At 39.5% G+C, this 57,671-nt stretch carries 48 protein-coding genes and 2 tRNA genes (2 of these 50 cut by a window edge); 29 read left to right on the top strand and 21 right to left on the bottom strand.

Annotated features, from left to right (window positions below; genetic code table 11):
* The 4 genes in view from LS48_RS08160 to LS48_RS08145 are tightly spaced (at most 56 nt apart) and all read right to left on the bottom strand, a layout consistent with a single transcriptional unit that may run on beyond the window.
* Positions 1-402 carry the 5' end (the start) of a choice-of-anchor B family protein gene (locus tag LS48_RS08160; RefSeq protein WP_076692432.1) on the bottom strand. 2,787 nt of this gene lie to the left of the window's left edge, so only the first 402 of its 3,189 coding nucleotides appear in the window; the start codon lies at positions 400-402; the stop codon falls past the left edge of the window.
* 56 nt (positions 403-458) lie between these two features.
* Entirely contained in the window at positions 459-1,277 is an 819-nt protein-coding gene (locus LS48_RS08155; RefSeq protein WP_062621841.1) for a phage tail-like protein, read from the bottom strand.
* Between the two features lie 21 nt (positions 1,278-1,298).
* Positions 1,299-2,111, bottom strand: coding sequence for a phage tail-like protein (locus LS48_RS08150; protein WP_062621839.1), 813 nt, complete (start codon positions 2,109-2,111; stop codon positions 1,299-1,301).
* Positions 2,112-2,149: 38 nt separating this feature from the next.
* A complete protein-coding gene (locus LS48_RS08145; protein ID WP_131807709.1) occupies positions 2,150-2,968 on the bottom strand; it encodes a phage tail-like protein in 819 nt (272 codons plus the stop codon).
* Positions 2,969-3,212: 244 nt separating this feature from the next.
* Between LS48_RS08145 and LS48_RS08140 the strand changes: the two genes are divergently transcribed.
* The 3 genes from LS48_RS08140 to hemL all read left to right on the top strand — a co-directional run bounded on the left by LS48_RS08140 (position 3,213) and on the right by hemL (position 6,330).
* Entirely contained in the window at positions 3,213-4,136 is a 924-nt protein-coding gene (locus tag LS48_RS08140) for a 1-aminocyclopropane-1-carboxylate deaminase/D-cysteine desulfhydrase (protein ID WP_078056397.1), read from the top strand.
* A 1-nt stretch (position 4,137) separates the two neighbouring features.
* A complete protein-coding gene (locus LS48_RS08135; RefSeq protein WP_062621835.1) occupies positions 4,138-4,974 on the top strand; it encodes a glucosaminidase domain-containing protein in 837 nt (278 codons plus the stop codon).
* Between the two features lie 66 nt (positions 4,975-5,040).
* Positions 5,041-6,330 carry a glutamate-1-semialdehyde 2,1-aminomutase gene (gene hemL, locus LS48_RS08130; protein ID WP_062621832.1) on the top strand — a complete coding sequence of 430 codons (1,290 nt, stop codon included), beginning with the start codon at positions 5,041-5,043 and terminating at the stop codon, positions 6,328-6,330.
* Positions 6,331-6,436: 106 nt separating this feature from the next.
* Here hemL and LS48_RS08125 read toward each other — a convergent pair whose 3' ends face one another.
* The 3 genes from LS48_RS08125 to lysS all read right to left on the bottom strand — a co-directional run bounded on the left by LS48_RS08125 (position 6,437) and on the right by lysS (position 9,422).
* On the bottom strand, positions 6,437-6,784 hold the full coding sequence (locus LS48_RS08125; RefSeq protein WP_131807708.1) for a hypothetical protein: 348 nt from the start codon (positions 6,782-6,784) through the stop codon (positions 6,437-6,439).
* A 95-nt stretch (positions 6,785-6,879) separates the two neighbouring features.
* Positions 6,880-7,308, bottom strand: coding sequence for a DUF4890 domain-containing protein (locus tag LS48_RS08120; RefSeq protein ID WP_062621828.1), 429 nt, complete (start codon positions 7,306-7,308; stop codon positions 6,880-6,882).
* Positions 7,309-7,730: 422 nt separating this feature from the next.
* Positions 7,731-9,422 carry a lysine--tRNA ligase gene (lysS, locus tag LS48_RS08115; protein WP_062621826.1) on the bottom strand — a complete coding sequence of 564 codons (1,692 nt, stop codon included), beginning with the start codon at positions 9,420-9,422 and terminating at the stop codon, positions 7,731-7,733.
* A 193-nt stretch (positions 9,423-9,615) separates the two neighbouring features.
* Here lysS and LS48_RS14895 point away from each other — a divergent pair, with 193 nt between their 5' ends.
* From LS48_RS14895 to LS48_RS08105, 3 genes are read left to right on the top strand one after another with little or no spacing between them, the layout of a single operon-like run.
* Complete coding sequence (locus tag LS48_RS14895; RefSeq protein WP_076692431.1) at positions 9,616-9,774, top strand: YqaE/Pmp3 family membrane protein; 159 nt, start codon at positions 9,616-9,618, stop codon at positions 9,772-9,774.
* A gap of 4 nt (positions 9,775-9,778) precedes the next feature.
* Positions 9,779-10,519, top strand: coding sequence for a hypothetical protein (locus LS48_RS08110; protein WP_062621824.1), 741 nt, complete (start codon positions 9,779-9,781; stop codon positions 10,517-10,519).
* 55 nt (positions 10,520-10,574) lie between these two features.
* Positions 10,575-11,114, top strand: a complete 540-nt coding sequence (locus LS48_RS08105; protein WP_062621822.1) for a hypothetical protein — start codon at positions 10,575-10,577, stop codon at positions 11,112-11,114.
* A 318-nt stretch (positions 11,115-11,432) separates the two neighbouring features.
* Here the strand turns inward: LS48_RS08105 and LS48_RS08100 are convergent, their stop codons facing one another.
* Positions 11,433-13,676 carry a zinc-dependent metalloprotease gene (locus tag LS48_RS08100; protein ID WP_062621820.1) on the bottom strand — a complete coding sequence of 748 codons (2,244 nt, stop codon included), beginning with the start codon at positions 13,674-13,676 and terminating at the stop codon, positions 11,433-11,435.
* A 180-nt stretch (positions 13,677-13,856) separates the two neighbouring features.
* On the opposite strand from LS48_RS08100, the gene lipB reads away from it, so the two are divergent.
* Complete coding sequence (gene lipB, locus LS48_RS08095; protein ID WP_062621818.1) at positions 13,857-14,570, top strand: lipoyl(octanoyl) transferase LipB; 714 nt, start codon at positions 13,857-13,859, stop codon at positions 14,568-14,570.
* A gap of 33 nt (positions 14,571-14,603) precedes the next feature.
* Here the strand turns inward: lipB and LS48_RS08090 are convergent, their stop codons facing one another.
* From LS48_RS08090 to rnhB, 6 genes are all read right to left on the bottom strand, one after another.
* Positions 14,604-15,293 (bottom strand): TapB family protein, encoded by a 690-nt coding sequence (locus LS48_RS08090; protein ID WP_062621815.1) that lies wholly within the window; start codon positions 15,291-15,293, stop codon positions 14,604-14,606.
* 22 nt (positions 15,294-15,315) lie between these two features.
* Entirely contained in the window at positions 15,316-15,855 is a 540-nt protein-coding gene (locus LS48_RS08085; RefSeq protein WP_062621812.1) for a hypothetical protein, read from the bottom strand.
* A 127-nt stretch (positions 15,856-15,982) separates the two neighbouring features.
* Entirely contained in the window at positions 15,983-16,291 is a 309-nt protein-coding gene (locus tag LS48_RS08080; RefSeq protein WP_062621811.1) for a hypothetical protein, read from the bottom strand.
* Positions 16,292-16,580: 289 nt separating this feature from the next.
* A complete protein-coding gene (locus tag LS48_RS08075; RefSeq protein WP_062621808.1) occupies positions 16,581-19,517 on the bottom strand; it encodes a response regulator in 2,937 nt (978 codons plus the stop codon).
* Positions 19,518-19,617: 100 nt separating this feature from the next.
* Positions 19,618-22,092 (bottom strand): hypothetical protein, encoded by a 2,475-nt coding sequence (locus tag LS48_RS08070; protein ID WP_062621806.1) that lies wholly within the window; start codon positions 22,090-22,092, stop codon positions 19,618-19,620.
* 105 nt (positions 22,093-22,197) lie between these two features.
* The gene (rnhB, locus tag LS48_RS08065) at positions 22,198-22,797 is read right to left on the bottom strand and encodes a ribonuclease HII (RefSeq protein WP_062621804.1); all 600 of its coding nucleotides are present in this window, start codon (positions 22,795-22,797) and stop codon (positions 22,198-22,200) included.
* A gap of 62 nt (positions 22,798-22,859) precedes the next feature.
* Between rnhB and LS48_RS08060 the strand changes: the two genes are divergently transcribed.
* Positions 22,860-24,743, top strand: a complete 1,884-nt coding sequence (locus LS48_RS08060) for a putative porin (protein ID WP_062621802.1) — start codon at positions 22,860-22,862, stop codon at positions 24,741-24,743.
* Between the two features lie 36 nt (positions 24,744-24,779).
* Here the strand turns inward: LS48_RS08060 and LS48_RS08055 are convergent, their stop codons facing one another.
* Positions 24,780-27,215 (bottom strand): T9SS type A sorting domain-containing protein, encoded by a 2,436-nt coding sequence (locus LS48_RS08055; RefSeq protein ID WP_062621800.1) that lies wholly within the window; start codon positions 27,213-27,215, stop codon positions 24,780-24,782.
* A 165-nt stretch (positions 27,216-27,380) separates the two neighbouring features.
* A complete protein-coding gene (locus LS48_RS08050) occupies positions 27,381-28,523 on the bottom strand; it encodes an acyl-CoA dehydrogenase (RefSeq protein ID WP_045081174.1) in 1,143 nt (380 codons plus the stop codon).
* A gap of 225 nt (positions 28,524-28,748) precedes the next feature.
* Between LS48_RS08050 and LS48_RS08040 the strand changes: the two genes are divergently transcribed.
* The 12 genes from LS48_RS08040 to LS48_RS07985 all read left to right on the top strand — a co-directional run bounded on the left by LS48_RS08040 (position 28,749) and on the right by LS48_RS07985 (position 38,329).
* Positions 28,749-29,810 carry an anhydro-N-acetylmuramic acid kinase gene (locus LS48_RS08040; protein WP_062621796.1) on the top strand — a complete coding sequence of 354 codons (1,062 nt, stop codon included), beginning with the start codon at positions 28,749-28,751 and terminating at the stop codon, positions 29,808-29,810.
* Between the two features lie 97 nt (positions 29,811-29,907).
* On the top strand, positions 29,908-31,134 hold the full coding sequence (locus tag LS48_RS08035) for a Glu/Leu/Phe/Val dehydrogenase dimerization domain-containing protein (protein WP_062621793.1): 1,227 nt from the start codon (positions 29,908-29,910) through the stop codon (positions 31,132-31,134).
* A gap of 22 nt (positions 31,135-31,156) precedes the next feature.
* A complete protein-coding gene (nhaD, locus tag LS48_RS08030; protein ID WP_045081170.1) occupies positions 31,157-32,536 on the top strand; it encodes a sodium:proton antiporter NhaD in 1,380 nt (459 codons plus the stop codon).
* Positions 32,537-32,584: 48 nt separating this feature from the next.
* Entirely contained in the window at positions 32,585-33,283 is a 699-nt protein-coding gene (locus LS48_RS08025) for a MotA/TolQ/ExbB proton channel family protein (protein ID WP_062621791.1), read from the top strand.
* Positions 33,283-33,675 carry an ExbD/TolR family protein gene (locus LS48_RS08020; protein ID WP_045081168.1) on the top strand — a complete coding sequence of 131 codons (393 nt, stop codon included), beginning with the start codon at positions 33,283-33,285 and terminating at the stop codon, positions 33,673-33,675. Before LS48_RS08025 ends, LS48_RS08020 begins: the two co-directional genes overlap by 1 nt.
* A gap of 55 nt (positions 33,676-33,730) precedes the next feature.
* Positions 33,731-34,549, top strand: a complete 819-nt coding sequence (locus tag LS48_RS08015; protein WP_062621788.1) for an energy transducer TonB — start codon at positions 33,731-33,733, stop codon at positions 34,547-34,549.
* Positions 34,550-34,686: 137 nt separating this feature from the next.
* A complete protein-coding gene (locus LS48_RS08010) occupies positions 34,687-35,904 on the top strand; it encodes a bifunctional folylpolyglutamate synthase/dihydrofolate synthase (protein ID WP_062621786.1) in 1,218 nt (405 codons plus the stop codon).
* Between the two features lie 65 nt (positions 35,905-35,969).
* Positions 35,970-36,047, top strand: a tRNA-Val gene (locus LS48_RS08005).
* A 115-nt stretch (positions 36,048-36,162) separates the two neighbouring features.
* The gene (locus LS48_RS08000) at positions 36,163-37,143 is read left to right on the top strand and encodes a YitT family protein (protein ID WP_062621784.1); all 981 of its coding nucleotides are present in this window, start codon (positions 36,163-36,165) and stop codon (positions 37,141-37,143) included.
* 53 nt (positions 37,144-37,196) lie between these two features.
* Positions 37,197-37,271 (top strand) — tRNA-Val (locus tag LS48_RS07995).
* Between the two features lie 179 nt (positions 37,272-37,450).
* A complete protein-coding gene (locus LS48_RS07990; protein WP_062621782.1) occupies positions 37,451-37,906 on the top strand; it encodes a phage tail protein in 456 nt (151 codons plus the stop codon).
* Positions 37,907-38,329 (top strand): phage tail protein, encoded by a 423-nt coding sequence (locus LS48_RS07985; RefSeq protein ID WP_062621780.1) that lies wholly within the window; start codon positions 37,907-37,909, stop codon positions 38,327-38,329.
* A gap of 2 nt (positions 38,330-38,331) precedes the next feature.
* Here the strand turns inward: LS48_RS07985 and LS48_RS07980 are convergent, their stop codons facing one another.
* Together LS48_RS07980 and gldJ are read right to left on the bottom strand one after the other, a co-directional pair.
* Positions 38,332-39,612: a UDP-N-acetylmuramoyl-tripeptide--D-alanyl-D-alanine ligase gene (locus tag LS48_RS07980; RefSeq protein ID WP_062621778.1), complete on the bottom strand. Its 1,281-nt coding sequence runs from the start codon at positions 39,610-39,612 to the stop codon at positions 38,332-38,334.
* 69 nt (positions 39,613-39,681) lie between these two features.
* Entirely contained in the window at positions 39,682-41,355 is a 1,674-nt protein-coding gene (gldJ, locus tag LS48_RS07975; RefSeq protein WP_078056406.1) for a gliding motility lipoprotein GldJ, read from the bottom strand.
* Between the two features lie 223 nt (positions 41,356-41,578).
* Here gldJ and porU point away from each other — a divergent pair, with 223 nt between their 5' ends.
* The 6 genes from porU to LS48_RS07945 all read left to right on the top strand — a co-directional run bounded on the left by porU (position 41,579) and on the right by LS48_RS07945 (position 50,683).
* Positions 41,579-45,415, top strand: a complete 3,837-nt coding sequence (porU, locus tag LS48_RS07970) for a type IX secretion system sortase PorU (RefSeq protein ID WP_062621773.1) — start codon at positions 41,579-41,581, stop codon at positions 45,413-45,415.
* A 34-nt stretch (positions 45,416-45,449) separates the two neighbouring features.
* The gene (gene porV / locus LS48_RS07965; protein ID WP_062621770.1) at positions 45,450-46,619 is read left to right on the top strand and encodes a type IX secretion system outer membrane channel protein PorV; all 1,170 of its coding nucleotides are present in this window, start codon (positions 45,450-45,452) and stop codon (positions 46,617-46,619) included.
* Between the two features lie 4 nt (positions 46,620-46,623).
* On the top strand, positions 46,624-47,106 hold the full coding sequence (cdd, locus tag LS48_RS07960) for a cytidine deaminase (RefSeq protein ID WP_062621768.1): 483 nt from the start codon (positions 46,624-46,626) through the stop codon (positions 47,104-47,106).
* 120 nt (positions 47,107-47,226) lie between these two features.
* On the top strand, positions 47,227-48,225 hold the full coding sequence (pdhA, locus tag LS48_RS07955; RefSeq protein ID WP_062621766.1) for a pyruvate dehydrogenase (acetyl-transferring) E1 component subunit alpha: 999 nt from the start codon (positions 47,227-47,229) through the stop codon (positions 48,223-48,225).
* 3 nt (positions 48,226-48,228) lie between these two features.
* Positions 48,229-49,926, top strand: a complete 1,698-nt coding sequence (locus LS48_RS07950; protein ID WP_062621764.1) for a pyruvate dehydrogenase complex dihydrolipoamide acetyltransferase — start codon at positions 48,229-48,231, stop codon at positions 49,924-49,926.
* A 76-nt stretch (positions 49,927-50,002) separates the two neighbouring features.
* Complete coding sequence (locus tag LS48_RS07945) at positions 50,003-50,683, top strand: SDR family NAD(P)-dependent oxidoreductase (RefSeq protein ID WP_062621762.1); 681 nt, start codon at positions 50,003-50,005, stop codon at positions 50,681-50,683.
* Here LS48_RS07945 and LS48_RS07940 read toward each other — a convergent pair.
* Together LS48_RS07940 and LS48_RS07935 are read right to left on the bottom strand one after the other, a co-directional pair.
* On the bottom strand, positions 50,673-51,830 hold the full coding sequence (locus LS48_RS07940) for a PepSY-associated TM helix domain-containing protein (protein WP_076692430.1): 1,158 nt from the start codon (positions 51,828-51,830) through the stop codon (positions 50,673-50,675). The genes LS48_RS07945 and LS48_RS07940 overlap by 11 nt on opposite strands.
* Positions 51,831-51,902: 72 nt before the next feature.
* Positions 51,903-54,284: a TonB-dependent receptor gene (locus LS48_RS07935; RefSeq protein ID WP_062621759.1), complete on the bottom strand. Its 2,382-nt coding sequence runs from the start codon at positions 54,282-54,284 to the stop codon at positions 51,903-51,905.
* 250 nt (positions 54,285-54,534) lie between these two features.
* On the opposite strand from LS48_RS07935, the gene LS48_RS07930 reads away from it, so the two are divergent.
* Genes LS48_RS07930 through LS48_RS07920 form a run of 3 tightly spaced genes read left to right on the top strand, consistent with a single transcriptional unit; the run spans position 54,535 to position 57,653 of the window.
* Positions 54,535-55,131, top strand: a complete 597-nt coding sequence (locus tag LS48_RS07930; protein WP_062621756.1) for a SprT-like domain-containing protein — start codon at positions 54,535-54,537, stop codon at positions 55,129-55,131.
* A 5-nt stretch (positions 55,132-55,136) separates the two neighbouring features.
* Positions 55,137-56,216 carry a mannose-1-phosphate guanylyltransferase gene (locus LS48_RS07925; protein ID WP_062621754.1) on the top strand — a complete coding sequence of 360 codons (1,080 nt, stop codon included), beginning with the start codon at positions 55,137-55,139 and terminating at the stop codon, positions 56,214-56,216.
* Positions 56,217-57,653 carry a DUF389 domain-containing protein gene (locus LS48_RS07920; protein ID WP_062621752.1) on the top strand — a complete coding sequence of 479 codons (1,437 nt, stop codon included), beginning with the start codon at positions 56,217-56,219 and terminating at the stop codon, positions 57,651-57,653.
* Between the two features lie 3 nt (positions 57,654-57,656).
* Here the strand turns inward: LS48_RS07920 and LS48_RS07915 are convergent, their stop codons facing one another.
* On the bottom strand, positions 57,657-57,671 hold the final stretch of the coding sequence (locus LS48_RS07915) for an ABC transporter ATP-binding protein (RefSeq protein ID WP_062621750.1). Its footprint extends 750 nt past the window's final position; the window shows 15 of its 765 coding nt (coding positions 751-765); the start codon falls outside the window, past its right edge; it ends in the stop codon at positions 57,657-57,659.

The raw sequence follows: 57,671 nt of genomic DNA, 5'->3' as shown, positions 1-57,671 counted from the left end.
TCTTCTCAGATCAAAAATTTGCATCCCGTGATTGCCATTGGCATCACTTACAATAAATGCGTGATCTTTGTACACTTTTACATCTCGCCATAGGCTGGAGGATACTTGCGTGTTTAATCTAGCAAGATATTTTGGATTTGTAGGATTGCTGATATCAACAAAGGCGGTACCATTGTCCAATGCAACTATTGCATATTCCTTACCGCTCTGAGGATCGGTCCAGCCCCATGAGTCCTGTGCTTCTGCAGCATTCATTGTAGCCGCAGATATATAGCTTTGTAAAGTCAAACCGTTGCAAGGGTAACTTTTGCCACCAACTGTAGCAAAACCATTGACACAAGGGGTTTGGGCGGTCGCACCAAAGAAACAAATTGTAATAATTAAAAGTAGATTACCTTTCATAATGTCATGGTCTATTTGTAGTGAATAATGGGTTGTCGTTATCTTATCTGATTGATCTATTCATTAATATATGTAAATTCGATGGTGCAGGGAACGTCTATACCAACAATTCCATTGGTTGCAGTATCATAATCACTTGTATTGGATACCTGAAGATCCATTTGAAGTCTGAATGGGTAGGTTTGACCCGCGCTTAAATTTAAGTACAAAATTAAGGATGAGTCGTGACGAAACCGATTAAAGTTTTGATTGGTAATATTGTTCTTTATTGAGTAGGCGTGGGTATATATGTCATAATTTGTTCCGTTAAAAATAAAACGAAAATAACCTTCTTGGGTGGCCATTCTAACACTTTCTGAACCGCTAGGATTAAGAGCCTGGCCCGCTCCAAAATTGAAGTTAGCCTCTATGCGATATATGCCAGTATATTTTGCTTTAAAAGTTTTGCCATTTCCAAGATTGGGAACATCTCTAAACCCACCACTCAAGGGCACACTAAAATTTAAGGGATTTTGCGCGAAGAGCGCTGAATGTTCTAAAATAAATTGAGGAATCCATTTAGGGTTTATCGCCGCACCATCCCAAACATAAACTCCCGGATAAACATCATGGTCTCCTGTACTGGTAGTGCTTGTATTATAAACCACGGTTCCGGCTACTAAATTGCCTCCGTTCGGATTTGTTACTGGCAACTGTTGATTTGTCTTGACCAGAGCCACGCGAGGATAGACCAATCCATATTGGGAACTTTCCAAATCCAGCATGCCTTCTGGCTTTATAGTTCCTATGCCAATTTGTGAAAAGACAACTGTACTTGTTAATACTAATAGTAAAAACAGAAGATATTTTTCTTTAAAAAAATTATTGCGTTTCATAATGGGGTCTAGTTATTTGGTTTAGATATCACCAGTATAGTCTTCTATATAAGTAAATTCTATCGAACATGGAATGTCTTTTCCTACATAACCTCGGCCATCGCCAAATTCTCCATTATTATTAAAAGCTGGCGCTGGCGATTGTGAAAAAGTTAGGCTGAAATAATAATCTGTTGCGGCCACTAAATCTAAAAATAATACGAGATAAGATTCTTTCCATACGCCCTCGTAGAAAACCGTTGATCCACTAGATAAATCATACGTAGAGATTGACTTCACATTTACAGGATATGTAGTGCCATTAAAATTAAATTTAAAGGTGCCGTCCTGAAAAGCTGCATTATCATCTCCGGGAACCGGTGAGGTTACTCTACCTCCTCCGAAGTTTACGCGAATCTCAACTCTATAATATCCGTTATATTTTGTTCTAAAGAATTTATTCTCAGTAACGCCTAATCCTGGCACATCCTGATTGGTTAAATCTGATTCGGTCCTCAAAACAGTGGGATTTTGAAAAAAAATCTCTGAGTGTCTTTTGCTAAATTGCGGTATCCAATTGGACCCGTCCCACATATAGGTGCCCGGATATACACTATTAATTCCAGCATTGTTTAAATTTGTATTATAAACAACAGTTCCAGGTACAAGCGTTCCAGAATTAGGATTTAAAACTGGAGTCTGGGAATTTGTGGCGGTAAGTGCTACAACAGGGTAAACCAGCCCAGATATTGAGCTATTAATTTCCATAATCCCATTTGGAGAAGTCGTGCCTATGCCTACTTGTGCCATCGTTCCAAATGATATTAAAAACAGAATGAATTTCAGAAGTTTCATATATTAGTATTTAAAGGTCGATATATAAAGTTTTTAACTTATTCGTCTAAAAACATAAATTCAACAGAACAAGGAATATCATACCCAATATATCCCGCCCCTCCATTAGGATATCCGGTAGAATTTCCATTATTTGCATAATCTGGTGCAGGCAGTTGATCAAATTGTAAACTAAAATTATAGGGAACTTTAGCAATCAGATCTACATATAAGATTTTAGAATATTGTTCCCAAATTAGGAAATAATTTTGACCACTATTACTTCCGGACTTTGTACTATATGCTTTTGCTGGAATTATATAATTACTACTATTAAAGGTAAATAGAAAATTTCCTTCTTCAGTTAGTGCTCTAAAGTCGCCGCTGACATCTCTGGGACTGCCGGCGCCGTAGTTCATACTAACTTCTATTTTATATCTTCCTGAATATTTAGGGGTAAAATATTGACTCCCCAAATTGCCAATATATATAAAGCCGTCTTGTGATAGTGGTCGATAACCCAAAGGAGACTGTTTAATAATTTTAATATCTTTCTTGGTGAATTGATTAATCCATTTAGTTCCATCCCATACATAGATTCCTGGATAAACATCATTGGCCCCCGTTGATGTGGAATTGGTATTGTAAACAGTTGTGCCAATTGGAATCGCACTTAATTGTGGATTAGTAGCAGGTGCCATAACATTTGTGGCTGTGAGGGCCAAGCGCGGCAGTACCACGCCTTGATTGGAGCTGTTCACTTCTAAAATTCCGTTGGGTGTGGTAGTATTTATCCCCACCTGAGCGTAGGAAAGGCTATGAGCCAAGAAAAGAGCGGTCGCAAAAGCTGACCACATTGTAGGTAGTTTTATTTTCATAATTTGGGGTTGTTGAAAATATTGGTACAATAATATGATAAAATTTCGATAAAGTGCAAATTTTTCGGATAAAATGTTTGTTTTTGTTTTCTGTAAATTACTATTTATCAGTTGTTTCCTACATTTTTTCACATTTATTTAAGTTTTTTCTGACATTGGTTTGCTTTTTTAATTTTTTTGGACTACTGTCCCTGTGAGGCCTTTCTGGCTTTTATATGGTATAAGTCTTATTATCTTTGTAGGAATGAACCTTTTTTTTAACTTCAGAAATCGTAGCTTGGTGAATATTTCCCTTTCTTCGTTTGGATTGAATCCATTTTCGCTACATGTGGTGCGAGATGATATGTTGCATCCTTTTGTATCAGGCAACAAGTTCAGAAAACTTAAATACAATATCCAATTTGCCAAAGCTAACGGTTATGAAACCTTACTTACATTCGGAGGGGCTTTTTCAAATCATATAGCTGCAGTTGCAGCCGCTGGCAAAGAACTGAACTTTAAAACTATTGGAATTATTCGGGGGGAGGAGCTTGAAAGTAAAATATTTGAAAACACTACACTTTCCTTTGCTCAGGATTGTGGTATGCAGTTATATTTTATTTCGCGTGAAGCTTATAGACAGAAAACCGAAACTAATTTCATTAATCATTTAAAGAAACAGTTTGGCGATATTTATATACTTCCCGAAGGGGGTACAAATGTCTTGGCGGTCCAAGGATGTGAGGAAATTTTAGAGAATGTTTCAGAAAATGCTGATTATATATGTGTGCCTGTGGGTACTGGCGGTACTATGGCCGGACTGGTAAAAGCTTCAAGGAAAGATCAACAAGTTCTTGGATTTTCGGCTTTAAAGGGAACTTTTCAATCGGAAGAAATTGGGAAATATACATCAAAAACCAATTTCTCTATCACAGATGCGTATTGTTTTGGTGGCTATGGTAAAATAGATGCTGATTTGATACGTTTCATTAATAGGTTTAAAAGAGAAGCCAATATTCCGTTGGATCCAATCTATACCGGAAAAATGATGTTTGGCATTATGGATCTTTTAAAAAAGGGGCATTTCAAAGAAAATAGCCGTATTTTTGCGATCCATACTGGAGGCCTGCAGGGTATTGCCGGAATGAATCAAAAGTTGAAAAAGAAAAACCTTCCTATAATTGAATAAAATGATTGGCAGAATTACTATCCTTCTTCTTGTAGTTATCGTTTGTTTTAGCAGTTGCAAATCAAAAAAAACCGCGACCAAGTACCGAAAAAAACATAATACCGAACGTGTTGTTAGGGTAAATCAAACCGTAAAGGAAAAGGATACAAAGGCAGAAGAACCAGAGGTTGTAGTAGTGCCGATAAATATTCCCTATAGCGAACGCGTTGCAAATTATATAAATGAATACGCTCAAATTGCCAAGGAAGAAATGCTTCAGTACGGAATACCAGCAAGCATAACCCTTGCGCAGGGCATTTTAGAAAGTGGCGCTGGGGCAGGGGAACTTACTATGAAGGCCAACAACCACTTCGGGATTAAATGCCATACAGGTTGGGAAGGAGATCGTGTATATCACGATGATGATGAACGCGGTGAATGTTTCAGAAAATACAACGACCCCAAATATTCCTATAGAGACCATTCTCTCTTTTTAACCCAGCGCAGCCGCTATCAAGATTTATTTAAACTTAGAAAAGACGATTATAAAGGTTGGGCAAAAGGATTGCGAAAAGCAGGTTATGCCACAGATCCAAAATACCCTGACAAGCTTATAGGCATTATTGAAAGATATAATCTTACCGCTTATGATGATGAGGTTTTGGGGAGAAGGTTGAGCGCCATAGATCCCGATGATTCAAAAATCGGAACTTATTCCGTCCAGGCTGGCGACACACTTTACAGCATTTCTAGAAGATTTAATCTTACTGTTGAAACACTTAAAAAATACAATGGTTTAAAAAGTAATGATCTTTCAATTGGGCAGGTGCTGTACCTGCATCCTGTAAAAAATCAGTAATCAATTGTAGTGGTTAGTAAAAACTAAAACCTTCTTCAAAAAAAATTAAAACACCCATATATTAATATGAAATATCAAAGAAGTAGTGCTCTATTTGCAGCGGCACAAAAAGTAATTCCCGGTGGCGTCAATTCTCCAGTTCGAGCTTTTAAAGCGGTGGGGGGCACTCCTGTTTTTGTTGAAAATGCCAAGGGTGCTTACTTATATGATGCTGATGGAAACAAGCTTATCGATTATATAAACTCTTGGGGACCTATGATTTTAGGGCACGCTCACGAGCCTGTAGTTAATGCTGTAATTGAAAAGGCAAAAAAGGGCACCTCTTTTGGAATGCCTACGGAAATTGAAACTGAAATAGCCGCACTGGCTGTAGCTATGGTACCCAATATTGATAAGATACGTTTTGTGAATAGCGGTACCGAAGCTTGTATGAGCGCTGTGCGGTTGGCCAGAGGTTTTACGGGGAAGGAAAAAATTATAAAATTTGCAGGATGTTATCACGGGCATAGTGATTCTTTTTTAATTCAAGCTGGAAGCGGAGCCGTTACCTTCGGCGCGCCCAACAGTCCAGGGGTAACCCAAGGTACTGCAAAAGACACGCTGCTTGCCACCTATAATGATTTGGATAATGTAGAAGAAGTAATTTCTGCTAATAAGAACGAAATTGCCTGTATCATTTTAGAGCCCGTAGCTGGAAATATGGGTTGCATTCCACCGGCAAAAGGTTTTTTGGAAGGCTTGCGAAAACTTTGTGATGAAAACAATATCCTTTTGATTTTTGATGAAGTAATGACCGGGTTTAGATTGGCTGCTGGCGGAGCTCAGGAATTATACGGCATAAAAGCTGATATTGTAACTTTTGGAAAAGTAATAGGAGGCGGATTACCAGTGGGAGCCTTTGCCGCAAGAGAAGAAATTATGAATCATTTGGCGCCTATAGGTCCAGTATATCAAGCGGGGACCTTAAGTGGAAATCCACTGGCGATGGCTGCCGGATTGGCAATGCTAAAGGAATTGAATGAGAAAAGAGATATTTACGATTCAATAAACAAGAAGACTGAATATTTGCATAAAGGGATGGAGGCTGCACTCAATTCTGAAGGAATAAAGTTTACAATTAATCGGGTTGGCTCAATGATTTCTGTCCATTTTTCTGATATGCCAGTGACCGATTTTGAATCTGCAGCTGCTGCTAACAATGAAAATTTTAAAAGGTTTTTCCACGGTTTGCTTAATGAAGGCGTTTATATTGCACCCAGTGCTTTTGAAACTTGGTTTATTTGTGATGCGTTAAGCTACGAAGATTTGGATGTTACTATTGCTGCTTGTGGAAAAGTAGCAAAGAATCTTATTTAAAAAAACGGATCCAGAGCACGCATTTGATAATTTTTAAAATTTCATATGAAAAAAAAAGGCCCTTTCTAAATTTAGAAAGGGCCTTGGTTTTAAATATAATTAATCACTAATTATTCATTTTAAGCCATTTAGAGTATTGATCATCAGTAAGCGTTTTTTTCATCGCATCTTTTAACTGAGCGTCAATTTTTTTCTTTTCTGCTATTACTGCTGCGCTTGAGGCGTCTTTTCCATCCACATTTTTTTGATAGCCAACTTGTTTTGCTACCAAGGCTCTAAAGATGGTACGGCTTTGATCGCCAGAAAGGTCTAAAGCTTCGGTGAGCTTTGCGGCTTCTGTTTTGGCTATTACTTCTGGTCTGCTTTGATCTTGGGATAGCTGCTGGGCTGAGGTTGTTTGAACTCCCAAAAGCATAGTTACTGCAAATGCAAATACTGTTAGTAGGTTTTTCATTGTTTTAATTTTTGTTTTTTACAAGTTACTAATGTAACCAATTTGTCTATAATTAAAACAATAATTGCGCCAAAAAAATGCTTTTTAAGGTTTTATTAATCTTCGCTGCGTTTTTCTTTTCTCTTTTTATTCTTGAACCGGCGCTCTTGGTGTTGCTTTCCGTTTTCCCATTTGGTAAATTGTTCCTCGGTAAGTATCTTTTTCATTTCCTTTTTCATAGCTATTCGTCTGTCAAGCATTGTATTTTTGGCCTCAAATTTTTGGGCATCGGTCATTTCTTTTCTGTTCTTGGTGCGTTCTGGCCTATTATTGTGCATTTTCAACAATAATTGGTTTATTTGTGCCTGTTGGGTTTCGTTTAAGTTTAAATCGAGGGTCATTTTTTTTGTATGTAGCTCGGCACGTTGTTCGGGGGTTAGGTTTTCTCTTAGCTGACTGCGGTTTTCTTTTCTGTCCTCACTTTTGTTTTGTGCGGTAATGGCGAAGGTGGTAAGTGCCATAAGGATTATCATTGCTTTTTTCATCACTTTGTGTTTTTTATTGTTTACTGTAAGTATGACGCAGGAATTTGGAAATGGTTTAATGGGGGGTTGTGAGGTGTAAGATGTCAGTCTTGATATTTAATTTTTTGATTATGTAAAGTGAATTGTAAAGAGGAATAAATATTTGTTTTTAGTTTTCATTAAAATGTTCTTTGAAAAGTTTGTTTTGCTCACTGAAAGGTGTGTTTGGCTAAGTGGTTATTGTGGGCAGTGGAGTGTTTTTTAAATTTTAGGTTATCATTTTAAAAATTATATACCACCGCTCACGTTTCTGGCAGGGATGTCAGACCCCTTATGCCAAAAAGGAGAAAAAAAGTGCGGGCGGTGGTTTCTAACTTTTATAAAAGAATTGGGCCACCTCAATGGTAGCCCAATTACGAAATTAATCTGTATTTAAGTAGTGTTTATAAAACCGAAACCATCAAATTTTCATTCGTCTTTTCAACCTTTGCAACTTTGGAGGCGGTGAGCCCCTTTATGGCCTTGTCCCATTTTTTGTTGCTGAGGCCACTTTGGGTTTTTAAATCTTCTAGAGCGATTGGAGAGTTGGCTTTTAAAAGTGTATAAACCGTTTTTTCGTCCTCGGTCATTTCCACTTTTTTCTTTTCGGGGCGCATTTGTGGGAAGAAAAGTACTTCTTGTATCGAGGCGTTGTTGGTAAGGAACATTATTAAACGGTCCATCCCAATGCCCATACCGCTGGTGGGCGGCATGCCGTATTCCAAAGCGCGAAGAAAATCATAATCTATAAAGGCGGTTGCTTCGTCATCGCCTCTGTCTGCGAGTTTTAGTTGTGCCTCAAAACGCTCGCGCTGGTCTATTGGGTCGTTGAGTTCGCTGTATGCGTTTGCTATTTCCTTTCCACATACCATAAGCTCAAAACGTTCGGTAAGTTCAGGATTGTCGCGGTGTTCTTTACATAGTGGACTCATTTCCTTTGGGTAATCTGTAATAAAGGTTGGCTGAATGTAATTGCCCTCGCACTTTTCGCCGAAAATTTCATCAATCAGTTTTCCTTTGCCCATAGTATCATCCACAGGAATTTTCATATCCAAAGCTGCCTTTCGGATTTCGTCCTCACTTTTTCCAGTGATATCAAAACCTGTGAAATGCTTAATTGACTCTGCCATAGTTACTCTTGGGTAGGGCGCCTTAAAGTCTATTTCATGTTTTCCGAAGGTTGCTTTGGTGGTACCATTAACTTCCATGGCGCAAAATTCAAGCAATTGCTCGCAGAAATCCATCATCCAGTTGTAATCTTTATAGGAAACGTAAATTTCCATGGCGGTAAATTCAGGATTATGAGTACGGTCCATACCTTCGTTGCGGAAGTTTTTTGAAAACTCATATACGCCATCAAAACCGCCTACGATCAATCTTTTTAGGTACAGTTCATTTGCAATGCGCATATACAATGGAATGTCCAAGGAGTTGTGATGTGTGATGAATGGTCTCGCAGCAGCGCCTCCGGGAATTGGTTGAAGAACGGGAGTTTCCACTTCAAAATAGCCACGCTCGTTAAAAAAAGTTCGCATGGCATTAAAAAGCTTGGTGCGCTTTACGAAAATCTCCTTTACGTGGGGATTTACCACCAAGTCGGCATAGCGCTGACGGTAGCGTTGTTCGGGGTCAGTAAAGGCGTCGTGTACCTTGCCCTCGGCATCAACCCGTGGCTGTGGCAACGGTTTTAAAGCTTTGCTAAGTAAGGTGAAGTTTTTTACCATTACGGTTTTTTCACCTACTTGGGTTTTGAATAGTTCGCCTTCAATGCCTATAAAATCGCCTATGTCCAGCAGTTTTTTATAGACTTCATTATAAAGGGTTTTGTCTTCGCTCGTACAGATTTCATCACGGTTAAAATACACCTGTATGCGGCCATCTGCATCCTGAAGTTCGGCAAAAGAAGCTTTTCCTTGAATTCTTCGGGACATCAATCTGCCGGCGATAACTACCTTTTTTCCTTCCTCGAAATTCTCTTTTATTTTTTTTGAAGTATCGGTAACGGGGTACAGGTCTGCGGGGTAGGGATTAATGCCCATATTGCGCAGTTGTTGTAGTTTTTCTCTTCGGATGATTTCCAGTTCAGACAGTTGCATATAATTGTTTCTAAAAATAAGTTTGCAAAGATAGGTAATTGAAGTACGAAATACGAAGCAGCAAATACGAAAATGAGGGATTTATAATATACGATCCAAGATTTACTATCGTAAGATTTTACAGAAATTTAAATTTCATATCCCTAATTAACTAAGTCTGAAAATAACGAATATATATTGTAGCTTTGTTTCTATGAGTTTATGGCGTGTTCTGCTTGCAATCCTATTTCCGCCCCTTGCCGTAATTGGTAAAGGTTGCGGTTCTGTATTAATTGTTTTTATACTTACAGTTTGCGGGTGGATTCCCGGTGTAATAGCTGCGCTGATTATTTTAAACAACCCAAATAGATAGACCGATGAAACTAAGATTACTTGCTCTTTATACTGTGGCGCTTGCTTTGGTAAGCTGTCAGTTTACCGAAACTATGGTCATGAACGAGGACGGAAGCGGCACTATGGCCGTGGAGGTCAATCTGAACGAAATGATGGCCTTTGGGGGATCTGCCCTAACTGATTCTATGAGTGTAAAAATGGATACTATTATAGCTATGAAACATTTTTTGGAAACGAAAAAAGACAGTATCTCCAAACTTTCAAAAACGGAACAGGATAAACTGAAAAAGCTGGAAAACTTTAATATCCATATGAAGATGGATACGGAATCTTCTGAAATGGTTTACGATATTTCAACAAATTTTAAAGATATAAGCGAGGCTAACGATATTTTGAATGGGCTAGAACAGGCAAGCAATATAATGCCCAATCCAGATTCCAACACCGAAATAAAAAAAGAGGAGGATTCACCAGAGATTGTGGGTGTTAATTATACTTTCAAAAAAGGTGTTTTTAAACGCGACGCCTATATAAAAGATAAAAAACTCCACCAGCAGCAAGTGGATAGTATGAAGCAGGCCGAAGCCTTTATGGGTGGGTCTAATTATACGTTGAAATATACTTTTCCAAAGAAAATTAAGAAAACATCCAATCCTGAAGCCACTTTTTCGGCTGACGGAAAAACTGTGATTCTTCAAAAGCCGTTTATTGAATATTTTAAGAATCCAGATGTGCTGGATCTTGAGGTGGTTTTGGAAAAATAGCAAATTTCGGCAACGTATTTGTATATTAAGTAATACTAACATAAAACTTAACACTATGAAAGCATTTTATTTTTTAATTCCACTACTGATGATAAACGCCTGCAAAACGCAGACGGGAACAGTAACCTCAACAGAAAAAACCGCTACTATGGGACAATTAAATGAACGTGTAACCGGTTGTCCTGAAGAAGGCAATTGCACTGTAAAAATTCATAAAAACATGAACCTTATTATAAAGGAAGATGGTACAGGAGCTATTTATCCAGAAATGGTTGCCGGAAAGAACACTGTTGTGGAATACACTTATTTGAAAGAAGGGCCGGAAGGAACAGCCGATGGCAACTATTCTGAAACCATTCATTTTGAAATACCCGCTGCGGTTGAAAATATTAGCAAGGTAAATGCTTCATTAAGCGATGTGAAATTGTTGTACGGCAAGCATTGTTTTTGTAAGGGCGAGGCAGGTTATTACCCAATTAGCAATGGAGAGTTATCTGTTTCTGCAAATAATAAAACCCTTACGTTTAACCTAAATTTTGAGGTGGAAAAGACTTCGCAGGTAATCTCAAATATCTCAGAAACGGTTAAACTGTGATGAGGTAGTACGTAGGCTATAGTCGGTAGTCAATAGTTTTTTTAAAAGCGGCGTTTCTATGACTTAAAACTCAAATAATTAAACTGAAAAGACCTGTTAACTACGGGTCTTTTTTTTTCAGGATTTAGTCAAACAGAATTTACATCCCGAACCAATCTTTATTTCAAAAGCTTCCTTAAAGCCCGGTTTATTAGCGAGGATGGTTTCAATGGAACATTTTAAAGCGACTGTTTATACAGATATTCCTAAAAAAGAAAGAGAAAAGAACAGGAATAATACTGTTCTTTTCTCTTTTTTATAAGTTCTTAATCTTGGAACTTAATTTTTCACAATCTTCTTAGTAGTTACTTTGTTGCCATTCTTCACTACAAGGAAATACATTCCACTATCGATATAGCTATACTCCAACTGCTTGCTGAAAGTACTTGAAGTAGAAGCATCATCAAAAGTGTATTGGTTGATTACTCTTCCTCTTAAATCGTAAAGCGAAATTTCAATCTTATCGTTTGAAGCTGGTGTAAAAGTAAGGTTGAAAGTCCCACTTGAAGGGTTTGGATACACTGAGAAATTATCAAATGTAAAGTCCTCAACACCTACTACGCCATCAACAGTAATTGTAGCATTGTTAACATCGTAAAAGATATTGTTTGATGACATAACCATCAATCTACCCGTAGTAGTGTTAAGGTTTGGTACATTAACAACTGCGCTTCCGTTGTTTGGTAAGTTCAATGCAACTGCAATTGGGTATGTCTGGCCGTTATCGGTAGAAAACCAGATGTCCACATTAGGGCTATCTACTGGAGCTACATCGGTTCCTGCAACATCCCAAGTCACGGTTTCGGTATTTCCGATAGTCCAAGTAGTGGCTGTGTTTTGTGATGTAACTACAAATGGACCAGAACCTCCATCAAAAGTTAACAATACGTTGTCGCTTGCCGAGGCGGCACCTCCGGCAACATTGTCGCGAACGGTATATCTGAAATTCATAGTTCTTCCTACAGAAGGTACCACTTCCCAAGTGCTTTGGGTGTTTCCAGCAAGTACAGTTCCAATTGCGGGCATATATCTGTCAGGAGAGCCAATAGGATCATTGGTTCTAAAAGCTGGGCCAGAGGTTGAACTATTTTGAGGTGGCATAGGAGCAACCTGTGGGTTCATCTGTTCCCAGCAATGTGATAATACATCTCCATCTGGATCACTAGCAATACCTTTTAAGATAAATGGAGTAGATATGGGAAGTGTATAATCAGGACCAGCATCTGCAGTGGGAGGTAGGTTGTTGGTTGGAGTTTGTGTAGCACATTGTCCGGAACCGTTTTTAATAAAGTTCCAAATTTCTTGAATGCTTATAGCTGTAAAATAATCGTCGCTATTGTTTTGTACATTAGGAGGACAAATACCTGCGTAACCCATAATAGAAGAACCGCTTCCTGGCTCTACTGCAGTTGGAGCATATCTATTGTTACCACAAGAGTTGTTGAAGGTGTGGTTAGCGCCAAATTGATGTCCCATTTCGTGAGCCACAAAGTCAATATTAAATATATCTCCTATAGGAGCAGTTAATCCAGTAACACCTCTTGCTTTTTGACCTGTTACACATGGTACGCGTAAACCAGCGATTCCACCACCGCCAGTACTAAATACGTGCCCAATGTCATAATTGGCATTTCCTATTACGTTATCACAAGTGGTTTGATTTTGACCTAACATTGTACCTCCACTGTTATTTGTGTACGGGTCCGTTGCTGAATTTAAGTATATAATATCGGTATTATTTGCAATTATTACCATAGTAAGAGAGGCATCTCTTTCATAGACACCATTTACACGTGTCATAGAAACGTTCATGGCAGAAAGTACAGCAGCCTTCTTAACAGGGTCTGGCTCTCCTGGGTCTATTCCTTGTTGGTTAAGGTGGTATTGTGCATATTCACCAGTACAAGCCAAGGCAAGACGGTATGTTCTAAGAACTCCATCATCAGCATTTCTGTAATCTAATGGCATATCGATAATTTCGTTATCCTCAGCCATACATACTGGGGCATTAGGATCTGCAGGAACCTGATCTCTATTATAAGCTATATAGTAAGTTTTGTCCTGAGTGTAAGGATCAATGTAGATAGTAGAATAGTTTAGAGATGAAATCATCACGTGTACTCCTACATTTGAAACACTAAAACGAGCAACGGCAGAAGGATCATCAATACCTTGGGCTGCGTATGAACGAATGTTTGGGTGTTGTGCCTGAAGCGCTGGCTCCATAATAGAAGCTTCATAAACGCGGAAACGTTGTATTTCGCCATTATTTGTTGGAAGCTCAATTACAACATTTGAAAGACGTGTAAATCTTTCAGGTGCATTATGCAACTGGTTCTTAAGAGCTGTTGTGTTCAGGGAATAAAGGTTAAAGTCCTGCGGCATAGCATTGCGGAAGACTTTCTGTCGGTTTTGCGTCTCTGTGGGCGATACTTTGCTCCACAACGCATTCTGTGCTTGCAATCCAAAGCTTAAAAGCAAAAGACATACAATCAGAAATGGTTTAAAAGTACTTTTTTTCATTTTAGATGTAGTTTATATGAATGTTTAGAACCGTAAAGATAAGAGTCTTGAAGGAATTTAATAAATTTTTAAGAAATTAACTTTAAGAAAAAGTATAAAAAACTTCAAAAAAGCATAGAAATACCCATCTCAAACATTATTAATTGATAATTTTGGTTCGCAAAAAAATCTAAAGAATAATTGAACAAATATTTGGAAATAAATGATTTGGGGTTAAGGGATTACAAAGAAATTTGGGATTACCAGGAGAATCTTTTTCAAAAGATTTTACAGATAAAAAGCAAAAACAGTAAAGAGAATTTGCAATATGAAACGCCCAATTTCTTCCTTTTTGTTGAACATCCGCATGTGTATACCCTTGGAAAAAGCGGCCATGTTGAGAATCTACTTATTTCTGAAAAAAAACTTGCTGAAATAAACGCTTCATTTTATAAAATAAATCGAGGAGGTGATATTACATATCACGGTCCAGGACAAATTGTGGGTTATCCGATATTGGATCTGGAAAACTTCTTTACCGATATTCATAAATACATGCGTCTTTTGGAAGAAATGATTATTCTCACCTTGGCAGAATATGGCTTAAAAGCTGAGCGGAGTAAAGGAGAAACAGGTGTATGGCTAGATGTGGGCACTCCCTTTGCAAGAAAAATTTGTGCTATGGGCGTGCGGGCAAGTCGTTGGGTTACCATGCACGGCTTTGCTTTAAATGTGAATACCGATCTGGGTTATTTTGACCATATGATTCCCTGTGGAATTAGGGGAAAGGCGGTTACCTCTTTAAATGTTGAATTGGGTAAAACAAAAATTAGCCTAGCGGAAGTAAAAGTAAGGTTGTTAAAACATTTTCTGATGCTTTTTGAAGCCGAAATAAAAGAAAAAACCGAAGCCTAAGCCTCGGTTTTTGAAATTTAATTTGGTTTTAGTTTACTTTGAAAATTTAGTGAGTACGCTGCTAGAAGATACTTTTCCTCTTTGATAGTCTTCCTGTTTAACCATCCCTACGCCTTCGGCGATCCATTGTTTTGAATTACTTGTTTGGGTCATTCCCATTTTTGTGGTCATATCGTAGGTTATCACAAAACAAGAGAACGTTCCGGCAGGAGTTGTTACGTCTTCCTTGCCAATTACTTTTCTGTTTGTTATGGTCAAATCCATATTCATGTTAATGCCGCTCATGCTTATTTTCATATTCATTTCGGCATCTGGAAGCTCTTGACCTACGGATAGGTTGTTGGGAATTTCCAAATCAACCCCGCTAATATCATATTCCATATTCTGAAATTGCTCCATCATCATAGGGCTTACCATCGAGTTGTAGTCAATTGAAATTTTGGTCCCATCGCAGGTAACGTCATATTCTGTTTCGGCTATCAGTTTCCCTTTGTCATCCTTAATGGAAGATTTCATTGTGGCAACTTCCCCTTCGGAAGTCTGGGTTTTGTTTAAAATAGTATAATCTACTACTGCAGCTATTTTCCCTTTTTTATCATAAGATGTTAATTCGGCCTTTGTTCCTTCCTTTAAGGGATAAAACTTACTGCAGCCAGTTTGTGCACTCGCTTGTGGAAATACTGTTGCTAATAACAATAATGAAATAATGAATGTCTTGATCATAAATATTATTTTAGGTTAATTACTATCTTGGTCCAATACGCGTAGGTCCCGCGCCAATGATTACCCTCAAGGTTTTGTTAAATGTGTTATCGTGGTAGTCTTTAACGGTGAAAACAAAATCTCTATTCTCGGTTCCGCCTGAATCTAAAGTTCGTCCAATTATTTTAGTGCCCAATAGTATGGAAGATCGCGGGTCTGAACGATCGCCTTCAACCTGTAATAGTCTAGTGCCAATGCTTCCAGCACCGTCGGTCCAAGGGCTTGGAATGGGCTCGGGTATTTCTACAATGGCATTGTTGGGAAGTTCCCAAGTTATGTGAGAAACCCCGCCAGAATCTTTACCAGAGAGAAGTACGTTGTAGGTTTTGTTTCTTTCCAAGTACAATGCTTGATTATCAAAATCAAAAGTTTCTGTTATCTCTACATCGCCCGTGGAAAGTCCACTGCCAGTTAATTGAAAGTATATTGTTGGCACCACGGAATCTCTGTCTGGAATAGTGGTCTTACAGCTTGTTAGGCTTAGGCTCAGTAATAAAATGCTCAAAATGACTGAATTTCTCATAATTTCTAATTTTTTAAAATTTCTAATTAGTGAATACGGGGAGAAAAATAACAACCATAAATATAATAGCTGCTTTGTATCGACACAATGAGGTTATAGAGTTCCAAAAACTAAGTTAAATGCTCTTTTATTCTTCTATAATGCCTTCTTCGTTTTGTTGGCTTTTTGACTGTGTAGTATCATCCACAGGATCTCCGCCAATTACGTTTCCGCTAGAAGATTTCTTCTTTCTTTTTTTCTCTTTCTTTTTTTTCTTTTTGGGAGAATCTACAATGGTGTCCAGCACACGGTCCGTACTTTTTGTGGTTTCTTTATCTACACGTCTTTCTACCGTACGTTCCACGGCGTTGGCAGCTCTGTCTCCCAGTTTGTCCAAAAATTGTGCATTGCAAATACTGGCTGCACAAATGAATAAGATGGTTAAAGCTATTTTCATAATATTTGATTTTTATGGTTTACTTTTTAAAGGTTACTTCTTTTACTACTTTATTATTTAGTATTATTTTTAAAGTGTATATTCCTCTTGCCAGATTATTTATGTTTAAAAAAATCTGTTTTCCCGGAACAATTTCCAGTTTGCCGGAATATTGTTTACTTTTTTTCATAACAGGGAAAAAGGTGAAGTAAAAGTAAGTTGTTACCTTAAAAAGTACTGTGAATTTTGTAACCGATGCTATAACATATGTAACATAGGCAGTATTAGCAGGCTTTAGAGCCAGGTTATGTTATGTGGAGAAATATTCAGAAGGAGAACGTCCAAACTCTTGTTTGAAGCATTTGGTAAAATACGACGGGTCGTTAAAACCGACTGTATAACCAACTTCAGCAATGGAAATCTTTTTCTCCTTTAATAATTTTAAAGCCAATTTAAGCCGTTGCGTTTTTAAGAATTCGGAAGCTGATTGTCCTGTCAATGCTTTTAATTTTCGGTGCAATTGCATGCGGCTCACGCCCATTTCTTTCCCAAAACCTTCAATCGTAAAGTTTGAATCAGTTATATTTTTATCCAAAACCTTCTGAAGCAAATCCAGGAATTTTTCGTCCGCAGAAGAAATAGCAATATCTTTCGGAATTAGGACCACTTCCTGTGCAAAGCGTTGCTGAAGCCTTCTTCGGTTTTCAATAAGATTTTCAACTGAAGCTTTCAGTAATTGACTATTAAAAGGTTTAGTAATATAGGCATCTGCGCCGATGCCCATTGCTTCCAGTTTTGTTGTAATCTGCGTTTTGGCGGTAAGCAGTATTACAGGTATGTGAGAGGTAAGTTGGTGTTCTTTTAAGTGCTTTGTAAATGTAAAACCGTCTTCGCCAGGCATCATTACATCACTTATAACAATATCTGGGATTACTTCAATTGCAATTTCAAAGGCCTCCTTACCATTACTTGCAGTATGGACGGTGAAGGTATATTCAAAAATAGAACTCACATAATCGCGAATGTCTTTGCTATCGTCTATTACCAAGATGGTTGGCGCATCTTCGGGCAAAATGATTTCCTTTTGGGCAGATAATTCAAAAATAGCAGGTTTTTCGGGTTGTCCAGATTCTTCGCATTCTGAAAAAATTTCTTGGTCAGAATAAATATTTTTATTCACGGGTATTTGTACTTTAAATTCCGTGAAGCCACTCTCCTCACTTTTTATAGAGATGCAGCCCTTGTGAACTTCAGTTAATTCCTTTGTAAGGGAAAGACCAATACCGGTCCCGGGATTTTTGGAGCTTGTTTGATAGAAGCGTTCAAAGATTTTTTCTTGCTGCTCCAGTGGAATATACTTTCCAGAGTTTATTATTGAAATTTCATACTTGTTATCTACTCTTGCGCCCTTTAAGGTTATTGATCCATTTTCTGGTGTGTACTTTATTGCATTGCCAATTAAATTATAAAGTATTTTTTCCAAAATGTCCTGATCAAACCAATCTTCTTTTTCATCATTCGGCACCGCTATGGAAAAATCTATATGCTTTTCACTGCAGCTAAAGGTAAAGGCTTCGGCGTGCGCTATCAAGAAATCGGGCAAGTTGGTACACTGAATATTTAATTTTAAATTGCCGCTTTCCAATTTGGCCAATGCCAATAGCTGATCTACCAAGTCCTTTAGCCGTTGTGAATTTCTAAGTGCTGCCCTTAAATTTTTTCTTTCCGACGGCGACAGTCGGTCTGAAGCCAGTTGATCTTCAATTGGACCATTTATCAATGTAAGAGGAGTTCGGAATTCATGTGAAATATTTGCAAAGAATGTATTTTTTGCATTGTCTAACTCAAGTAATTTTTTAGTGGTTTTCTGTCGGTTTTTAAACTGAAAAAAAACAAAAATTCCAGCAATGGCGATAAGGGCCAGAACTCCCCATAGTATATTGCGTTGGTTTCGTTTTTGCTGCTCTGCAAGTGCGTTTTTAGTTGTTAACAAGGCAATTTCCCGATCCCTGCTTTCGGTTTGGTAAATTCCTTCTATTTCCTTGATTTTTTCAGCAATCTCTACCAATTGGATAGAATCATTTATCTTTTTTGCGACTTGGGAATTTGCAAACGCAGCTTTATAATTTCCTTGCAGCGCATAGGCCTCTGCCAAAAGAGAGTGGGCTTTTTGGGCTATCATTCCATTCTTTATGCTAGTGTTGAAAGCAAGTGCATTTTCCAAAAATTCAATGGCCGCAGCGGGGTTTCCTCTTTGAATGTTAAGCTTTCCAAGTTGCAGTGCCGATTGGGCTGCCTCTAGCGAGTATTCATTTTTTTGTTGAAAATTAAAGGCGGTCAGCAAGTGGGCTTCTGCTTGGTTGAGGTTTCCTTTGTCCAGATTTACTAGTCCCAGATAATTGTTTATTTCTGCAACAGTTCTTTCATCCTTTATTTTTTCATAAAAAAGAAGTGTTTTTGAAAGAATATTGTCCGCTTTTTCCAATTGCCCTTTATGATAATAAACCTGTCCCAAAAAAACATTGGTAGTGTGAAAATAGAAATCACCCGCTCCGGGAATTTTTTCGAACTCTCTATTGGCTTTTAAGTAATATGTCTCGGCGGCGTTATAGTCCTTAAGTTCGAGGTAGATATTGCCCAAACTTTGGTAGGCGGCGGCAATTATGTCCTCGCGGATGGGTTGCTTTTTGTGAAGGGAATCTACAGCCAACAAATGCGCGATGGCAGTTTCCATTTTGTTCTGACGGGAATAGGCAATTGCCAAAGCGTTTCGGGTGTCGGCCAAAATAAAATTCCCGGGATCGTCAATTTTTTGCACATATCTAAGCGCCTGGTTTCCGGCATTGATTGAGTTTTCAATTTCCCCGATTAAATAATAGGTTCTGCAAAGTCCATTGTATCCTTGTGCCATACCGCGGAAATAATCAATTTTCTTTGCGGCGTCAATCTGCTTTTTGAAATAAAACAGGGCAGAATCGGGTTTTTGTATTCTTCGGAAATAGTGCGCATAGAGATAATCGGCTTCCGTGAGACTAACCAGATAGTTGTTTTGGGAGCTAAATTTTCGAAATTGTTTAATATAAATTAACGCACTATCCGGGTTTGCGTTGATGGATTGTGAAACCTTTTTTTTGAAATCGGCAAGAATCAAGGAATCGCGTTTCGAAGGTTTTTTTTCGCGCAATTCGTTTTGGCCAAAAGCAGTATTAGCCAATAGCAAAAGAAAGAGGCAGAGGAGCGCTCTCATAAAGTTCAAAAAGGTTGGTTTGCGATTTAAATTTACGCAAATTCCCTGAACCAAATCGAGAATTTAGCGACTAATAAATTAGTTTCTAATTTGTTATCGATTAATTGATACTGTAATACACCACATTTTTGGCGTCGCCTTTCACCACAAGATTTTTTGGACTGGCCGCTCCCATTGAAGCCGCAGAGGTGCCATAAACGGGAAACCCATTCAAAAGCTCGCCATTTTTATCAAAAACAAAGACCTTTTTTTCCTGGGTTTCGGTTATGGTAATGTAGCTATTTCTACTTATGTTGAAGATTTCCGGTCTGGTGTAAAGTCCCAATGGCAATTCAGCCAGTTTTCCATTAATTCGCAAAAGGTTGTCGTCCAAGGTAACTTTCGTATTGCCCAAAATAGCGAACCAATAATTGCTGCCCACATCCAGTTTTTGGGAAGAAACCTTTCCGTCCTGCGAAATGCGCTCTTTTGTATTTTCCTTTGTAATTACCACAAAAGTATTGTCTTCCTCGGCAACGGGAATTTCAGAAAAATTAAAACTTTTTGAAACCGAAACCCTCGATTTGCCCACGCGGCTCAAAATATTCAGTTTGCCGTTTTCCTCGGCAACCACTATATAATCCTTGTTGCCCATCCTGATGTGGACGGGCGACTGCACAATGTTGCTCTTCGCTCTGTTGAAACCGAAACCTTTTACGGCTTTTCCGTTTTTGTCATACATTAACACCTCTTTCCCTTGAACGATCACGAAACGATAATTCCTATTGTTGTCGTAATCAAAAACCGAAAGGGGCTGGGTTACCTTGTCCTTAAATTTTATGGGAAATCCTTTGGCGTCCTTCCCATTTCTGTCCAAAATATAGAATGCATCCGAAGTGGCGAAGGCAATCTGTTTGTTGCCGCCGCCCGCAATTTCCACCGTTTCAATTTCCCCCAAAATGGGGGCGCCCAATTTTTTTGTCCAAAGAATTTTTCCGCTTCCCGAAATAAAATAGAGGGTATTGGCAATATCCTGTACGGCCACATTGCTGCTGCCGTTGTTGCTTTCTATCAATTGTGGGGCGTTTAAAAGAGGGCTCTCCAGGCTTATATTGAATTTTTCCGAAACCTTGGCCGACACACTTTTTGCAGTGGCGCCCGCCTCTTTGCAGCTAAGGGTTAGGTGCGCAAAATTTCTGTCGAAGCTGAATTGCAGCGCCGCCAGCGGAAATTCCCCAAAAGAAATATTTTTGATGTCCGCACCGCTATTCGAATTGAAAAACCCTGAAATGGCTTCCGAAAACGCTCCCTGCATTTTATAGATTAAAAGCGATGATGCCGTGCTCAAATCTTTGGCGGTGTTTTCAAAATAGGAAGTGTTTTTCAGCGTATTATTATTTTGGAAGGAACTGATCAGTTCTTCGGCAGTGCTTTCGTTTTCGGTAAAAACGAAGAAGTTTTCAAGTTGGAAGACGTAGCTTGCCGTTTCGGAATTTATGAGGGGCGAAAAGGTTTGCTTAAATAATTGTGGCTCGCCAAAGCTGCTGATCTCAATTTCCCGGAAGATACTGTGGGAAGTGAGATAGCGCGCCAAAGCATCATTGGTCAGTGAAGCATCGATGCTTTTTATAAAAATTGCGTTCCCATTTTTAAGCTGGATATTTCCCACTTCGCTTGCCGAACCGAAAATCCCGGTGGTTTTTACGGTTTCCTTTTCACCCCGAAATGCGCGCAATTTCTTTTGAAATGTTTCGGCGTCGTTAAAAGTAAAGCTCACAGCGCCCAGCGCGTCCGTTGGCACGAGGGCGGCCACATCGTTCTGCTGCGGCACTTGGCCCTCAAAAACATTCAGCAATTGCGGGATGGTGTCCGTGGCGAGCGTTATGCCAATGGCGGTAAAGGATTCGGGCGCTATCGCCACGTCCAGCGCGCTCCACGACGTGAAATTTATTTTTGTGGAATCGTTAAGCGCAATTGTATTGCCGCGCAGTAAAGCTGTACAACCGTTTGATGAAGGCAGGTTGAACACTTTTTTGAAAGTTTCGTCCCGTTCGGTCCTTCCTTTTAGAATATCCTGCAAAATCTGTTGCGAAGAGGAAAGCACGAAAACGCTATCAATGATTGCGGAATAGGCAATTTCCGTACCTGCGGCAGGCAGGCCCCGATCAACCGTTATTCTTTGGAATGATTGCTCGTCAAATTGCAAGGTTTCAATGGTCTTGTTTTTTAACGAATCCGGCTGAAAAAGGTTTTTTGTCTGCTTGGAGATAAAGGTATAAGCCGAAGTGGAATCGTTCACTTTATTGATGCACAGCAAGCTCTGCGAGGCGGGATGCAGGTTTTTCAGCAGGACTTTTTTTTCGGCAAAATAGGAATAGGGAGCGGTCTTTTCAAATTTTGAAAGCAGGGAATTGGCCTCGATATCGGCCTGCAGGTTTTCAAAGTTTGAAATCTTAAAAACCACCGAGGCTCCTTCGGGAACAAAATCCATTAAAGTGCCTGTTTTTGGAGGTGTTTTATCGCAACTTCCAAAAACCCCCAAAAGCATTGGCACAAAAAGTAAAAGTGCTAAAAGTTTCCCCAGAATTTTTCTCATAACACAAAAGTAGCAAGGAAAAGCGATGGTTCTATGTTTAGTTGAAATAGTTTATTGACGGGTTTTCAACAGCCCAAATTCTTTATCACAGCAGTATTGTGTAGCTTATAGCTTGAGTTCAAGTTGCAGTGGTAAAAGTTTGAAACTTTTTCTGTGAAAAACAGTACTTCCATGAACGCAAATGGCTTCGCGATGTTCTTTGGTAGGGTAGCCCTTGTTCTGCTTCCAATTGTACTGCGGAAACTTCTGGTGAAGCGCCGCCATATATTCGTCCCGATATGTTTTTGCCAAAATGGAGGCAGCGGCAATATGCAGAAATTTCCCATCGCCTTTTACCACACATTCAAAAGGAATTTTCTCAAAAGGTTTAAATCGGTTTCCGTCAACGGCAATAAATTCGGGAGGGCAGGAGAGTCCGTTAATGGCGCGGTGCATTCCTAAAATGGAGGCGTTTAGTATATTTATTTTGTCAATCTCGTCCATCATCACGTGAACCACATTGAAACAGATGGCTTCGCGCTCGATAATAGCTTTAAGTTCCAGTCGTTTTTTTTCGGAAAGTTGCTTGCTGTCATTCAAAAATGGATGCTTAAAATCATCGGGAAGAATTACTGCAGCGGCGGTAACGGGCCCTGCCAAACAGCCTCGTCCTGCTTCATCGGTGCCGCATTCCAATAAATGGGAATTGATTTTAAGTTTCAACATAGAAAATTAAAAATAACTATTTCCGTTTAAAAATTTACCTTTGCGCTGAAACTTTATACCCAATGAGAAACACACTTTTGCTCTTACTTCTTCTATGTGCCTCGGCAACTGTGTTTTCGCAAACTCCAAATGCAACTAAAGAAAAACCGCCAATTGATTACTACAAAATAATTTCAACGGCACGCGATACAACATTCGTAGATACTACGCTCTCAATCGAGAAAAAATATAAGTTTAATTATTTGAGAAGGGACAATTTTGAACTGCTACAATTTTCAAACGTGGGGCAGACATATAATTCACTTGCCTATTCTTTTGACAGGTTGAATTTGAAACCGCTTTTTGTGGCTCAGTCGCATCATTTCAATTATAAGGAAATTGAAGATGTAAATTATTTTAATGTGCCCACGCCATTAACGGAACTTTACTTTAAAACTGCCTACGAGCAGGGGCAGCAGCTGGATGCTTTTTTTACGGTGAATACTTCCCCGCAATTCAACTTTTCAATTGGCTATAAAGGGGTTCGGTCATTGGGGAAATACCAACATATTTTAACGAGTACCGGAAATTTTCTTTTTACTGCAAATTACCACACCAAAAGCAAACGCTACGTCGCACGTGCCCACGTAGCCGCACAGGATATTTTGAATGAGGAAAATGGCGGGTTGACCAATAATTCCTTGCAACTTTTTATAAATGACGATCCCGAATTTCGCGACCGTGGACGGTTGGATGTTAAATTTGAAAATGCCGAAAACAAACTGGAGGGGCTCCGTTTTTACGGCGATCATTATTACGAATTGTTGAGCCAGCGCGACAGTACGGGCTATTCAGTTTTAACGCTCGGGAATGTGTTGAGCTATGAGGATAAGTTTTTCCGATACAACCAAACCACGTCATTTGCAGAATTTGGGTCCTCGTATGAAGCAACTGATTTATTTACTAAAACGAAACTTGAAGATTTCAACGTAAAGGCGTATGCCGATTTTAACAACTCGCTTATCGGAAAAATTACGGCTTGGGTGGGCTATAATGATTTTAACTACGGCTACAATTCGGTATTGATTTTAGACGAACAGCGCATACCCAACAGGATTAAAGGAAATATTATTGAAGCTGGTGCGGCGTACGAAAAGGAATACCGAGGATTTAAGCTTCGTGGAAAAGGGGCGATAAATGTGGCAGGCGATTTTGACGGAAACTTTCTGCAAGGAGCCGCTTCGTTTGATTTAAATGAAGATTATAATGCGGAAGCCTCCATAACCGTACATTCGGTGGCGCCCAATTTCAACTTTTTGCTGTACCAAAGTGATTACCAAAATTACAATTGGAAGACCGAGCTGAATAATGTAAAAACCCAGGAACTGAAATTTCAAATAAACACCAAAAAATTTGGAAATGCGTCTGTAAGCTATACGGGAATTGACGATTACGCCTACTTCGGAATCAAGGAAAATGACAGCACACCTTCGCCATTGCAGGCTTCGGAACGGGTAGATTATTTAAAGATAAAGGCTGAAAAGGAATTTAAATTTGGGCATTTTGGATTGGAAAATACCGTGATGTACCAGCAGGTGTTGAGTGGCGAAACCGTTTTTAACGTGCCACAGCTCATCACGAGAAACACGCTTTATTTTGAAGACCACTGGTTTAAACGCGCTTTGTTTTTGCAGACTGGGGTGGGTTTTAAATATTTCACCAAATACAACATGAATGCTTACGACCCTGTACTCGCGGAGTTTTATGTACAGAACGAGCAGGAATTGGGCGGTTTTCCGTTAGTAGATATTTTCTTTAATGCGAAAATACGGCAGACGCGTATTTACTTTATTTATGAAAACTTTACCGCACTTTTCGGCGGAAAGAACGAATATTTTGCCGCACCGGGCTATCCGTATCGTGATAATGTGCTGCGGTTTGGATTGGTTTGGAATTTCTTCTTATAAAAAAACCTATTATAGGAATGTTTTGATTTTTGAAAATTATTTTTTAACTAATTTCTTGATTATAACCTCCGCATTAAAAGTTTTTAATTTTACGAAATAAATCCCTTCGTTTAATTTTTCTATGTTGACTCTATTGATTCCTTCAACATTGCTTTCTTCTAAAATCAATTGGCCTAATTGGTTGTAAATAATGACCGATACAATAGTTTCTTTTGATTGAATATTTATTATTCCATTTGTGGGATTGGGATAGATGAAAACATTTTGGAAAACATTTTCTTGAATATTAAGAGGCCCCGTGTTTTCAAACCATGCAATTTTATCGTCACCTTCCGCAGATATTAGTATGTCCATATCTCCATCATTATTTATATCGCCAATGTTAATAGAAGTCAAAGTATTAATAGTTGAAATTGTATTTTCGGGGCCAAAATTTCCTTGTCCATCTGTATTTTCACGCCAAAATAAGAGTTGGTTATCATATGATGGGTCTCCAGAGATAATATCTTCATCACCATCATTATCTATATCTGAAAATACTATTGATAAATAAAAGTTATCATAAAGATCTATGGGCTGAGGTTGACTAAAATTTCCAAAGCCATCTAAGTTTATATACCATGCTAAATGCATCCAGTTAGAAGCAATAAAATCTATGTCGCCATCTCCCTCTTTATCGGCTGGATAAATTCTATAATCATACCAAGTATTACCCAAGTTGTGTTCAATAAAACTTCCAGATCCATTTTCGTTCTCATACCAAGTCAAAGTGCCATTAGATCGAACAATTCCAATAATATCCATGTCGCCATCTCCATCCAGATCGGCAGGCTGGGCAAAGTTACCGAGACCATTTCCATTTTCAAGAGTATGCTCAGGTCCAAAAGTTCCAGCACCGTCTACATTTTCATACCAGGCTAATTTTGAGGAATAAAATTCCGAAGAAACTAGTAGGTCCAAATCTGCATCTCCATCTAAGTCTATTGCTGAAAGGGAATTTATTCCTGGAAGATCGGTCGCAATAATTTGTTGAGGATCAAAATTACCTTGCCCATCATTGTTTTTAAACCAAGCAAGCTTTCCGGAAGTAAAACTTCCGCCTACAATATCTGGATATCCATCTCCATCAATATCTTCAATACATGCTATACTAGCACCATTTACAGTAGTAGAAATAACCTGCTGCATTCCGAAAGTGCCATTTCCATCAAGATTTTTATACCAAGCTATTTTGCTATCGTTTTGTGAGGTTGAAATTATGTCTAAATCTCCATCAGAATCAATATCGGCAGAACTTGCATAATAAGCCCCATTTGCGCCTTGAGAATCAGATACCAATAGCTGGGTTCCAAAGTTTCCCAATCCATCTAAATTTTTATACCAAGCTATTTTGTCATCGATGAAAGATGCTGACGTTATATCTAAATCACCGTCTCCATCTAAATCTGTTATAAATACAGACTTTCCAGTATTTACATCTGTTGTAATTGTTGTTTGGGAAAAATTACCATTTGCATCATTTTTATACAAAAGAATAGCTTCAGAAGCTGCTACTGCAATATCATTATCGCCATCCCCATCAATATCTGATGTATAAACGGAGGATGCTCCACTTGTATTTGTTGAAATTATTTGTTGAGCACCAAATAGGCCGTTAAAATTTTCGTACCAAGCAACTATAGAGTCATTAGATGCTGATATTACATCTAAATCACCATCCCCATCTAAATCAGTTGCATATGCAGAATTTGCGTTGGTTACGTTTAATGTAATCCATTCACGAACAAAATTACCATTCCCTTCATTTTTAAACCATTTAACAGATGAATACTCTGATACAAGAATGTCATTATCACCATCTCCATCAATATCGTGAATAGAAACTGATGTAGGTTCATCTGCACCACCAATTGGATTTTTTTCGTCAAATAAACCTTGGCCATCCAAATTTTCAAACCAAGATATTTGGTCATAAGAGGTAGCTATAACGTCTCTGTCGTTATCTCCATCTAAATCAGCAGCAACTACGGATCTAGTTCTAATTGTATTGCCATAGCTACCTAAAGGGAAAATTTGTTGTGGACCGAAAGTACCTAGTCCATCAATATTTTCGTACCAGGCTACCTTATTATAATTATATAAGTAAGAGCTTGAAAGAACATCCATATCTCCATCTCCATCTAAATCGGCTGCAAAAACAGAATTTGCCCCTTCTGCATTGGTAGTAATAACATTTTGAGACCCGAAATTTCCTTGCCCATCCAAATTTTCATACCAAGCTATTTTATTATCCAAAAAAGATGCTGAAATTAAATCCTTATCTCCATCACCATCTATATCAGCTGAATATACATCAGCAGCTCCATTGGTACCATCAGCATTATCAGTAATAATATTCTCCTGAAATCCGATTTGCGCATTCGAAACTGTGAATACAAAAATGGAAAACAATACTCCTAACTGTGTTTTCATAAGAGTTGAATTTTAAATTATATGTAAGATAATAATTTTAGTCGTTGTACTTCAATATTAATATAATAAAATTAAATACCCGCCACTTTGGACGGGTTTGATGTTCTGTTTGATCGTGCCCTTCGGCTGCGCTCAGGGTAAACTAAAGGTTAGATCTATTTTTTCTTAGTCCCTTAAAAGTCCTCGAGAAATAACAATCTTCTGAATCTCTGAAGTGCCTTCGTAAATCTGGGTGATTTTCGCATCACGCATCAAACGTTCTACGTGATATTCCTTAACATAGCCATTTCCGCCGTGAACCTGTACCGCTTCCACGGTTACGTCCATGGCTACTTGGCTGGCGTACAGTTTCGCCATGGCGCCGCTCATATCATAGTTGTTGCCGTTATCCTTGTCCCAAGCTGCTTTCATCACCAAATGGCGGGCTGCTTCAATGCTGGTGTGCATATCGGCAAGTTTAAAGGCAATGGCCTGATGGTTGCATATTTCGGTGCCAAAAGCTTTGCGCACCTTGGAATATTCACGGGCAAGATCATAAGCTCCAGCGGCAATCCCCAAAGCTTGTGCGGCGATGCCTATCCTTCCGCCGGAAAGTGTTTTCATTGCGAATTTAAAGCCGAAGCCGTCTTCGCCAATTCTGTTTTCCTTCGGAACTTTTACGTCATTAAAAATCAAGGAATGTGTATCGCTCCCGCGGATGCCAAGCTTGTCTTCCTTTGGGCCAATTTCAAAACCTTCCCAGCCTTTTTCAACTATAAATGCATTGATGCCCTTGTGTTTTTTCTCCTTATCGGTCTGCGCGATTACCAAATAATAATCTGCGGTTCCACCATTGGTAATCCAGTTTTTGGTACCGTTCAAAATATAATGGTCGCCTTTGTCAATGGCAGTTGTTTTTTGTGATGTAGCATCGCTGCCCGCTTCAGGCTCACTTAAACAGAAGGCGCCAAGTTTTTCACCAGTTGCTAACTTGGTGAGATATTTTTGTTTTTGGTCCTCGCTGCCATAAGCTTGCAGGCCGTAACATACCAATGAATTGTTCACCGAAACGATAACGGAGCAGGAAGCGTCTATTTTACTAAGCTCTTCCATTACCAACACATAACTAACGGTGTCCATTCCTCCGCCCCCATATTTGGGGTCAACCATCATCCCCAGAAAACCGAGCTCGCCCATTTTCTTGACTTGTTCGGTCGGAAATTTTTGGTGGTTATCGCGTTCTATAACGCCCGGAAGCAACTCTGTTCGGGCAAAATCGCGAGCGGCATCGCGAATCATCAATTGTTCTTCGGATAGACTGAAATCCATAGGCTTTATTTTTGAAAAAGGTTCATTTTAAAGAATTGCAAATGTACTTTAAAAATAAAGCAAATCCCAAATAATAAAGAAGCACCAAATTCCAAATTCCAAAAAACAAAAGGCACCAAACCCCAAATTCCAAATTCCAAAAAAAAATGTTTTGGAATTTGGTGCTTGTAATTTGGGATTTCAAGCTTTTCAAATGTATCTTTCATATCTGTAAATTAAAATTATTTGAAAAAACAGAAATATCATATTGTTGGCGTAATGAGCGGCACTTCGCTGGACGGGATTGATTTGGCTGAAATTGTTTTTGACTATTCTAATGGAAAGTGGAATTTTAATATCCTTTCCGCCGAGACTGTTCCATATTCTTCATTTTGGAAGAACGAACTTCGCGAAGCCATAAATTATTCCAAAGAGAAATTGGAGCGGCTGGATTTTAAATACAGCGAAAAGCTATCCGAAGAAATTTTAAAATTCATAAAAAAACATAACATTCTTGAAATTGACGCGGTCTGCAGCCATGGCCATACCATCTTGCACCAGCCCGAAAAGGGTTTTACATATCAAATAGGCAATCTGCCGCGCATTTCAAAAACGATCGGCCACACTGTGGTTTGTGATTTTAGGGTGCAGGATGTGGAACTTGGCGGACAAGGCGCGCCGCTGGTGCCCATAGGAGATAAGTTGCTTTTTTCCGAATACGATTATTGTTTGAATCTGGGCGGTTTTGCTAATTGTTCCTTTGAAAAAGATGGGCAACGGATTGCGTTTGATATTTGCCCCGCGAATATTGTTTTAAACAAATATGCTGAAAAACTGGGAAAGGATTTTGACGAAGACGGAAAACTAGCCGCTTCCGGGAACTTGGACGAAGGGTTGCTTGAAAAATTAAACGCACTTTCTTTTTATGATGAAAAACCCCCGAAATCCCTGGGTTTGGAATGGGTAAAAAAGTACATTTTTTCGTTATTGGAAGCTTCTGAAATTTCTTCCGAGAATATTTTGCGAACTTTTACTGAGCATATTGCCATACAACTTGCAAAACAATTAGCTGGAAATGCTTCCGTTTTAATAACTGGAGGCGGGGCGTACAATTCTTTTTTGATTGAAAGATTGAAAAAGCTCGCTTTGGTTGAGGTTGTTATTCCTTCCCCTGACATCGTGGAATACAAAGAGGCCCTAATTTTTGGACTTTTGGGCGTACTGAAACTTCGAGGTGAGGTGAATTGTTTGGCCAGCGTTACGGGAGCTTTAAAAAATCATTCCTCGGGAAAAATATTCTATCCATAAATTTCACTTAAAATAAATCTAAACCCTCACAAGTTTTTTATATTTGTCCTCACACTGCGAAGCTTTAGCGAAGGAGTGACTTAACTCTCCACATTTAATGAAGGAATTACTCAAAAAGTACGAAGAAAAAGATCCCGAAATAGTTTTTCATTGGAATGACCCCGAAACCGAGGCCGAAGGCTGGACGGTCATAAACTCCTTGCGCGGCGGTGCTGCGGGGGGCGGAACGCGTATGCGAAAAGGGCTTGATGCCAATGAAGTGCTCTCGCTCGCCAAAACAATGGAAGTGAAATTTACCGTGGCCGGGCCCGCAATTGGCGGAGCCAAAAGCGGGATTAACTTTGATCCTTCCGATCCTCGTAAAAAAGGTGTTTTGGAACGCTGGTTTAAGGCAGTCTCGCCTTTGCTGAAAGCCTATTATGGCACCGGCGGCGATCTGAATGTTGATGAAATACACGAAGTAATCCCGATGACGGAGCAGAGTGCTGTTTGGCATCCGCAAGAAGGCGTTTTTAACGGACATTTTTCCCCAACGGAAGCAGATAAAATCAACAGAATTGGGCAGTTGCGCCAAGGTGTTATAAAAGTTTTGGAAAATGTGAATTTCTCACCAGATGTTTCCAGAAAATATACCGTGGCCGATATGATTACAGGCTATGGCGTGGCAGAAGCCGTGCGCCATTATTACGATATTTACGGCGGCAATGTAAAAGGGAAACGCGCCATCGTGCAAGGTTTCGGAAATGTGGGGGCAGCCGCGGCATACTATCTTTCGCAAATGGGCGCCAAGGTTGTGGGCATAATTGATCGCGACGGCGGAATAATCGATAAGGACGGTTTTTCTTTTGAAGAGATCAAACAACTTTTTCTTAAAAAGGACGGCAATACCTTGGTTGCCGATAAGATGATTCCTTTTGATGAAATAAATGAAAAAATCTGGAAACTGGAAACGGAAATTTTTGCGCCCTGCGCCGCATCGCGCTTGATTACGAAAGTACAGATTTCGCAAATGATAGAAACCGGCCTTGAGGTAATAAGTTGTGGGGCCAATGTTCCCTTTGCCGATAAGGAAATTTTCTTTGGACCCATTATGGAATTTACCGATGAGCGCGTAAGTTTGATACCAGATTTTATAAGCAATTGCGGCATGGCGCGCGTTTTCGCATATTTTATGGAGCGCAGGGTGCAAATGACGGACGAGGCTATCTTTAACGATACTTCCATAACCATTAAAAACGCAATACAAAATACTTTTGATAACAACAGTACCAAAACAAATATTAGCAAGACCGCTTTTGAAATTGCCCTCAAGCAACTATTATAATTTTCAATAATCAACATCTATTATGGAATCAATTATCATTTTAATTTTTGTAATCGGATATCTTTCCATCACTCTGGAACATCCCCTAAAGCTTGATAAAACGGTACCGGCACTTATAATGGCGTCGCTTATTTGGGCAGTTTTGGCTATCGGTTTTACCAGTGGATGGTTTGACGTGATTAATACAGAAGAGCAGGCGTTTAATTTTCTTTCCGGAGGAGAGCATGCTATGGAAGGCTTTGAAGGCACGCTCCTTCACCATTTAGGAAAAACTGCCGAAATCCTTATATTCCTAATTGGAGCGATGACCATTGTGGAGATTATTGATCTTCATCGCGGTTTTGAAGTATTAAAGAGTGCCGTGAAAACCAAAAGCAAGCGAAAGCTTCTATGGATTATCGGGATATTGGCGTTCTTCCTTTCGGCAATTATTGATAACCTTACCGCAACCATCGTATTGATTACACTATTAAGAAAATTGATTCACCGAAGAGAGGACCGTTTATGGTATGCGGCTATGGTAGTTATTGCGGCAAATGCCGGTGGCGCTTGGTCTCCAATTGGCGATGTTACAACAACCATGTTATGGATTGCGAAAAAAGTATCTGCCGCAGGCCTTATTGAATATGTGGTGATACCGTCCATCGTTTGTTTTGCGTTGCCTTTCGTTATTGCCAGCTATATGCCCGCTTTCCGCGGAATGATAGATGTGGATGCCCGCGAGGACAAAGCAGAGGAGGCTCTTTTAAGTAGTAGAACGATGCTCTTTTTGGGGTTGGGAATGATTGTTTCAGTACCGGTATTCAAGACCTTGACGCATCTTCCGCCCTATATGGGGATGATGCTTGCCTTGGGCGTGGTATGGCTTGTTTCGGAATATATCCATCCCGAAGAAGATTTCAGCAAGGAAAGAAGACACCTGTATTCCGCACATAAAGCCCTTTCGCGAATTGAAATTTCCAGTATTCTTTTTTTCCTCGGTATTTTGATGGCAGTTGCAGGATTGGAAAGTCTTGTATATGGCGTTGTAAATGGGGAAGAGGTAGGAACCTTGCGCTATCTGGCCGAAGTATTGCAGAATGCCATACCAAATCAGGACGTGGTGGTTATATTGCTGGGTATTTTATCCGCAATAATAGACAATGTGCCGCTGGTAGCGGCATCTATGGGAATGTACGATTTGCCGATGGATTCCGTCTTGTGGCATTTCATTGCTTATTCTGCCGGAACGGGTGGAAGTATGCTCATCATTGGGTCTGCCGCTGGTGTGGCCGCAATGGGTATGGAGCGTATAGACTTTATCTGGTATCTTAAAAAGATTACCTGGCTCGCATTCATAGGGTTTATAGCTGGTGCGGGGGTATTCCTTTTAATAGAAAGAGTGCTATTTCACAATGCATAACAATTTCTGAAACCATATACCGTTATTCACTAAAACAAAACCTTTTTTATGTTAAACTTCTTTATTCAAGAGGGTGCTGAAGTAGCGCAGGATCTTGAACCTATTTCTGAAGAGAAAACCCTATCCATAATGGACCTCCTTTTAAATGGAGGGGTGGCAGGACAAGTAATAATATTGGTACTTTTTGTACTGCTGTTTGTTGCGGTTTATATTTACTTTGAACGCCTTTTCGCAATTAAGGCCGCTTCCAAAATGGACAGCAACTTTATGCATCAAATACGCGATCATGTTGCCAAAGGAAATATCCAAGCTGCAAAAGTATTATGCGCGCAGAATAATACGCCGGTTTCACATTTGACCGAAAAAGGAATTTCCCGAATAGGAAGCCCTTTGGAAGACATCAACACTGCAATTGAAAATGCAGGGCGTTTGGAAGTGTACAGACTCGAAAAAAACGTAAGTGTTTTGGCGACTATAGCGGGAGCAGCCCCTATGATTGGTTTCTTGGGAACCGTAATCGGGATGGTCTTGGCTTTCCACCAACTTGCCACCAGTAGCGGCCAGGCCGAAATGGGAAGTCTTGCTGAAGGTATTTACACGGCAATGACGACGACGGTTGCAGGTTTGATTGTGGGTATTATTGCCTATATGGGCTACAACCATTTGGTTGTAAAAACAGATAAGGTGGTGCACCAAATGGAAGCCACGGCTGTGGATTTCCTTGACATTTTAAATGAACCTGCTTAATGAACTTAAGAGGAAGAAATAAAGTAAGCGCCGAGTTCAGCATGAGTTCCATGACAGACATTGTGTTTCTGTTATTGGTGTTTTTCCTGCTCACTTCGCCTGCAATAACACCAGATGCTTTGGATTTGATACTTCCGAAGGCAAAGGGAAAAACGTCAAATGTGCAGAAAGCTTCCGTCAGCATCACAAAAGATGGCGCTTATTATGTAGATAAAGAACGTGTGAGCGAATACAGCATAGAGAGCGAATTGAAAAAAACACTTGCCGGGCAAGAAGAACCTACTATCATTCTACGCGCCGAAGAGGGAGTGCCCATTGAAGATGCCGTTTTTGTAATGGATATTGCAAACCGCAACAATTTTAAAGTAGTGCTAGCGGTTCGTCCGAACTAATAAAATGCGTCTCGGCATATTTTTTGAAAAAGAAAAGAAATAATAATTCTCACCCATGAGCCTGCTCGATACTGAACATAAACGAAAAAGTATGACCATCACGGTAATCGTGCATGTAATCATTCTTATTCTTTTGTTTTATGTGGGAATGAAATATATGGACCCACCATTGGAGCAGGGCATAGCGGTAAATTTTGGAACCACCGATACTGGTAGTGGAAACATACAACCCACTGAAAAAATTCAGTCCGCACCACAAAAAACCACAGCTCAACCTGTTTCACAGCCAAAGTCTGAAATAAAGGAAGAAGTAGTTACCCAAGACAATGAAGATGCGCCAGTAATTAAAAACGAAAAACCCAAAAAGGAGCAAACTGAAACTCAAGTAAAGGAACAGCCTAAAAAAGAAGTAAAAAAGCCAGATCCCAAACCCGATAAAGCTACCACCGATGCGCTTTCAAGTATTTTAAACGGCCCAAAAAGTGACGGAACCGCAAAAGGAGGCGAAGGCAACGACGCTAACCCGGGTGACAAGGGAAGCCCCGATGGCGATCCCAACGCAAGTGCGTATTACGGCACCGGCAAAGGTTTGGATGGCGATGGCAATTATTTACTCGGTGGAAGAAAAGCGCTGAATAAGGAAAAGTTTGTACAGGATTGCAACGAGGCTGGAACGGTTGTGGTTAGCATTGAAGTGGACCGCAGCGGAAGAGTGATTAGTGCAACGCCCGGTGTACGTGGTACAACAAACAATTCCCGTTGTTTATTGGAGCCCGCCAAAAGAGCCGCTTTGGCCACAAAATTTAATGCCGACGAAAAAGCGCCCGCTAAACAAATAGGTAAAATTATTTATAGGTTCAGCCTCTCGCAGTAGTAGATTGCTCTTAAAAAATCTCGTTTTTTATTTATCTTTAACCCCTAAGCAAGAATGCCTTTCTAGTGCCTTGCCTATGATTATAGCCGGGGATTACAAAAAGGAAAAGGCAAAAAATAATATTAACAATTTCCGCCATCAACTATCCAGAGACCATTGCCTGGCTTTTTGCACAGTTGCCCATGTACCAAAGGGTGGGGCAGTCTGCCTATAAAGCAGATTTAGCCGCAACCCTCAATCTTGCCCAATATTTAAAAAATCCCGAAAAAAGTTTTAAAAGCGTGCACATAGCTGGCACCAATGGCAAGGGCAGCACCAGCCACATGTTGGCATCGGTTTTTCAGGAAGCTGGCTATAAAACGGGACTTTATACTTCGCCGCATTTAAAGGATTTTAGGGAGCGGATAAAGATTAATGGCGAAATGATTTCGGAACAATATGTTTCAAATTTTGTTGAAAATCACAAACCTTTTTTTGAGAGCAATCAACTCTCTTTTTTTGAAATGACCGTGGGTTTGGCGTTTGACTATTTCCGAAGTGAAAAAGTGGATATTGCCATAATTGAAGTGGGTATGGGCGGCAGGTTGGACAGTACCAATATCATAACGCCCGAAGTTTCGGTAATTACCAATATAGGTTTGGACCACACCCAGTTTTTGGGAAACACTTTGGAAAAAGTTGCATCTGAAAAAGCGGGGATAATTAAAACAGGAGTGCCTATTATTATTGGAGAAACATTGCCTGAAACAAAACCAGTGTTTGAAAAAATTGCTTTGGAAAAAAATGCGCCAATTGTTTTTGCCGAAACTTGTGATGCTTCCAATTATACTTCAGATTTGCAAGGTTTTTATCAGAAAAAAAATATACGGACTGTAATTTCAACCCTGCGAATTCTTCAAAAAAGAGGCTGGGATATTTCAGAAGAAAATATCCAAAAAGGCTTAATGAATACAGTTAGAAACACGGGATTAATGGGCCGTTGGCAGCTTTTAAAAAATAATCCAAAAGTGATTTGCGATACGGCTCACAATAAAGAAGGTTTACAATTGGTGATGGAACAGCTTGCAAGCGAAGATTTTCAAAAACTTCATATTGTTCTTGGCGTTGTTAGCGATAAGGATTTGGCTTCCGTTTTGCCACTTTTCCCAAAGAATGCAGCCTATTATTTCTGTAAGCCGAATATTCCACGGGGTTTGGAAGCGTCACTATTATTGACCAAAGCCAGAGGATTTGGATTGTTGGGAGAAGAATACATTTCGGTATCAAAGGCTTACGGAACTGCTTTAAAGGCCGCTTTACCGAATGATTTGGTATTTGTTGGCGGAAGTACTTTTGTGGTTGCGGAGGTTTTGTAATTTTTTTCAATTAAATGTTTGCGGGAATTAAAAACTAACTTATATTTGCAACCTCAAAACAATGAGGGCGATTAGCTCAGCTGGTTCAGAGCACCTCGTTTACACCGAGGGGGTCGGGGGTTCGAACCCCTCATCGCCCACCAGATCTTAAAAAAACCGAAGTGAAAGCTTCGGTTTTTTTATTGTACTATTCCACATTTCATATTAAAATTAATAAGTTTAACTTTGGCTGAATTCATATTTTAAAAACAAAAATCCTTGAACCCATTCTTTAAAAGCATAATAGTCAACGTTGTAAAAAACCGTCAAAAGCACAAAAAGCCTTCACAGATTTCTGAGCCTTTTGAAAAACGTGTAAAAAATCTGGAGATAGAAGTAACGCACGAAGTCTGGGATTTTTTCTACTTGCTGTTGGGTGTAATTTCGGCTTCTTTCGGGCTGCGAGGTTTTTTGATGCCAAACAGTTTTATCGATGGTGGGGTAACGGGTATTTCACTAATGGTAAATGAACTGGCGGGTATTTCATTTCCACTATTATTGGTGTGTTTTAACCTCCCATTTTTAGCATTGGCTTATTTTTCGGTAGGTAGAAGGTTTGCAATAAAAAGTGTGCTGGGCATTATACTTTTGGCAACTGCGGTTGCGCTGACTCCCTATCCGGTAATGACTGACGATAAAATTTTGGTGGCTTCCTTCGGTGGACTTTTTCTAGGATTGGGTATAGGGTTGGCTATACGAGGCGGCGCCATTATTGATGGCACTGAGATTTTGGCGATATACATAAGCCGAAAGACAAGTCTAACTGTGGGGAATGTAATTATGATTTTCAATGTGATCATTTTTATAACGGCGGCCTATTTTCTTTCCACGGAAATCGCATTGTATGCAATCCTTACCTATTTCGCCGCTTCAAAAACGGTGGATTTTGTGATTGACGGTATTGAGGAGTTTATGGGAATAACCATTATTTCAGAAAAGAATGAGGAAATACGCTTGGCCATTATTGAAAAAATGGGCCGTGGCTGTACTATTTTTAAAGCCGAAAATGGGTTTGCAAAAGAAGGTGAGACCCGAAAGCCCGTAGATGTGGTATATACTGTAATTACACGTTTGGAAATGAGTAAATTGAAGACGGAAGTAGATAAGATTGATTCGCAGGCGTTTATGATTATGACTTCGGTGAAGGACGCAAAAGGCGGAATGATAAAAAAGAAACCTATAAAAAAATTCGACAAATAAATATCTTGTTTCTTTTAGATTTTGGAATTTGTATCTTCGCATTTAATAAAAAAGGGTCATTAACTCAGTTGGTTCAGAGTGTTACCTTGACAGGGTAGAAGTCACTGGTTCGAATCCAGTATGACCCACAAAATAATATTTAAAGTCACTGTTCTTCCGATGCTTCGGAACAGTATGACCCAACATAAAAAGGTCCCGATGAGAATATTCTTCGGGATTTTTTTGTTTCTATAATATACGTAGTAGTACTTATAGGAATCAAGGATTTTATAACTAATATTATATAATCACTTTTATACTATATAAAATGGCAGGAGAAGCGCAAGGTAGTAATTGGCCTTTACCCAAATTATACTTTACAGTACATTTAGGTTCACAGGATAATGAGGCTTCCTTTCAAGAAGTTTCAGGCTTAGATATTGAACCACAAGTAATAGAATATAGGCACAATGATAGCGTGAAATTTTCTACGATAGATATGCCGGGTATCACTAAAAAAGGAAATGTAACCTTGAAGAAGGGCCTCTTTATAAATGACATCAATTTCAGAAAATGGTATGATGCCATAAAAATGAATACCATAAAAAAAGAAACTGTTATCATCCAACTTTTGGACGAAGCTGGAAGCCTTGTAATGACTTGGACTTTAGACAATGCTTGGTCCACAAAAGTAACAGCAACTGATATGAAATCGGATGCAAATGAAGTTGCTGTAGAAACTTTAGAACTCCGCCATGAAGGTTTAACTATTAAAAACGGATAGATGAATGAGTTTCTTCCCATGGCTTTTTATTTTCAACTTAGTTTTAGTGATGAAACAGCAATCGACAGTATTGTTTTTAAGGAGTTATCTGGAATTTCGATGGAAATGAACACAGACGGAATTTCCGATAACAGCTTCAAACATCGTGTTTCTATTTCGGCAAAACTCTCAAACTTGGTTTTAAAACGAGGTATGGCTTCGAAATATTCTGAAATTATAATTTGGTGCAATAAAATTTTGGGAGGTAATCCAGATGATTTGCTAGAAACCAAAACCATAATTATTAACTTATTGGACAACGATGGCACACCGCTAAAATCTTGGATATTTACAAACGCTTACCCGGTAAAATGGATTGTTTCAGATGTGGATAATAATATGGTCATAGAAAGTGTAGAATTCGCTTACAGCTACTTTCAATAAGCTTAAATAATGTCCAAGATCCTTTCCAAGGCCATGCCACGGGAGGCTTTAATTAAGATTGTAGCATTGCTGGGACTTTCGCTTATGAGCTCCTTTTTTAACTCTTCAAAAGTTTCAAACTGCTTTATATGAGAAGCAGTGTTCGAGGCTTTAAAGAAATTGCTTCCTATAAAATAGACTTTTCCAAAAGGATTTTCTATTAAAAAATTAACGATGTTTTGGTGCTCTTTGTCGGCATCCTTTCCCAGTTCAAACATATCTCCCAAAAACAATATTTTGTTTCCGCCTTTGGTTTGTTTAAAATTCTCCAAAGCAGCAAGCATACTTGTTGGATTGGCGTTATAGGCGTCCATTAAAATGCTGTTAGAGCCTTTTGTTATTAACTGCGAGCGATTATTGGTGGGCACATATGCTTCAATTCCAGCTTTAATATTTTCAGACGAAACTTTAAAATAGGAGCCTATTGCAATGGCTGCGGAAAGGTTTACAAAATTATACGCCCCTACTAAATTACTTTGAATTTTTGTGCCGTCAAACGCTACCAAAAGATGGTGCGAACTGTCCAATAATTCAATATTGAAATGACTCTGTTCAGTGCCAAACGTTATTCTGTCAATTTCTTCTGAATTGGTCATTTGCTTAGGGTCATTGGCATTGACAAAAACTTTTTTATTGTTTTTTTTCAGATATTGATAAAGTTCGGTTTTGCCCTGTACTACGCCTTCAAGACTTCCAAATCCCTCCAAATGCGCCTTCCCGAAGTTTGTAATGTAACCGTAATCGGGCTGTGCAATTTCGCTCAGCAATCTGATTTCGCCTAAATGGTTAGCGCCCATTTCAACAATACCTATTTCAGTTTGCTTATTCATCTTCAAAAGCGTTAAGGGAACGCCTATGTGGTTATTTAAATTACCCTCTGTTGCAACAGTGTTGAATTTTTGGGAAAGAACTGCGTTAATAAGTTCTTTGGAAGTAGTTTTTCCATTACTTCCAGTAAGGGAAATAATAGGAAGGGCTAAATATTTTCTATGAAAACTAGCCAATTGTTGAAGCGCCAAAAGTACATTTTCAACTAAAATTGTTTCCCCGTTTGATTTATGAAAAGCTTCTTCATCCACTACAACCTTAAATGCACCTTTGTCCAATGCTTCCTGGGCGAAAAGATTTCCGTTAAAATTTTCACCTTTTAAAGCGAAGAAAAGACAGTCCCTGAATATTTTACGAGTATCTGTGCTTATTCCGTTACTCTGTAAAAAATAGTGATGGAGAGTTGCTATATTCATAAAATAAATATACTAAAAAACCCTCCGAAGCTGTATGCCAGGAGGGCTGTTTTTATAAATTTTGAAATTTTAGTTTCTAGGTCGCTTTCCTTTTTTGGATTTTGAACCCACGCGGCTCATGGCGCATCTAAACCCGATATAGTCTGTTGCCATATCCTGAGGGAAATAACGTCTCTGTGCTGGATCTAGCCAATAATCGCGATCTCTCCAAGAACCGCCTTTATAAACGCGAACTTCATTGTCCACCAAAGTTGTTCTGCTTGAAGATTTGTCATATTGACGATCTAATGCACCAGTGCTATCAGCATAAACTTTTTGGATGGGCGAATTGTACATACGGTTTGTTCCATCACCACTTTCGCTTTCATCGTCAGCGAATGATTGATAGTAACGGGACGAACGTTTGTCACCATCTCTGTAATCACGGTTATCGCTTTCGGAGAAGTTTGTGCGCAAATAAGTTTCGTTTTCATCAACCGGCACTTGAAGAATTTCCCCAGGTAAGTTGCGGGCTACAATTTTTCCATTGCTCAGAGTGTCATAAATTATGGAATCCATAGTAACCACTTTTACTTTCCCGTCTTCACCAATCGCATTTTTGGTATAAACGTTTCCACGGTAATAGTTAAAGTCGTTGAACTCATCATCTACAATCGGACGGTAAACATCGGCAACCCATTCTGCAACGTTTCCGGCCATATCATAAAGTCCGAAGTCGTTTGGCTCGTATGATTTTACTTGTGCAGTTATATCTGCACCGTCATCACTCCATCCTGCTATTCCTCCGTAATCACCATCACCTTGCTTAAAGTTTGCCAATTGGTCACCTCGAGATCTTCTTTTTCCAGAGCGAGTGTACTGACCTTCCCAAGGATACTTTTTCTTTCCTCTATAAACATTATAATTACGAAGACCCACTAGGCCAAGTGCTGCATATTCCCACTCTGCCTCGGTTGGCAGACGGTAGGAAGGCATTAATAAGCCATCTTTACGCTGAATATATAAGTTTGTGCTGTCTTTGCTTCTTTTTGCAATGGATTCTGATTTTTTTCCACCACGGGTAATAGAATCATTGCCTCCGTAGGTTAGGGTTGGAGCGTTTAAATATGTTTCCGTGTTGAAAGTTTCGCCAGGTTCAACGTCGTAACGAGCGTTTCTAGCGGTAACACCTGCGGTTTCCAAAACCATTTCGTTTACACGGTCTGTTCTCCAATTGCTGAATTCAACTGCCTGTACCCAACTAACACCAACCACTGGATATTCTGCATACGCAGGATGACGAAGATAGTTATTGGTCATAACCTCATTAAAACCTAAGCGGTTTCTCCATACAAGTGTATCTGGTACTGCGCCTTCATATATTCTTCTGTAGTTTTCATCAGAAGGTGGGAATACTTTTTTCAACCAATCTAAGTATTCAAGATACATAAGGTTTGTAACCTCTGTTTCATCCATATAAAAGGATTGTACGTGCTGTTGATTTGGAGAGTTGTTCCAATCGTGCATTGGATCGTCCTGAACTCTTCCCATAGTGAAGGTTCCACCTTCAACAAATACTAGCCCTGGGCCAGTTTCCTGTTCTTTGGTTTGGGGGTCATACTGAAAGCCGCCTTCTTTGGCGTTCATTTTCCAACCAGTGGCACGGGAACTGTTTTTGTAGTCCCTAGTTTTGTTGCAACCTACAAAGAGTGAGGCCACTATTACAGTAACAAATAGCTTTAATGCTAGGTTTTTTCTTAACATCATAGATTCAAATATGATAAAATTGGGTTCGCAATATAGTAATTAACGACAAAAACACAATAATATTTTGTTATTATTGCGCTGTGGGGTTTTAAAAGGTTTTACGACCAATCCCGAATGCAAACGTATTAGTTTTAAAATTATTATCCTAATACCACAATAGAGAAAAAGTTTAAAAATATTGGCTTATACTAAGTGTATATTTGAAGCGTTATTGGTACTAATGAGAAAAGCAATACTTCTTTTTATTTTATTTGTTATGCCTTTTATAGGAAAGGCACAGTCAAAAAGTGTAACCATAGATTGGGGAGATTCCAGTCCAACTGCCAGCAGTGTCGGAGTTAATAAATCATCAGTTTCTGCGAAAGAAAAGGCTATCGCGTCCTTAAAGCTTCAATTAAACAAGGAGAGGGTCATCTACCAAACAAAATGGGAAGATGCGAACATTGCTGATAAAAATTCTTTAAGAATTACCAATGTTCGTTATGGTTCCGTTTCCTCGGCAGAATTGAACAAAATCAATACAGAGCTGGTGCCGAACAATCTGGAATATAGTATAGGTAGCACCCGGTCTAGGGATAAGCTTTTCACAATATTGAAAATCTCACCTATTGTTAAAACTTCTGGGGGCTACCAAAAAGTTATATCCTTTAATGTAGATTACCGTTATTCTCCACAAGCCTGTCCCGATTTTACTCCAGAAATCATAAACTCTGTACTTGCTACAGGCAAATGGTTTAAATTTAAGGTAGAAAAAACGGGCATCCATAAAATTGACAAATCTTTCCTGAGCAGTTTGGGAATGAATACCGACGGTATCAATCCAAGAAATATAAAAGTATATGGTTTCGGCGGAAAATCTTTGCCGTTGCTAAATTCAGAAAACAAATTTTTTGACCTTCCCGAAAACGCAATCCAGGTTGTGGGTGAAGAAGATGGCTCTTTTGATGGGAACGATTATATTTTATTCTATGGAACCAATACCGAGGGTTATGTTGAAGAAAACGACTCAAACCTAAACCCATATAGTAATGAATCATATTACTACATCACTGCCGATGGGGCCCCTGGCAAGAGAGTAAGGGCCATGGTAGAACCTACGGGCGCTGTGGAGTTTACTATCAATGAATTTGACGATTATAAATTTCACGAGGAAGACGAAGAAAGCCCTACGAAGTTAGGTAGAAAGTGGTTCGGCAATCGTTTTGATATTGAAAATGAACAAAGTTTTACTTTTGAATTTCCGAATATAGTTGCAGGCAAGCCTATGCAGTTAATTATCAAATCTGCTGCGGCCTCTGAAAGTAATACCTCTATGGCTGTAACCGTAAACAGCACGAGCTTGGATCCAATTACATTTAGCAGATTGGGAATAGGGGGGTTGTTGGATTTAGATGATTATTATGAGGAAATTGCAGCAAGTAATGAATCAGTACAGGTAGATTTAATGTACAACAATGCCGGTAATCCATCGAGCATAGCATATTTGGACTATATAGGATTGTGGGCAGTCCGCAAATTGAGCGGAGTGGATGGGCAGTTTAATTTCCGATATAAGGCTGCAACTACACTGGCTGGCGTGGGTGAATATCAAATTAGTAATGCTTCCCAGTTTTCACAAGTTTGGGATGTTACCGATATGCAATTTATAACTTCCAAACAAAATGAAGGGAACGCATCCACCTTTAGCTTTAAACAGACACTTGGTGAGGTTCGCGAATATGTAGCGATAAACCCAAATAACTATTTTGTCCCCATTAAAACAGCACAGCCGGTAGTTCAGAACCAAAATTTGAAAGGCACTATTTTTAAAGATGCCTCAGGTAATTTTCAAGATGTTGATTACATTATAATTACTGCCCCATTCCTTATTCAGCCTGCTTTGCGGTTGGCTACATACCATAAAAACCTACAGGGTTTAAATGTAAAGGTTGTTACCACAGATAAGATTTATGAAGAATTCAGCTCGGGGAGGCAGGATATCAGCGCTATCAGAAACTTTGTGCGCTACGTTTACCATAATGCATCCACAGAAGCAAAACGCGTAAAATATGTGGGCATTATCGGTGATGCTTCCATCGATTATAAAAATAGACTTGCAAACAACAATAATATTGTGCCAACCTTCCAGACCCTTACGGGTGTAAGCATTGCACAATCTTATATGTCTGATGATTTCTTCGGAAATATGGACGAATGCGAGGGCGCCATTGGTACGGGCAGGGATGACAATGATTTGTTGGATATAGCTATGGGAAGAATATTGGCAGATGATGTTTCGCTCGCCAATGCAATGGTAGACAAAATAATAAAATATACTTCTGAAAGTTCCTATGGCAACTGGAGAACCAATTTCGTATTAATATCAGACGATATCGATAAAGATAACGAAGAACAGTTGGAGCTAAAACTGGATGCACTTGGCGATGAAATTTCACAGGAGAAACCTTTCATAAACGTAAAAAAAATTCATACTGATGCCTATCAGCAAGAAGCTTCCGCCGGAGGGAATAGATATCCAGAGGTGAACGAAGCCATAAAAAGCGCTTTTGACGTTGGGGCAATAATCATTGATTACTTTGGGCACGGAGGTGAAGACGGACTCGCTTCAGAATACATCTACACAAAAGAAGCAGCCCAAAACCTCACTAACAAGGACAACCTTCCTTGTATGGTAACGGTAACCTGCGAGTTTACAAAGTTTGACAATCCTTTGCGCATAACGGCTGGGGAGCTCACATATCAAAACAGGCAAGGCGGCGCTATTTCTTTGGTAACTACTACTCGGGCAATCTATATTTCTACGGGAGTTGAGTTTAACCAATTACTGGCAGATAATCTTTTTGGATACGGAAGGGATGTGCCAAATACACCTGCTGAGGGACTCCGTCTCTCTAAACAGGAAATTGATAGCGATTTAAGACGTGTCGTATTTTATATTGGCGATCCGGCCATGAACTTGGCTTTTCCTAAAAAAAGTATTCGGTTAACAAAACTAAATGGAGTGCCCATTGGCCAAGCTACAGATACATTAAAAGCCTTGAGTAAAATAAAACTTGAAGGTGAGGTTTTAAATGAATCAGGAATGCTTATGACAGATTATAATGGTATTCTTGAGGCAAAGGTGTTTGATAAAAACGTAATGCGCCAGACCTTGGATAACGATAATTTCAACTTTGTGATGGATTTTATAACCTTGGGCGAGGGAATTTTCAATGGGCAGGCCACCGTTTCCAATGGTGTGTTTGAATTTGAATTTGTAGTTCCCCGGGATATACAAATACCTGTAGGCAAAGGGAGAGTAAGCTTGTATTCCAAACGAGATAATACATTTGAGGATCAAGCAGGCGTGAGTTTAGACTTAGATGTGGGTGGTTTAAACGAAAACGCACCCGAGGATAATGAAGGTCCTTTAATTAAACTATATATGAATGATGAAAGTTTTGTTTCAGGGGGTATAACCGACGATTCCCCGATGTTGCTTGCAAAGCTGGAAGATCCCAACGGTATTAATACAGCAAGTGGTATTGGTCACGATATAGTTGCAATTTTAGACGGAGATGAGTCCAACCCATTTTTACTGAATGAATTTTATCAAGCTGATGTTGACGATTATTCCAAAGGGAAAGCTACATATAAATTCCGAGATCTCGAAGATGGGTTGCATACACTTACCCTCAAGGCGTGGGATGTTTATAATAACTCTTCTACCGCTGAAATACAGTTTATCGTTGCTGGGAACGACAAGCTCGAAATTACCCGCGTACTTAATTATCCCAATCCATTTGTAAATTATACCCAGTTTTGGTTCAATCATAACAGGCCCGATGAAACCTTGAATGTGCAAGTCCAAGTTTTTACCGTAACCGGAAAAGTAGTTTGGACCCAAAACGCTACCCTGCCACCATCCGGAAGCTATCTGTGCCGTGAAATTACTTGGGACGGGCGTGATGATTTTGGGGACCGTATCGGAAAAGGGGTGTATGTGTACAAGATAACGGTGAGATCTTCGTTAACCAATCAGCGGGTTGAAAAATTCGAGAAACTAGTAATCCTTTAAAAATTAAAATTATATTTGTCCAAAATTATTTAATATGAAGAAATTATTTATTCCAATTTTATTAAGTTTAGTTGCCTTTAAGGGTATGGCGCAAGATCCGGGTAACGAAAATACAGGAATCGAGAATCGCGTAATCACAACAGGTGTTCCTTTTATTTTGATAGCTGCAGATCCACGTGCAGCAGGTATGGGTGATATAGGGGTTACTACCTCTGCCGATGCTTTTTCACAACAATGGAATCCAGCAAAATACGCCTTCTCTTTATCAAAACAAGGAGTTGGGGTAACATACACTCCTTACTTAAGCAAATTGGTGAACGATATATTCTTAGGAAATTTAACTTATTATAATAGATTGAACGAACGTAGTGCTGTAGCAGCTAGTTTCCGTTATTTCAGTAATGGAGAGATTGAGTTACGCCAAACAGCAGATGAAGAGCCTTTGCTGGTTAAACCAAACGAATTGCTGTTTGACGTTTCATACTCCCTTAGACTTAGCGAGCGTTTTGCAATGGCCGTTGCCGGTAGATATATTCGTTCAGATCTGAAACTTCAAACTGCCTTGGCAGATGCTTCTGCCGCAAATTCATTTGCTGTTGATATTGCTGGATATTACCAAAGTGAAGAAATACCTTATAACGATTTTGACGGTCGCTGGAGAATGGGTTTCAATATTTCAAACATAGGTCCGAAGCTAAAATATGATGAAGTAGGTTCAGAAAGTAACCTGCCAACAAACCTTGCTTTGGGTGGTGGTTTTGATTTTATTCTTGACGAATACAATAAAGTTGGTGTGTCTGCACAAGTTAATAAGCTTTTGGTTCCAACACCTAGCGATTCAAACAACGATGGTTTCATTAATAATGAAGATGATTATTATAACGAAAGCTTTTTCGGAGGAATGTTTTCATCATTTGGCGATGCTCCTGATGGTTTCAGCGAAGAGTTGAAAGAATTTACTTGGGCTTTGGGTGCGGAATATTGGTACCAAGATGTTTTTGCTTTTAGGGGAGGTTATTTTAACGAAAGTGATGATAAGGGTTCAAGAAAGTTTGCTTCAATCGGAGCAGGTTTTCGTTACACCGCAATCAATATCGATATTTCGTATTTGTTCTCTACTTCCAAATTGGCAAACAGCCCATTGGACGGGACCCTTCGTTTTGGTCTGACTTTCAACTTCGGCGATACCTACGACGAATATTAATAGTTTGAAAAAACAAAAAATTGAAATCGCATTAGAAGTTTTCGAATCCATTTCCGAACTTCCAAAAGACATTCAAGAATTGATGAATAAGGCGCAGCAAGCACGTGAAAATGCTTATGCGCCTTATTCACGTTTTAGAGTTGGGGCAGCAGTTCGGCTTTCTTCAGGAGAAATTGTTATAGGAAACAATCAGGAAAATGCGGCTTTTCCATCGGGACTTTGTGCCGAAAGGGTTGCGGTATTCAGTGCGGGTGCCAATTTTCCTAATGAAACGATAACCGATCTTGCAATTACCGTGCGCGCCGAAAGCCACGAAGTAACAGAAGCCATTGCCCCATGCGGTGCTTGCCGCCAAGCTTTGGCGGAGTATGAACAAAAACAGAAAAGCCCCATTGCAATCTATTTTATGGGCGAAACCGGAGATGTCATTAATGTAGCTTCCGTGATGGATTTGCTGCCTTTGGGGTTTGATGCGAAATACCTTTAAACTCAAGAAATTTTCCAGAAGTATTTATTTGTGAATTACAATTTGTGATTTCAGCATATAAAGTCCTATTTTTGTTATCCGTTTAAAAAATTTCCCCTTGGGAATACTTATAGCAGATAGATGAAGAAAATCACCAAAAAAACGTATCTGGATTGGTACGAAAACATGCTCTTTTGGCGCAAATTTGAAGATAAACTGGCGCAAGTATATATCAATCAAAAAGTAAGGGGTTTTCTACACCTTTACAACGGTCAGGAAGCAGTATTGGCGGGCGCTCTGCACGCTATGGACCTTTCAAAAGATCGAATGATAACCGCGTATCGAAACCACGTACAGCCCATCGGGATGGGTGTTGATCCCAAAAAAGTAATGGCAGAGCTGTATGGAAAAGGCACCGGAACTTCACAAGGTTTGGGGGGCTCCATGCATATTTTTTCCAAAGAACACCGCTTTTATGGGGGGCACGGTATTGTTGGGGGACAAATTCCATTGGGTGCCGGTTTGGCCTTTGCAGATAAATATTTTGAAAGAGATGCTGTAACGCTTACTTATATGGGCGATGGCGCAACCCGCCAAGGCTCCCTGCACGAAACATTCAACCTTGCCATGCTTTGGAAGCTTCCTGTGGTTTTTTGCGTGGAAAACAACGGTTACGCAATGGGAACTTCCGTAGCTAGAACCGCCAACCATACTGATATTTGGAAACTTGGTTTGGGTTATGAAATGCCCTGCAAACCTGTAGATGCAATGAAACCGGAAGTAGTTGCAAAGGAAATGGATGAGGCCATAAAACGCGCCCGTCGTGGTGATGGACCTACATTTTTGGAATTGCGCACTTATCGTTATCGTGGGCATTCCATGAGTGATGCACAGCATTACCGTACAAAAGAGGAGGTTGCCAAAAAACAGGAAGAAGATCCTATTACATACGTGCTTCATCAGATTTACGAAAACAAATGGGCAACGGAGGCGGAGATTAAAAAAATTGACCAGAGAGTAAAAGAGTTGGTTGAAGAATGTGAAAAATTTGCAGAAGAGTCTCCATATCCAGAAAAGAATGTAATGTTTGATGCTGTATATGAGCAGGAAGATTACCCTTTTTTATCAGATAAATTATAAGAAATGGCAGAAGTAATAAACATGCCGCGTTTGAGCGACACGATGGAAGAAGGCACGGTAGCCACCTGGCTTAAAAAAGTGGGCGATGCCGTTAAGGAAGGTGATATTCTTGCCGAAATTGAAACCGATAAGGCCACAATGGAGTTTGAGTCCTTCTACGAAGGAACACTGCTACACATTGGCATAAAAGAAGGGGAAACCGCCAAAGTAGATTCTCTTTTAGCGATAATCGGTGGTAAGGATGAGGATATTTCAGATTTGATTGATGGAAAAGCTTCCGATTCCAAATCGAAGGAAGATAACTCCAAGGAAGAAAAAAAATCATCGGATAAAAAGGAGGATAAAACCGCTGCAAAGAAAGAGAAGCAGGAAGATTCGAAAACGAATTCTGAGGAAAAAAACTCCTCTGATTCTGCTGAACTTCCCGACGGCGTTGAAATTATTACAATGCCACGTTTGAGCGATACAATGACAGAGGGAACTGTTGCATCTTGGTTAAAAAAGGAAGGCGATAAAGTAGAAGAGGGCGATATTCTCGCTGAAATTGAAACCGATAAAGCAACCATGGAATTTGAATCATTCTATTCCGGAACACTTTTAAAAATAGGTGTTGGCGAAGGTGAATCAGCCTCAGTTGATGCCCTGCTTGCAATCATCGGCCCAAAAGGAACAGATGTTTCTGGAGTTGCCGAAAACTTCAAAAATGCCGGAAAGTCTTTATCTAAAGAAGAAAAATCTTCAAAAGAAGATAAAAAGGAAGAAAAGGAAACTCTTGAAAGTAGTTCAAAAAAAGAGGAATCCAAAAAGGAAACTTCTTCAGAAAAAAAATCAGACTCTTCGCAAATAACAAACGAAGGGCGCATTTTTGTCTCGCCTTTGGCAAAAAAACTGGCAGAGGAAAAAGGAATCAACCTGCGCCAAGTGCGCGGAAGCGGCGAAAATGGCCGTATCGTAAAAAGCGATATTGAAAATTACCAACCCGCTGCTGGCGGCGGACAGGTATACATTCCAGTTGGAACTGAAAGTTTTGAGGAAGTGAAAAACTCCCAAATGCGCAAAACCATTGCAAAACGTTTGGGTGAATCTAAGTTTTCAGCTCCGGAATATTATTTGACCGTTGAGCTGGATATGGACCATGCCATCGCGGCGCGCGAGGCGATAAACGCAGATCCGGATGTAAAAATTTCCTTTAACGACATGATTATAAAAGCCTGTGCGATGGCTCTCCGAAAGCATCCGCAGGTAAATAGCCAGTGGACGCCAGAGGTTACCAAAATTGCAAAACACATCCACATAGGTGTGGCCGTGGCGGTTGACGAAGGATTGCTGGTTCCTGTTCTGAAATTTGCGGACCAAATGACGTTTTCACAAATTGGCGCACAGGTAAGGGAACTTGCCGGAAAGGCGCGAAACAAGAAAATTACGCCACAGGAAATGGAAGGTAGCACGTTTACGGTTTCAAACCTTGGAATGTTTGGAATTACCGAATTCACTTCTATCATAAACCAGCCAAACTCCGCTATTTTATCAGTTGGAGCGATTGTTCAGAAACCAGTAGTGAAAAACGGACAGATTGCAGTTGGAAATACCATGACGGTAACTTTGGCGTGCGACCATCGCACGGTTGACGGAGCTACGGGAGCTAAATTCCTGCAAACATTACAACAGTATATTGAAAATCCTGTGACGATGTTTGTATAAGAAAATTTAAGAATTTAATTAAATCCCGATAGCATTCTCATTAAAGAAACTATCGGGATTTGTGTATATTTAAAAAATGAAAAACATAATAATCACAGGCACTTCCCGAGGAATCGGTTTTGAGATGGTAAAATTATTTTCGGATGCTGGACACAATGTGTTGGCGCTTTCGCGGAATTCAAAACCTATTTCAGATTTAAAGCTGAAGAATGTTACGGCTTTGGAATTTGACATTGCCAATGAATCTGAAATCGTAAAGCTTTCCGCATATCTTCAAACAGGGATGAAATCTGTTGATGTTTTGATAAACAACGCCGGGTTTTTGGTGAACAAACCGTTTGCCGAAATCACTTCCGAAGAATTTAAAAGATGTTACGACGTGAACGTTTTTGGCGTTGCTTCCTTGATAAAAACGACGCTTCCTTTTATGAAAAAAGAAGGCCATGTGGTAAGTATCAGCAGTATGGGCGGCGTGCAGGGAAGTGTGAAATTTCCTGGGCTGAGTGCATACAGCAGCAGTAAAGGCGCAATCATTACATTAACCGAATTGCTTGCCGAGGAATACAAAGAAACGGGTCCGTCTTTCAACGTTCTTGCTTTGGGCTCCGTTCAAACCGAAATGCTGGAAGAGGCTTTCCCAGGTTTTAAAGCGCCACTTTCCGCAACTGAAATGGCGCAATATATAATGGATTTTTCCCTTACTGGAAATAAATTTTATAACGGAAAAATATTGCAGGTTTCGAGTACTACACCTTGAGTGGTTTCTGTTTCTTTTTAGGTTTTTTCTTCAGTTTGTTCAGCCAAATAATGATTCCTGTAACTGGGAGACTTGTTGCTATCAAGCAGGAAATAAAGTAAATAGTCTTTGAAAACCACCCAAAGATAGTTCCCATATGAATCGCTTTTATAGAGCTTGCGATTTGAACATTCAACGGTTTTTCTGAAAAAATTTCCTTTGAAATAATAGTGCCATCGCGATCAATTTTCAGTTCATCAACGGCAGTTTCCAGAAAATCTTCATCGTGGTATTTGCGGATGTTAAAAATATCTTTTTCATCAGCGGGAATTTGAAAAATTGTAGTTCCTTCAAAAGGCAATTCGCTTTCCGTGATTTTTATGACTTCGGCAAAATCTACAGTTTTTGAAGAGGGATTTGCTTTGGAATCAATTTTTGGTCCACCTCCGCGACCTCCAAAAACTTCCGTTCCCAAAACTGCGCTTCCCGCATCTTTATACCATTCAAAAGACCAAAATAAGCCAGTGAGCGACATTATTATTAAGAAAATAGCCGTGTAAAATCCCAAGGTTACGTGCAAATCGTAGTTTACGCGTTTCCATTTTGCGCGCCAAGCTATTTTGAAGCCGGGTTTTAGATGTTTCCATTTCAATTTTTTTAGTTTTTTCTTCGGAAACCAAAGCACAATGCCTGTGATGGAAAGTATCAAAAAAATAATAGTGGCAATACCAACAATCGGTCTTCCTATAGACATATCCAAAAGAAGCCAACGGTGCAGTTTGAACATGGTCATAAAAAATCCATCAAGCACATTTGGCTCCAATTTCGTATAAGTTCCATTGTATTGATCTACAAAAAAGGTCGTTCCGCGCCTGTCCTCTTTCTTTGTTTTTACCGAAAACTCGTAGGGTTTTGTTCTTTCTGGGCTTATGCTTACGCGGGTCACTTCACCTTCAGCGGCAAGGTTTGTTGTTAGCGTTTCTATTGGAAAAACAGTTTCTTTTGGAGAAACGATCATTTCTTCAGAAAACAAACTTTTTATTTCTTCTTCAAAAGTTAGCACCGTTCCTGTTAAACAAATAATCAGCAGAATGATGCCGCTGCCAATTCCCAACCAGAGATGGACGTCGTTTATAAACTTTCGGACAGTATATTTTTTTGATTTCATAAAAAGGAAATTTTTAAAACAATATAAAAGACACAACCTAAGTCATGCCTTTATAAACTAACACTCAAACAACTAAAAATTATAGCGCAGGACTCCTGCAAAGTTTCGTGGATCGGTTTGATTGATATAACTGGTTCTATAGGCGTTGTAACCTATCTTATCAAATACATTATTCAATAAAAATTGAAGACTCCAGTTTTTATTGAATTTGTATTCCGCCTGAAAATTTACCAAGGTGTAGGCTTCCACATCAAAGGGTTTTTGGTTTGGCACAATTCCTTGGTGGGTAACAGGTCCCGACGACCAATCGTTGATAGGGCGTTCTCCGGTAAAATACGCACCAGCGCCAACCGAAAGCCCTTCCAAAATTCTATTTCTGAAAGAATAATTGGCATAGGCATTAAAGGTATGTTTTGGAGTATTTAGCGGTGCAGAACCATACACGTAGGAAGTGTGTTCCTTGTATTGCGCATCAATATATGCGTACCCGCCAATCAGCTCCAGATTTTCAAGTGGCCGTCCGGTAAGTTCTACTTCAATACCTTGGCGTTGATCGTTTCCGCCTTTTGCGTAGTATAGAATGTTTGTCCAAGTTTCGTCATAAACAGGAAGGTTTATGTTTTTGTTGTTGATTTTATAAAGGGTAAGGTTAAAGCGGAACCGATCGTTTAGCCAAGTTGTTTTGAAGCCGGCTTCCAACTGGTCGTACCGCTCATTGCCCAATTCCTCCCCATTTTGGCCCAAACGAGATGCTGTTCGTGGATAGGAACTGTTGGTATAGGAAACAAAAACGTTTACATTTTTTATGGGCGAAACAATAATTCCTCCCAACGGATTGAAAGCATCACTCCTCGTGTTTTCAACTTCTGAAAGCGTTTCGGTTGCACTGTAACGAGCACCCAAAAATGTTTTAAGCCAACTGTTCCAAGAAATCACATCCTGGGCAACAAAACCTAATGAATTTGTTTTTCCGCCGTTCACATTTGCTTCTCCCAGGGTAACATTGGGCAATCTGTGTTCTATGTTTTGAAAAACATTTATAGTGTCAACCACGCCGGCAGATCGGCTGGTGGTTCCAAATTTCGAGGCACGGTAGTCAAACCCAACTTGGAAAGTGTGTTTTATAGAACCTGTGTAAACATCATCCCCAATCAAGTCAAATTGGAGCACACTGTTGTTGTCATCGCGGGTAGAGGTGGAGTAGCTGCGTTGGCGAATATTGTAAATAGGCATTTCATTTTCCTCAATAGTTTTTCCCAAACCGGCACCTTTATCATCCAAGCTTAGTGACGAACTATAGAAAGCTCCTTTTAAAGTAAGTTTCTCGCTTAATTCACGATCCATTCTGATGGCATAGGTAGTATTTTCGGTGATGGAACGATCGTTTTCAAAACCTAAAAACTGTGAATGTGGAAGATCATAAATTCCATTCATATCATTTTCAGCCAAGTTTACCGTTCCCAAATCTGGAGTGCGGCTGTCGTAATAATGATCCAATTCTAAAGTTACGGTTGTCTTTTCATTTATTTTCCATTCAAAAGAAGGATTGAAGTAAAAACTTTCCTTTTCCACCAAATCCCTAAAACTATCGGCTCTTTCCAAAGCACCATTTAAACGGAAGGCGATGGTTTTTTCTTTGTTAAGTGGCCCATAAACATCGAATGTAGGACGTATTTGCCCAAAACTTCCTCCGCGCAAACTCACGCTTCCTCCGGTAGTATATTTTGGAGTTTTGGTAACGATATTTATGATTCCGCCGGGACTTCCCAAATCGGTTGCTACACCTTGGGTAATGGAGGCGGTTCCTTTTAGGACTTGGATGTTATCCACACCCTGCATATCGGTCAATATACCAACACCGCGAAAGTCGGAATGGATCCGTACTCCGTTTTTCAGTATTGGAATCCCCCTAAATCCACGGGACGACATACTTTCCCGTTTATTGCCATAGGTTGCGAAAGTGTAAACGCCCGGTACGTTTTTGGTGGCTTCGGAAATGGTCAGCGCTCCTTGATCCTCAATCAATTTTTCTGAAAGCACTGAGATACTCTGGATCTGTTCATAAGGTTTTAGCGGCAATCGGGTAATGGATTCAATTTTGTCGGGGTGGTCGTTTCGGTTACCGAAAACTTCCACTTGGTCGAGTTCGTTGTCGTGGGCGAGTTGAAAACGTACTCCATTCAAAACAGGCTCGTTAGGATTTATGGTAATGGTAGAAGCTTTGTAGCCCACGGCGCTCGCCGAAAGTTGCCAAAGTCCGTAAGGTATGTTCTTGATGGTAAACTTTCCGTCGGCATCGGCTGCATTTCCTTTTTTCAGTTCGGGAAGATAAACGCTTGCAAAGGGAATTGGATTATTGTCAACATCTGTTACTGTGCCGTTGATTTCTGTTATTTCTTGTGAAAATATAAACTGTGTGCCCAAGAGTAAAAATAGGGTGGTGATGAATTTCATTTTGTATTATTTTTATTTAGATTGGTTTTAAATTGGATGCAAATCTAAATCGGAAGTTTTGAATTTCAAAGTTTATTTAGAGCAATTTTAAATAACGATTTCTAATATCCTGAAACCAAAATATATGGAAGCATAAATATTTTGAAAAAATCAATTAATAGCCACAATTTTATCACTGAAACGCTCGCGATATTGTACAAGACTGGTTATTTTTGACGTTGATAGAAAAGTTGGCAACTCTTTCCCGCATATGACAGAAATCCTCGAAAAATATATTCCCCAAGCTTCCGTAGCTTCTGTTTTTGAACTGATAAAAACCCACAATGTCCATCTCAAAATCGTAAACGAGCGCGTTACCCGCCACGGCGATTACCGAAAAATGCCCAATGGCCAGCACAAAATAACCGTAAATGCGTCGTTGAATAAGTATCGGTTTTTAATCACGCTCGTGCACGAAATAGCGCATTTGGAGGCGTTCACAAAATACGGGAGGCTTATAAAACCCCATGGGCTGGAGTGGAAACGTACCTTTCAGCTTTTGATGTTGCCTTTTTTGCGGCCTGAGGTTTTTCCAAATCAATTGTTGCCTTTATTGGCCCGCCATTTCAAAAACCCAAAAGCCTCGAGCGATACCGATGCAACTTTGGCTTTGGCATTAAAGCAGTTCGACCCAGAGAACGATAAAAACTATATCTTTGAAATTCCCTTTGGAGGACATTTTAGATTGTACAATGGTAAAATTTTCAAGCGCGGTAAGCAGCGCGTAAAACGTTTTGAATGTTTGGAAGTTGCCACGGGAAGAATGTATCTTTTCAATCCAAATGCGGAAGTGGAATTTTTAAAATAGTTTAAATGAACAAAGATTATTACGCAGTGATTATGGCAGGCGGAATTGGTTCCCGATTTTGGCCCGTGAGCACCCAAGAATTCCCCAAACAGTTTCACGATATGTTGGGAACGGGAGAGACTTTGCTGCAAAAAACGTTTTCAAGGCTAAATAAAATTATCCCTTCGGAAAATATCTATATTCTTACAAATGAAATGTATCTGGAAATTACGCTGAAACAATTGCCGAAAATTTCAGAAGAACAAGTGGTGTTGGAGCCAGCCATGCGCAACACCGCACCGTGCATATTACTATCTGCTTTAAAAATAAAAAAGAAAAATCCGAATGCGTTGATGCTCGTAGCTCCCAGCGATCATTGGATTGAAGATGAAAACGCCTTTGCAAATGACGTTCAGGCCTGTTTTGATGCAGCCCAACGGGAAAATATTTTGCTCACTTTGGGTATTGAGCCAACGTTTCCAAATACAGGTTACGGCTATATTGAAAGCGATAAAAACGATATTTCGGAAATTAAAAAAGTGAAACAATTCCGGGAAAAACCTAATTATGAAACGGCGAAACAATTTTTAGCCGATGGAAATTTTCTTTGGAATGCAGGCATCTTCATTTGGAGCGCACATAGTATCGTTGCTTCTTTTGAAAAAAATTTGGCAGAAATGAATGCCCTTTTCTCAAAGGGAACGGATGTTTTGAATACTTCCGAAGAGAAAAATTTCATTGAAAAAAATTATTCCGAAGCAGAGAACATCTCGATTGATTACGGGATTCTTGAAAAAGCAGGCAATGTTTTTGTAAAAAGAGCAACCTTTGATTGGAACGATCTGGGAACTTGGGGCGCGCTTTACGATAAACTGGAAAAGGACGAAAACCAAAACGCAGTTGTAAATGCTGAAACTTTATTGAAGAATTCGGCAAGTAATATGATATTTACCGATACAAAGAAACTTGTTGTTTTAGACGGAATTGAAGAGTATATTGTGGTAGATAAAGAAGATGTTCTGTTACTGTTTCCGAAGAAGAAGGAACAGCAGATTAAGGAACTTTTGAACGAGGTGTCGCATAAATTTGGTAAAAAATATGTGTAAATGAGTACAACTGAAAATAATAACGATATAAAAATTACACCCAACGATGACGAGTTTGAGAATGTAAAACTCAATACATGGCAGAGTATAAAAAAATTCCTGACTGAGCTTTTTGATATTCGTTCAGACTCAGATCGCGATGCAACGATTGAGGCCGTTAAAAAAGATATTTCCTTTAAGGGACACACTGCCTGGATTCTTATATTTTCCATATTCGTCGCCTCCATTGGGTTGAACGTGAGTAGCACCGCTGTGGTTATTGGTGCGATGCTTATTTCGCCATTAATGGGCCCTATTGTGGGGATCGGTCTTTCCGTGGCCATTAATGATGTGGATACGCTAAAGCGCTCCCTCATAAATCTTGGGGTAATGGTTTTTTTGAGTGTACTTACTGCTTTTCTTTATTTTAAGCTTTCTCCGCTTACGGAAGAAACACCGGAACTTATTGCCAGGACATACCCGACCATATTAGACGTATTGATCGCCATATTTGGCGGTTTGGGCTTGATAGTCGCTAAAACCAAAAGTGGAACAATAGCGAGTGTGATTTTTGGTGTGGCCATTGCCACCGCGCTTATGCCGCCATTGTGCACCGTGGGTTATGGCTTGGCCATTGGCAATGCTTCGTATGCCGGAGGTGCACTTTATCTTTTCTCAATAAATGCGGTGTTTATCGCGCTGGCCACCTTTATCGTTTCCAAAATATTACAGTTTCCGCTGGTTCGCTACGCAAACAGCAAACGTAGAAAACGAACTGCGCAGATCGCTTCCTTGATTGCAATTGCGGTAATGGTTCCAAGTGTTTGGCTGTTTATTAAATTATTGGACCAGCAGGTTTTTGAAAATAAAACAAAGGAGTTTGTAAAGAATGTTATTAATTATGAGGGAGCTGAGGTTGTTAAATTCACACAGGATTATAAGTCGAAAAACATTGACGTTTACTTAATAGGACGTCCCGTTCCGCAGAACAAGATAAATGACTGGTTAACGCAACTTGAGGAGACAGAAAATTTAGAAGGTAGCCGTTTGCGCATTTATCAAGGGGCCGACCAAAGTGGCGAAATGGCCGCAAAGCTTTCAGGTGAAATTAAAGCAGGAATTCTTGAAGATCTATATGTGAAAAACGAACAGATAATTCAGGATAAAGATGAAAAGATTCGATTTTTAGAAAATGAGGTTGCGCTTTTGAAAATTCAAAATGTACCTTTTGAGGAGCTTAGCGAGGAAATAAAAATCAATTATGAAAATATTGAAACCTTTAGTTATTCAAACAAAATAACTACAGATTTCAAAAAAACCGATACGCTTCCGGTAGTTAACATACGCTGGAAAAACAATGTATCTTCTAGTGCTAGAAAAGCAGACTTGAAAAAAATTGAAGCTTGGCTTAAATTTAAAATGAAATTGGATACTATTCAGGTTTCTGAATATCCGTAGGCACTAGCCTTCTTTTAA

It is taken from the genome of Aequorivita aquimaris (assembly GCF_001573155.1).
GTDB lineage: Bacteria > Bacteroidota > Bacteroidia > Flavobacteriales > Flavobacteriaceae > Aequorivita > Aequorivita aquimaris.
Note: the sequence above shows the minus strand (reverse complement) of the source record. Positions and strands in the feature narration are given on the sequence as shown.

What these genes read in the sequence shown, in the direction of transcription:
- LS48_RS08125 (WP_131807708.1), bottom strand. Translation starts at nt 6,784, where the DNA reads ATGAAAAACCTACTAACAGTATTTGCATTTGCAGTAACTATGCTTTTG.
- LS48_RS08075 (WP_062621808.1), bottom strand. Translation starts at nt 19,517, where the DNA reads ATGAGAGCGCTCCTCTGCCTCTTTCTTTTGCTATTGGCTAATACTGCT.
- LS48_RS07930 (WP_062621756.1), top strand. Translation starts at nt 54,535, where the DNA reads ATGACAGAAATCCTCGAAAAATATATTCCCCAAGCTTCCGTAGCTTCT.
- LS48_RS07920 (WP_062621752.1), top strand. Translation starts at nt 56,217, where the DNA reads ATGAGTACAACTGAAAATAATAACGATATAAAAATTACACCCAACGAT.
- LS48_RS08135 (WP_062621835.1), top strand. Translation starts at nt 4,138, where the DNA reads ATGATTGGCAGAATTACTATCCTTCTTCTTGTAGTTATCGTTTGTTTT.
- LS48_RS08060 (WP_062621802.1), top strand. Translation starts at nt 22,860, where the DNA reads ATGAGAAACACACTTTTGCTCTTACTTCTTCTATGTGCCTCGGCAACT.
- LS48_RS07935 (WP_062621759.1), bottom strand. Translation starts at nt 54,284, where the DNA reads ATGAAATTCATCACCACCCTATTTTTACTCTTGGGCACACAGTTTATA.
- pdhA (WP_062621766.1), top strand. Translation starts at nt 47,227, where the DNA reads ATGAAGAAAATCACCAAAAAAACGTATCTGGATTGGTACGAAAACATG.
- porU (WP_062621773.1), top strand. Translation starts at nt 41,579, where the DNA reads ATGAGAAAAGCAATACTTCTTTTTATTTTATTTGTTATGCCTTTTATA.
- LS48_RS08155 (WP_062621841.1), bottom strand. Translation starts at nt 1,277, where the DNA reads ATGAAACGCAATAATTTTTTTAAAGAAAAATATCTTCTGTTTTTACTA.
- LS48_RS07950 (WP_062621764.1), top strand. Translation starts at nt 48,229, where the DNA reads ATGGCAGAAGTAATAAACATGCCGCGTTTGAGCGACACGATGGAAGAA.
- LS48_RS08090 (WP_062621815.1), bottom strand. Translation starts at nt 15,293, where the DNA reads ATGATCAAGACATTCATTATTTCATTATTGTTATTAGCAACAGTATTT.
- LS48_RS07925 (WP_062621754.1), top strand. Translation starts at nt 55,137, where the DNA reads ATGAACAAAGATTATTACGCAGTGATTATGGCAGGCGGAATTGGTTCC.
- LS48_RS08050 (WP_045081174.1), bottom strand. Translation starts at nt 28,523, where the DNA reads ATGGATTTCAGTCTATCCGAAGAACAATTGATGATTCGCGATGCCGCT.
- LS48_RS08145 (WP_131807709.1), bottom strand. Translation starts at nt 2,968, where the DNA reads ATGAAAATAAAACTACCTACAATGTGGTCAGCTTTTGCGACCGCTCTT.
- LS48_RS08015 (WP_062621788.1), top strand. Translation starts at nt 33,731, where the DNA reads ATGAGCCTGCTCGATACTGAACATAAACGAAAAAGTATGACCATCACG.
- LS48_RS08120 (WP_062621828.1), bottom strand. Translation starts at nt 7,308, where the DNA reads ATGAAAAAAGCAATGATAATCCTTATGGCACTTACCACCTTCGCCATT.
- lysS (WP_062621826.1), bottom strand. Translation starts at nt 9,422, where the DNA reads ATGCAACTGTCTGAACTGGAAATCATCCGAAGAGAAAAACTACAACAA.
- LS48_RS08105 (WP_062621822.1), top strand. Translation starts at nt 10,575, where the DNA reads ATGAAAGCATTTTATTTTTTAATTCCACTACTGATGATAAACGCCTGC.
- rnhB (WP_062621804.1), bottom strand. Translation starts at nt 22,797, where the DNA reads ATGTTGAAACTTAAAATCAATTCCCATTTATTGGAATGCGGCACCGAT.
- nhaD (WP_045081170.1), top strand. Translation starts at nt 31,157, where the DNA reads ATGGAATCAATTATCATTTTAATTTTTGTAATCGGATATCTTTCCATC.
- LS48_RS07980 (WP_062621778.1), bottom strand. Translation starts at nt 39,612, where the DNA reads ATGAATATAGCAACTCTCCATCACTATTTTTTACAGAGTAACGGAATA.
- LS48_RS07940 (WP_076692430.1), bottom strand. Translation starts at nt 51,830, where the DNA reads ATGAAATCAAAAAAATATACTGTCCGAAAGTTTATAAACGACGTCCAT.
- LS48_RS08070 (WP_062621806.1), bottom strand. Translation starts at nt 22,092, where the DNA reads ATGAGAAAAATTCTGGGGAAACTTTTAGCACTTTTACTTTTTGTGCCA.
- hemL (WP_062621832.1), top strand. Translation starts at nt 5,041, where the DNA reads ATGAAATATCAAAGAAGTAGTGCTCTATTTGCAGCGGCACAAAAAGTA.
- LS48_RS08035 (WP_062621793.1), top strand. Translation starts at nt 29,908, where the DNA reads ATGAAGGAATTACTCAAAAAGTACGAAGAAAAAGATCCCGAAATAGTT.
- porV (WP_062621770.1), top strand. Translation starts at nt 45,450, where the DNA reads ATGAAGAAATTATTTATTCCAATTTTATTAAGTTTAGTTGCCTTTAAG.
- LS48_RS07945 (WP_062621762.1), top strand. Translation starts at nt 50,003, where the DNA reads ATGAAAAACATAATAATCACAGGCACTTCCCGAGGAATCGGTTTTGAG.
- LS48_RS14895 (WP_076692431.1), top strand. Translation starts at nt 9,616, where the DNA reads ATGAGTTTATGGCGTGTTCTGCTTGCAATCCTATTTCCGCCCCTTGCC.
- gldJ (WP_078056406.1), bottom strand. Translation starts at nt 41,355, where the DNA reads ATGTTAAGAAAAAACCTAGCATTAAAGCTATTTGTTACTGTAATAGTG.
- LS48_RS08150 (WP_062621839.1), bottom strand. Translation starts at nt 2,111, where the DNA reads ATGAAACTTCTGAAATTCATTCTGTTTTTAATATCATTTGGAACGATG.
- LS48_RS08100 (WP_062621820.1), bottom strand. Translation starts at nt 13,676, where the DNA reads ATGAAAAAAAGTACTTTTAAACCATTTCTGATTGTATGTCTTTTGCTT.
- LS48_RS08110 (WP_062621824.1), top strand. Translation starts at nt 9,779, where the DNA reads ATGAAACTAAGATTACTTGCTCTTTATACTGTGGCGCTTGCTTTGGTA.
- LS48_RS08055 (WP_062621800.1), bottom strand. Translation starts at nt 27,215, where the DNA reads ATGAAAACACAGTTAGGAGTATTGTTTTCCATTTTTGTATTCACAGTT.
- LS48_RS08085 (WP_062621812.1), bottom strand. Translation starts at nt 15,855, where the DNA reads ATGAGAAATTCAGTCATTTTGAGCATTTTATTACTGAGCCTAAGCCTA.
- LS48_RS08025 (WP_062621791.1), top strand. Translation starts at nt 32,585, where the DNA reads ATGTTAAACTTCTTTATTCAAGAGGGTGCTGAAGTAGCGCAGGATCTT.
- LS48_RS08140 (WP_078056397.1), top strand. Translation starts at nt 3,213, where the DNA reads ATGAACCTTTTTTTTAACTTCAGAAATCGTAGCTTGGTGAATATTTCC.
- LS48_RS07990 (WP_062621782.1), top strand. Translation starts at nt 37,451, where the DNA reads ATGGCAGGAGAAGCGCAAGGTAGTAATTGGCCTTTACCCAAATTATAC.
- LS48_RS08080 (WP_062621811.1), bottom strand. Translation starts at nt 16,291, where the DNA reads ATGAAAATAGCTTTAACCATCTTATTCATTTGTGCAGCCAGTATTTGC.
- LS48_RS08020 (WP_045081168.1), top strand. Translation starts at nt 33,283, where the DNA reads ATGAACTTAAGAGGAAGAAATAAAGTAAGCGCCGAGTTCAGCATGAGT.
- LS48_RS07985 (WP_062621780.1), top strand. Translation starts at nt 37,907, where the DNA reads ATGAATGAGTTTCTTCCCATGGCTTTTTATTTTCAACTTAGTTTTAGT.